Below are 57,671 nucleotides of genomic sequence, written 5' to 3' on the forward strand. Positions count from 1 at the left end.
TTAACAACGAATTCCTTGTTTTTGTAATCATTAAAAAATAAGCCATAAATAGGATGCGACACGCAGCGATGCGTCTTACAGCAATGCGCACCTAACTTGCCTAAAAACCAGCCGCGAGGCTTCGTGAATAATAATTTTAGGCCCGTAATGCAACGATAAGTCTTTGTTTGATGACCTTATTAGAAGAATTAAGTCATCATGAAACGTATGTTAATTAATGCAACTCAATCGGAAGAGTTGCGCGTTGCCCTAGTAGATGGGCAACAATTGTATGATCTGGATATCGAAAGCCCAGGCCATGAACAAAAAAAATCAAATATCTATAAAGGCACCATCACTCGCGTAGAACCTTCTTTAGAAGCTGCGTTTGTAGACTACGGTGCAGATCGTCACGGTTTCCTTCCGCTTAAAGAAATCGCTCGCGAATACTTCCCTAAAGGTTACTCTTTCCAAGGCCGTCCAAATATCAAAGAAGTGGTATCTGAAGGTCAAGAAGTTATCGTTCAAATCGACAAAGAAGAACGTGGTAATAAAGGCGCTGCTTTAACAACGTTTATCTCTCTTGCCGGTTCTTACCTCGTTTTAATGCCTAATAACCCACGTGCAGGCGGTATTTCTCGTCGCATTGAAGGTGATGAGCGAACTGAACTTAAAGCGGCAATGTCTGAGCTAACTGTACCAAATGGTATGGGTCTGATTGTGCGTACTGCTGGTGTTGGTAAAGACGCTGCTGAACTAAAGTGGGATCTTAAAGTCCTACAACATCACTGGGATGCGATTCAAGAAGCGGCTCAAAGCAAGCCTGCACCATTCCTAATTCACCAAGAAAGTAATGTGATTGTTCGCGCAATCCGTGATTACTTGCGCCGTGATGTTGGTGAAATTCTAATTGACCACCCACGTATTTTTGAAGAAGCAAAACAACACATTGGTCTAGTTCGCCCTGATTTTGTAGAGCGTGTTAAACGTTACGAATCAGAAGTACCATTGTTTACTCACTTTCAAATCGAATCTCAGATTGAGTCAGCTTTCCAACGTGAAGTTCGTTTGCCTTCTGGTGGTTCAATCGTTATTGACCCAACTGAAGCATTAACGTCTATCGATATTAACTCTGCCCGAGCAACTAAAGGCGGCGATATCGAAGAAACTGCACTGAACACTAACCTTGAAGCCGCGGATGAAATTGCTCGTCAATTACGCCTACGTGACTTAGGTGGTTTAGTGGTTATCGATTTCATCGATATGACACCAGTTAGACATCAACGCGAAGTTGAAAACAGAATGCGTGATGCGGTTCATTTAGACCGTGCCCGTGTTCAGTTAGGCCGTATTTCTCGCTTTGGTTTAATGGAAATGTCACGCCAACGTCTACGCCCTTCTCTTGGTGAATCAGCAGGTCATTTATGTCCTCGCTGTCATGGTCAAGGGACTATTCGCAGTACTGAATCGTTAGCGCTTTCTATTCTTCGCTTAATGGAAGAAGAAGCGATTAAAGAAAACACTTCACAAATTGAAGCCGTTGTCCCAGTTGATGTTGCTGCGTTCTTGTTAAATGAGAAACGTAAAGCTATTCGCATCACTGAAGAGCGTCACAATGTTGAAGTGTACGTTATCCCAGATTCGCACATGACGACACCTGACTACCGCGTGTCACGCTTAAGAAGCGATGATGAAGTAGTTGAGTCAAGTTACAAGCGCGTAGAAAAGCCAGAAGCTAAGTTGTATGAGCCACGTAAACTTGAACGTGCTGAAGCTCAACAACCTGCGATTAAAGGTTTTGGTACGCCAAAAACGACTAAGCCAACTCCAGCGGCAGAGCAACCAGCAAAAGCTGCTACGCCAGCTGCATCAGAGCCAGGTTTCTTCGCTAAAATGGTTTCTGCAATTAGCAAACTGTTCTCATCTGATGAGCCAGCTAAAACCGAATCTAAGCCATCTGATAAGAATCGTAAAGATAACCAAAACAATCGCCGTAACCGTCGTAATGATTCGCGCCGTAATGACAACCGTCGTAACCGCAATGACAGCCGTAATGAAAACCGTAACGATGCTGACAACAAAGGTAGAGACAACAAAGGTCGTAACAAAAAGAATGACAGAGATGTTGCTAATAAAGAGCAAGCAGATAAACGTCAGCCTAAAAACGACCCTAAAGCAAAGACAAACAAACCTGTTGCCGATAAATCTCGCAATGAAACAGAAAAGTCGCCTAAGCAAGAAGCAGCAAGGGAACGTCGCCAACGTCGTAACATGCGCCGTAAAGTTCGTATCGAAAACGAACAAAACGAAGCTAAGTTAAATGAAGTTGAAGCAACCTCAGCTAATGCATCTGTTGAAGTAGCAGCAAAACCTACAGCAACTGAGCAGTCAGCTAAGCCAGCTCGTACTCGTCGCCCTAGAAAAGACAACACAGCGAAAACTGAAAATGTTGAAGCTGCAACGTCAGAATCTTCAAAAGAAGCTGAAGTTGTTAATGTTGAAAAAGCAGAAACTGTTAAAGAAGCTAAAGCTGATACAACAGTTGTTGAAGCACCTGTAGTTACTGAAGCTGTTAAACCAGCAACTGACTCATCAAGTTCGGCTGCAGCCGCTGCACCAGAAAAAGTTAATGCAACTACTGAAACAACTGAAGAAGTTAATGCTGAAGACAGTGAAGAGAAACAAGGTCAACGTCGTAGCCGTCGTAGCCCACGTCACCTTCGAGCTGCTGGTCAACGCCGTCGTCGTGATGAAGATGAAACATCTCCTGCAACAGCAGTATTTACACCAGTTGACGAGCTAGAGAAGCAACTAGATGCTGAACAAGCTGCCGAAGCTGTTGAAGTTAAGACTGAGGCACCTACTGTCGAAGCTACGCCAGTAGTTGAAGAAGTTAAAACTGAAACACCTGTTGTTCAAGAGCCTGTAGCTGAAGAAGTTAAAACTGAAGCGCCTGTTGTTCAAGAGCCAGTAGCTGAAGAAGTTAAAGTTGAAGCACCTGTTGCTCAAGAGCCAGTAGCTGAAGAAGTTAAAGTTGAAGCACCTGTTGCTCAAGAGCCAGTAGCTGAAGAAGTTAAAGTTGAAGCGCCTGTTGCTCAAGAGCCTGTAGTTGAAGAAGTTAAAACTGAAGCGCCTGTTGCTCAAGAGCCTGTAGTTGAAGACATTAAAGTTGAAGAAGTTAAAACTGAAGTATCAGAAGCACCAGCTAAAGATAATTCAATAGCTTCTGCTCCAATGGCAAAACCTGCTGCTATTCAACGCAAAGTCGTTGCAACTCCAACAGCAACAGCCACTAAGGTTGAAGCGCCAGCTAAAAAACCTGCTGCCGCGAGCCGCTTTGGTTCTATGGTGATGTCAGATACAACGAAACCTGTTTCTGAAGCTCGTACTCAGCAAGCTGTCCCTAAAGGTCGTGAATACGAGAAATCTCAGCCTGATGCTGAAGCTGCAAAATCTAAAGTAGCTAACAGTGCCTCATCTGATACCACCAAGGCATAAGTCTTTAGGTAAAACAGATAATACTTATTTTAAAAAGCCACGCTAATTAGCGTGGCTTTTTTTATGTTTACAGTTTGATTAAATATTCTATTTATCTTCAATTAAGCTTATTTTCAGGTTTAGCCAAGGGTTAATTTTTGTTAACATACGCACACTTTTACTTTCAAACACATCAATTGTTTTCAGGGGCTAAATGTTCGATTTACTTCGTCACAAAACTAGTAGTAGCAAAGCAGATATCTTATCTGGTTTGACTGTTGCTCTTGCACTTATTCCAGAAGCCGTTGCTTTTGCATTCGTTGCACAAGTTGAACCTATGGTCGGTTTATACGCAGCCTTTATTATGGGCATTATAACTGCTGTAATTGGTGGTCGTCCGGGAATGATTTCTGGTGCTACAGGCGCGATGGCCGTTGTAATGGTATCTCTGGTTGTTGAACACGGAGTGCAGTATTTATTCGCAGCTGTGGTGCTGGCGGGGATTATTCAAATTTCTGCTGGGGTATTCAAACTCGGTAAGTTCATTCGCATTGTTCCTTACCCAGTAATGATTGGCTTTGTGAATGGTTTAGCCATTGTGATTTTCTTAGCTCAGCTTGGGCAATTCCAAGTTAAGGATGCTGCAGGAAACATGGTTTGGTTAGGACAAGAGCCACTAATGATCATGCTAGGACTTGTGGCACTGACCATGGCAATTATTCACTTTTTACCTAAACTAACTACTGCGATTCCATCTTCGCTTGTGGCTATTCTTACGGTAACGGCGTTAGTTGTGGGGTTAGATTTAGATACCCGAAACGTACTCGATTTCTTAAAAACCATGAGCGGTGATGAGCATGCAACAATTGCAGGCAGCTTGCCTTCATTTGCAATTCCAAGTGTACCTTTTAACCTAGAAACACTTTACATCATATTGCCATATGCATGTATTCTTGCTGCCGTTGGTCTGATTGAATCCTTACTAACACTAACAGTGATTGATGAAATGACTAACAGCCGTGGTCGTGGTAACAAAGAATGTGTTGGTCAAGGTGTTGGTAACATCACAAGTGGCTTCTTTGGTGCTATGGGCGGTTGTGCCATGATTGGCCAATCAATGATTAACATCAACTCTGGTGGCCGTGGTCGACTATCAGGTGTCACTGCCGCATTAGCATTACTAGCCTTTATTCTATTTGGTGCAGCCTTTATTGAGATTATCCCTTTAGCAGCCTTAGTAGGCGTAATGTTCATTGTTGTACTGGGTACATTTGAATGGGCAAGCTTTAAAGTGATGCGTAAAGTGCCGAAACATGATGCGTTTGTTATTGTGTTAGTGACCACAGTAACGGTATTCACAGACTTAGCGTTTGCGGTATTTGTTGGTGTTATCGTTTCAGCTCTTGTTTTTGCCTGGGAACATGCCAAGCACATCAATGTTGAAAAAAGCATTGATGCTAACGGCTGGAAAGTTTACAAGTTAAATGGTCCATTATTCTTTGGCTCAGTTTCTAACTTCTTAGAACTATTTGATGCTGAAAATGATGCTGAAGATGTGATTGTTGACTTCCAAAACTCTCGCGTTGCTGATCACTCAGCATTAGATGCAATTGATACTTTGGCTGAGCGTTATGTTGCTGCAGGTAAGCGATTACACTTAAGACATTTAAGTGGCGACTGTAAAGAGTTACTGCATAAAGCGCGTGACTTAGTTGAAGTTAACGTCATAGAAGATCCACACTACAAAGTGGCTGATGATGCTCTAGACTCTTAATCAATAAGAGTTAAGTTAACTTTATATAAAGTCCACACAATAAAAAGCGAACTATTCAGTTCGCTTTTTTATGTTTGAAATCTGACATTCAAGTACTAAAAATTAACCTAATGAATAGCCAATAATCTATTAGTCTTTTTTCAATAGCGCTTCAAATTGCTTCATCGCTTTTTCAAATTTAGGTTTAATCAACAGCTGACAATATGGCTGTTCTGCATTTTTGGCAAAGTAATCATCGTGAAAATTTTCAGCATGATAAAATGCTTCATACATAGACACTTCAGTCACAATCGGTTTTGGCCAAATCCCCTGCTGTATTAACTTACTGATGGCAATCGTTGCATCATCGACCTGCTGGGCATTATGAGTAAAAATAACCGAACGATATTGCGGACCTTTATCATTGCCTTGCTGGTTAAGCGTGGTTGGGTCATGTATGGCAAAAAACACTGATAATAACGTGTTGTAGCTAATAACCTCAGGGTTAAAAGTTACTTGTATCACTTCGGCGTGGCCAGTGACACCACTGCACACGGCATCATAGTGTGCGTCTTCTGTCGTGCCGCCGCTGTAACCAGAATAAACGCTCTCAACACCATCAAGCCTTTGAAACACGGCTTCGATACACCAAAAGCAACCCGCGCCGAATGTTGCCAGTTGCAATGCCTTAGTGGCATTACACTTTTCAGCTTCAATATCTTCATAGCTTTTAAATAACATCGACACTGAATTAACACAATGGCGCATGTTTTTACCTGTGAGCATTTCACCTTTAAAAACATGTCCAAGATGACCACCGCAATCATGGCAAGTAATTTCAGTACGCTTTCCATCAGCATCTAATGTACGTTTAATCGCGCCATGAATTTCATCATCAAAGGCTGGCCAGCCACAAAAAGCATTAAACTTATGCTCACTTTTATATAAAGGCGCTAAGCATTTTTTACATAGGTATAGACCTTCAGCTTCATGATTGACGTATTCTCCACTAAATGGACGTTCAGTTCCTTTCTGCTCAATGACATACTTTTCAAACTCAGTTAATTCATTCATTTGCATCGTCCTAACTTCAATCTTGACCTTCTTACTGTATCGCAATATCTAAACAGATGGCAGTATGCCTAATAAACATCACTATTTCGACTTATTAGACCTGTTTTCAAGTCAAAAAATTGCAGCAAAGTGTGACGAAGGTTAAAATCATATCGGGTCAAAAAAACAATAAGTAGAAAATATGAAATTAGAAACAATTGATTACCGCTCAGAAAATTGTGCTAAACAATTTGTTGAGTCATTAAGAGAAACCGGTTTTGGAGTGTTATCCAATCACCCTATCAGTAAAGAACTTGTCGAAACCATCTATAAAGAATGGTACGAGTTTTTTCAATCTGAACAAAAAAATGATTTTTTGTTTAAACCAGAGACACAGGATGGTTTTTTCCCTGCCTCAATTTCTGAGACAGCTAAAGGTCATAGCGTAAAAGATATCAAAGAATATTTTCACGTATATCCTTGGGGCCGAATTCCTGAGTCGCTAAAAACCAATATCTTAGCTTACTACAAACATGCCAATGATTTAGCAGCAGAGTTATTAGGCTGGATTGAACAATATGCACCAGCCGATGTTGCCGCTAAGTTCTCTATTCCATTACCTGCAATGATTGCTGAAAGTGAAAAAACACTGCTACGTGTTTTACATTACCCGCCAATGGCTGGTGATGAAGAGCTGGGGGCTATTCGTGCTGCAGCCCATGAAGACATTAATTTAATCACCGTTTTACCAGCAGCCAATGAACCTGGTCTTCAGGTACAAACCAAAGATGATAACTGGGTTGATGTACCAAGTGACTTTGGTAATATTATTATTAATATCGGCGACATGCTTCAAGAAGCTTCTGGTGGTTATTACCCTTCAACATCACATCGAGTGATTAACCCAGAAGGGACGGACAAGACTAAATCGCGTATTTCTTTACCGCTATTTTTACATCCAAACCCTGAGGTTGTGCTATCTGAGCGCTATACTGCTGATAGCTATTTAATGGAAAGATTACGCGAACTGGGTGTTATTTAAGTTCCGGTATTAATTCAATAGGATTAAAGCGCCAATTGGCGCTTTTTTTTATCATTTGGCGGCATAACAAGGTAGAATATGCCCCCTTTGTTAGCAGTAGTTTTAAAAAAGGCAAACACATGGCAATTCAATGGTACCCAGGACACATGCACAAGGCTCGAAAAGAGATTGAAGAGGCGATGCCTCAAGTCGATCTTGTTATCGAAGTATTAGATGCACGTATTCCATATAGTAGTGAAAACCCTATGGTTTCGACCTTAAGGGGCGATAAGCCATGTATAAAACTACTGAACAAATCAGACTTAGCCGACCCTAAAGTGACGGCACGTTGGATTGAATACCTCGAACGTGAGCAAGGCGTTAAAGCAACGGCCATTACTACTTTGCAACCAGGCCAAGTTAAGAGTATTCCAGATATTTGTCGTAAACTAGTTCCTTCGCGGGATAAACTCGAAAAAGATATTCGTACCATGATTATGGGGATTCCTAATGTCGGTAAATCTACCATCATTAACGCCCTTGCTGGACGTACGCTAGCTAAAACAGGTAATGAGCCTGCGGTTACAAAACGTCAGCAACGAATTAATTTGAAAAACGGTATCGTACTGTCTGATACTCCAGGTATTTTGTGGCCAAAAGTTGATAATGAAGCCAGTAGTTATCGCCTTGCTGTTACCGGTGCGATTAAAGATACCGCTATGGAATATGAAGATGTGGCCATGTTTGCCGCAGAGTACTTCTTACATGCCTACCCTGATGAAATTTGTGAACGTTATAAGCTTAAATCGTTACCTGACACAGACATTGAGTTACTTGAAGAAATTGGCCGTAAACGCGGTGCATTGAGACCCGGCGGTCGAATCGATTTACACAAAGCTTCTGAATTATTACTGCATGAATTCCGTTCAGGTAAAACCGGTTTATTGACCTTGGAAACGCCAGAAATGGCAGAAATTGAAAAGGCTGAAGTAGCCCGAGTGCTTGCAGAAAAAGAAGCGATTAAGCAACAAAAGCTTGAACAAGAAAGATTAAAACGCTCCGGTAAACGCCATCAAAATGACTAAATGTTCCTGACGACTTATTAAAATGGCGTTAGCAAAAAAGTAAACTTTAACGTCATTTAATGAAAATAAAAGGCTTATCAGTTGATAAGCCTTTTTAATTTCAGTAGTAGACGCTATCCGTTATTAATTTTCTGCGCCAAACGACCTAAACTTGTATCTAATAAATCTAATACAATTTCAAAACCATTTTCGCCGCCATAATACGGATCAGGCACTTCTTCTACTCCATTAAGCTCATTATCGCCAAAAGATAATATCAACCTAATTTTATGTTGATATTCAACAGGGCAACGACTGAACAAATCCTCCAAATTACTGTTATCAGCAGCCAGAATTAAATCAAACCGATTAAAGTCTTCATTTGTGACTTTTCTAGCTTGCATACCACTGAAATCGAGTCCTCTAGCTTCACCGGCTTTTATTGAGCGGGGATCTGGAGGATTACCTTGATGATATGCTGCAGTACCTGCGGAATCGATTTGCAATTCAAGTTGTAATTCATGGGCTTTATCTTTAAATACTGCCTCAGCGCTTGGAGAGCGACAAATATTACCAAGGCAAACAAACAACACAGATTTTACCTCAGCCAAATTTAATGGATTATCGCTATCCTTTATGCTTTTAGATGTAAGCTTGGAGTTCAATGTCGTTCCCTCTTGTTTTATTTAAGCTTAAAGTTAAAGTCTAATTATTTTGTTCTAAATTAATCTGGCCTGATTCTTCCAGCCTTAGTCGTAAAAAATGTGCAAAACGCGGTATACCATTTTTAGTGAACCCTAAATATTGGTAAGTCACTACCGCACCTACCGCTGGCGGGTCCGCTCTTTCTTGATCACTAAAACCACTGCCAATATTAAACCTTTTACCATCAGGCATTTCAACGGTGATAGAGCCCAATAACCCGGAATACTTGCCCTTACCTTCATTATGGGCAACGACCACCGCCTCAGCATCATATTTGGGTTTAAGTTTGACAATATTGGGGCTACGACCAATTGTATACAACGCCGTTTTTTTATGTAGCATCAAACCTTCACCTTGATTTTCTATCACCCTATCAAGTTCATTGTATAACTGCACTTGAGTAGTAAATTCTTGCTGAGGTATTTGCTGTATATATCTTGAATTTACTGCTATATGCTTCATCTTCGCAACTCGCTCACTAAAAGCACCGCCGTGTTCAGGCAAGTCGAAGATCATAAACGTCACTTGCTGCCATAATGGGCTTTCAGCTTTATGACTTCTCGATAGTGCTGAAACGACCTCAAAGTCATTTCGCTTTATCCATAATTCGCCATCTATTTTTTCTTTTGGAAAATCGGCAGTAAACCACTCGGGGATAACAATAACTCTCCCCGAACGCGAGAGCATCTTTTCGCCATTCCAATAACCTCTCACTCCATCAAGCTTTTCACTCACATAATAATCGTTAACATTGATGCTTTTGTGAAAACGGCTAGCTAGTTGTATTGGCACAGTGTCAGTGGCAAACCCACAAATAGGAATTAATAAATAGATGAACAGAAATATAATAGACAGTAAATATCTTGGCATAGTAGCATCCTTGCTAGTCATGTTAGCGAAATTGCGCTTTTACAGTATCAATTCTAGAGCCTGTTGATTGTAGTCAGGAAATCAAGCTTTGCTATTTTTATGGCAAGTAAAATATTTTTAATGGGTAGTAAAACAATTTCGCGAGAGCAAACAATCAAATACTAAGGTTAAAAATGAAACCAGTAGATAATCATGGGATAAAACGGGTCATCCGCGCCACAGGCTTTTCAATTCAAGGGCTCATCAGTGCGTGGAAAAACGAAGCTGCATTCAGACAAGAGCTTATTCTTGTGGTGGTACTGCTACCTATTGCACTATTAGCTAATGTCAGTTTAGTTGAATCCATTTTGATGATAATGACACTTTTTATTGTGCTGATAACAGAGTTATTAAACTCGGCCATCGAGGCGGTTGTCGATCGCATCAGCGATGAAATCCACCCGCTCAGTGGTCAAGCGAAAGATGTAGCTTCTGCAGCAGTATTTTTAAGTCTAGCTTTATGCGGCATCACCTGGTGCGCAATACTAGTGAATGCCTACATTTTGTAGGTTTGAATATTCCCAAGAGTTTTAATTTAATACTGCCTAAGTCATGTTTACATGAGGATTTGCTGTTAATAAAACAAACCTGACGCTATTGATAAGCTTTATCAGTAAGCAGTATTAGCGCTTGTTCAATTTCATCTAAACGCTCATTTTTCCCCCAATGAGCGGCATAAATATGTCGGCGCATAGGGTTTACGCCCTCGACTAAGAATATGTCGTTATTTTGTATTTTTGCCTTAACCATGGTTTCTGGTAAAAAAGCGCAGCCTCCATTACTCAGCATAAATTCACACGCAATTTGGGCTGAACTGGTATGTAACTTTGGCATAGGTAAGTTTGTTAACTCTTGTGCATGCATGATATTAAAAGCCGTTCCCCAATCTACTTTTATATATTGAGACTGTTTAAGACTATCAATGGTTTGCCCTTCTTGATGGCTTACCAACACCAAGTTCACTCGGTTTAACTTTGTGATTTCAATATCATCGATTCGCAATGGGTCGAAACTTAACGCGATATCTAGCGTTCTTTCAGACAATTGTTTCGACATCACTGCTGTCGAAATCACATCCATTCTTAGGGAAACATCTTCTAAGCCAGAACTTAATGGCTGCATAAAATCGTTTAAGAAACTATCCCAGACATTATGGCCTATACCAAGAGTAAGTTGCACAGATTGCAGCTTTGATAGCGACACATCTTGTTTGGCTCGCTCAACCGCAGTTAACACTGTATTGGCATGTTCTAACATTCGCTCACCAGCAGGCGTTGGCTGAATATTATTACGCTGGCGATCAAATAAAGACACACCTAACAATGTCTCAAGTTGTTTAACCCTAAAACTTACCGCGCTGCGAGTTAAAAATAAATTATCAGCAGCTTTGCCAAAATGCCGAGTTCGATAAACTTCTAAGAACGTTTTTAGTAAATCTGTATCCATAATGGCTTAATGCTCAAACGTGAATGTACTTAACCATGTTAATAGCGTTTTATAGCAAAAATATTGCAAAGAGTATTTAGCTATGATTTTTGACTGTGAACTAGGAGTTTATAATTTTAAGTTGGGGTTTGTGATTGAAATTTCTACTCAAAATGCTGACTTGATACAAATGGTTCCAATCAGCAGTTTTTTGACAAAAAACAACAACTCATAAAAATTAACATTTTGTCAAATAAATGACTGTGAATTTGTTGAAAAAACTGAAGATTTTATAATTGTCTTATAAAGATATACAGTGTTTTCACGATTAAAAACATAACTCTTACGTTACTTGGCAAGTCAAGTTTAATGATATTATTAATGTTATTTTACAGCAACTTAAAAGGGTAAGTCGAAAGGCGTAGTTTACTGTTCAAGTCATGAGCTACGAACAAACATTGATCTAGGATCATTTTAAGGCAGATTTACACTAACAAAAACTTCACATCTGGTTACATAATGCTAGTATAAATACACAAAAAGATATAACCCTGATTATCCAATAAAAATAAAAAGCACGAATGGCTCAAGTTGAGCACATAATAAGTGCGGAGATAAAATGTTTAAGCGAGCCTCTTTAGGACTTTTAGCTGCAGTTTGTACTACCGGCCATGTAAAAGCTGATGAATATAAAATTACCATTGGTGCATTTTACGCTAGCTCAGATTCAACCATGCTAGTAAAAAGTGCAAAAGATACTGGTAATTACTATTTACTCGATTTTGAAGATGACTTGTTACTTACAGATGAACAGTTTCTTCCTTTCTTTGAATTCAAGTACAGTTTCAATGACCGTCATAATATCTACCTCGATTGGAAGTCACTTCACCGTAATGCCGATACACCGCAATTAGGTTTTGATATTGAAATTCCTGAGTTTGGCGACAATGATCAAAGCTTTTTAATCGATGGTAACGCTAAACTAGCCACCACACTCAATATTGATATTTTACGTTTAGGTTATGGTTATGATATTTGGGAAGGTGATAACTATACTGTAGGTGCCTCAATCGGTTTACACACAATGTTTATCGAAACCGTATTCGAAGGCACTATTGGTTTGTGTGAAGCCAATACCGATGCCAATAGCTTGTGTGATACCGCTACCCTAACTCCTAGAATTGTTGATAACGCCCTCACAGCACCTCTTCCCGATATCGGTGTTTATGCCAGTTACGAATTTTATCCTGGCTGGGTATTTAACACTCACGCGCAATACTTTGCGATTAAATACGATAATATCAAAGGTTCATTGGTCGATATTCGTGCTGGAGTTCAAGCTGAAATCTGCGAAGATTGGCACTTATCTTTAGCCTATAATTATTACGATGTAGACATTGATCTTGAACGCTCTCGTAGTGTTTTAGACAAAGAGTTTAGAACCTTAGACTACAATATTAATTACAGTTTCACAGGCCCCATGTTCGCCGTATCCTACTCTTTTTAATTTAAACTAAGCACCTAATGACAGGTGCTTTTTTATGGATTATGATTTAATAATTATGTCACTTTCAAACATCTTCGCTCATTATTTAATTTGCTAAGTGGCCCATTCACATTTGAGGGATTGAATGTCAAATGATCTACTAAAATCTGCCGCTTTGAATTTAAAAAAGGCAGTTCCTTTGATGTTAAAACACAGCATACCCACCACACCGACAAACTATGCTCTTTGGTATGCCTACGTTGCAGAATCAAATCCTAAACTGAATACCGCGCTTGATACTGTGATAGCACAGAATCAACAATATTCGCCTATATCCAGTGAATTACTTTATCGAGAGCACATCTCTGATCCTGTTGAGTTAGATGTACGCGACATGAGGCAAAACTTAGATGCCATGGTTTGTGAATTATCGCAATCATTAAAAGACACCAACCATGACACCAGTAATTTCCAATCAAAAATAGAGAAAGAGTTCAGTAAACTAACCGAACTTGAAAGTAAAGGTTTCTCTCTTGAGCAAGTGATTAAAGTGGTTCGTGGCATAGTGAATGAGTCAGCAAGTATTCATTCAAGTACGGTTAGCTTTACGCAACAACTAACCAAAGCTCAAAGTGAAATCGAAGCACTCAAGCAGCGTTTGGCAGAAACAGAAAAAGATGTGTTATTCGATGCGTTAACTGAAGTCCTTAATCGCCGCGCTTTCAATGAAGACATTAATGCCATGGTTAATCAATCTCCTGCTGGCTGCTGCATGATCCTTGCTGATATTGACCACTTTAAGCTATTTAATGATACCTATGGCCACCAGCTTGGTGACTTAGTTCTAAAGGTGGTTGCTAAACGTTTAAAAGAATCTTGCCGAGATGGGGTAAAACTTTATCGCTTTGGTGGTGAGGAGTTTGCTATTTTACTGCCAAATAGCAACCAACGTATTGCAAGACAATTAGCTGAAGCAATGCGCCGTTCTATTGAGAAACTCAGTGTTAAAGATCGACGCAGTGAAACGCGTATCGATAATATTACCGCGTCATTTGGTGTAGCGCAGTGGAAAGAAAAGCAAACAACTAGCCAGCTTATTGAAGCCACTGACAAGTTGTTATATGAGGCAAAACGACTTGGACGAAATAGAGTTATGCCCATTTCTAGCTAATCGCTAACATTAAACACCACTCGCTAATGGGAGTTATTCGTCATTAATAGATTTTATATTAATCGATGTCCGCTATTCACTTTTTTCGCCGTGACCACATAGCGATAATCACTACTAGCGGACAAATCTTCAAACGGATAGCAAGTAATTAAAGTAAGCTGGTTATCCGTCGTCATACTAAGCACTTCAGTTTGCGTTTCATGAACGATATCAATCTGAGTAATCAAATAGTTTTGTTGTAAACCATGTGGTGTTTCTAACTCTATAATGTCGCCTTTTTTCACTTTTTGTAGCGGTAAAAAGTGAGTATCGCGATGACCTGCAATAATCGTATTGCCCTGCTCACCTACTCCTGCGCCGCTCAATAATAAACTGGGACCAAAGGCGAGGTTTCTGCCTGAAGCGCCAGCCAATACAAACATTGGCTGACCAATAGGATACAAATCAGTTTCCTTATCGGCGTAAAGCTTTAACTTCCCCACAGGGTGAGTGTCAGCCCAACTCCATGGCTTGTGGGGTAATTGATCTTCTAACGTTTTACTCCATGCTTGCTCAATCAAATATTGAGCAAAATTGGCTTTAATTTGCATATATGCTCCTTGTGATAAAAAACTCACTCCTATAAGCGCCACACAACACGGTAAAATCCACTTGTACGACATCATAAAGCCTCCAACTTGCCACCTTTTGGTAAAACCAATCTCTGGCCTGGTAAATAGCCTTTTAACCAAAGTCCATGTAATAGCGCGATAATCAGTAAACTCAGACCAATAAGCATGTTTAATCGACTCGAGGTTGCCGTTTGGGGTAACACGCCTTGTGGTCGTTGCCAGCCATCTGGCAAATGTCTTTTAACCTGTAGATTTTGATTAAACTCGGCCATTGGGTTCACGGGGGTTTTATCGACAGCCACTAAACTGGTTTGTGAGGTCACTAAATGATATTTCATCCCTAAGGCTTCAACTTGAGATTTAACCCTCGGTAAGTTTGCTCTCGTTTGTGTGGCTTCAATTGCACTTATCTGCGCATTTGCCCATATCAAATCAAGACCTACTGCTTGTTTAGGGTTATTGCGACTAATCTGTTGCTGCCAAAATTGGCCTTGGCTATAACCTGAAACAATCAAATCCTGTTGGTTATATGAAGGCGATTTAAAGCTCACCAATAATGGTTCATCTTGATATAAGTCAGGGATTTGGACAGGCCAGTAATCAGGAACAGTCCCATCTTGGTATGTAAGTTTAATGTCGGTGCTCACTGGCTTTTCAATTTTTGCTAGTAGCTTAGCAATCTTGGTTTTAACTTCTGATGTTTTACCTATGTAGGTGTAGGTTCCTCGGCCAAACATGGCGGCACGTTCCATAAAGTAAGCATTTGGCGCTGAGCCTATACCCACAGTAAATAATCGGCTGTCACCTAATTCAGCTTCAATTTGTTGAAATAGCCCATGCTCATTACTAACAGCCCCATCGGTGATAAAAATAACTTGTCTTAAATGGTTCTGCGCAGAAGCACTTTCTTGCGTGCTATCGCCATAATTTGCTACAGCTTTATAATTTTGTACCGTTTCATTAGTTATTAGTGAAGCCGACAGTGCTTTACCTATCTCAGTACCACCGTTAGCCTCTAGCCCTCTCACAAAATGATTCGCTTTTCCGATATTCGAGCTTGTACCTAGCAAAGATGTCGCCGATAACTGACTGACCGAATGATTAAATTCAATGACATTGAACTTATCTTGGCTGGTTAATCCCGCTAAAGCATACAACATAGCTTGTTTAGCTTGTTTAAGTGAGCCACCAGACATAGAGCCTGAAGTATCAATCACCAGGATAAGTTCACGAGGGACATGAGATTGACTAATCCTTTCATATTGAGCTTCAGATTTACTTTCGAGTTGCTCTTGTAAGAAACCACTATCAGTAGCAAAAGACGGGGTTAACATAACTAAACCATATTCAACGTTATTATGAGCTTGATGACTGTCACCTATTGTTTGCATATTCTTGAACTCATCAATTCCTTTAACCTGTCCTGAACGAGTATCAAGCGATGTTGCATGGGTTTGACCGCGCTGAGTAAATACCGCTGTCAGTGGCTGCGCACTTTCGATAACAGACTCATCTGCGCGCCAGGTTAATACAAAGTCTTTATTGGCTTTTTCTTGTTTAACAAATTCAATTTGCCACTTATCGTTAGCACCGGTTTTTGACACCTGTTGATAGGGACTATCGATATTCGCTACTTTAAAGCCCGCATCTAACTCAATTGATAAGCTCACCGTTAAAGATTCTTTCTCTTTAGAATCGTCAAAATTATCAGCAATAAAAAACTCATTAGAAAAGTTAAAAATCGAAGTCGGCAAACTTGGCGATAATGACTCATAAAATGAGTTAGATAATGAAGATTCACTCGCTGAGGCTTTTCCAGTACCCTTAATCGCTGGCGAGTAGCGTGGATTAATGGTCATTGGGAAACGAAGGCTAAATTCACCCTCTTTATAAACCAACTTTTCTTGGTAACTGATCTCTACGGTCAAAGTTTCACTGGGACCAAGATTAGCGACTTCAGTGGTAAAAATATTTGGACGTTGCTGCGAAACAAGACTGGCTCTTTTTCCCTGCGCTTTGGCTTTTTCAAAAGTGGCTTTAGCGACATTTTTCGGTTGAATATCCCCCTCGATAACGCGTTCTCCAATAATTAAACGCATCTGATCTACCGCGCCATTATGCGGTAATGGAAATATATAACTGCCATTAATCCAAACTGTAGAGTCATTAGTAAATGTTTGCTTAACACTCACTCTATTTGTCCAGCCCGAGACTTTCATTTGCACATCGGTGCTCAGAGGCAAACTCTCAAACCGCTGACCATTATGCTGATAACGCAAAATACCTTGTGTCACCTTTTCGCTGTCTGCTTGCCCTTCAACTTCAACCATACGAGTATTGTTCGGTGACATTGCATGCACTGGAAATAACACATTCAATATCATCAGCACCACTAGGATTAATCCTGAACAGCCATAAGCAGCTATATTGTTAAATCGGCGAATACTTTCATTTTCTCGCTTGTCATTGTCTCGCTTGTTATTTGCGGATTCACTCACCTGATAACGGGTTACCCTTTTCATTATTTTCTCTCCATGAACTCAGCACTCCCCTTCGTAAAAACAATTCATATAAGACCCTGATAAAGCGATATTTATGCGAAATGTTTCACGAAGGCTGGATCGGTAATTAAGCTAAAATTAGTTCGCAGCGAGTGCTTCACCGACTGGCATGATTTTTAAGGTTACGCGGCGGTCAAAAAAGTCATTCTCAAAACTTTGCTGCGCATGTAAAGGCGCTGATGCACCGAAAGCTTTAGCGTGCAGGCGCTCAGATGACACACCTTGACTGACTAAGTAATTAGTGACTTCAATTAAACGTTGCTCTGAAAGTGCTTGATTAAATGTGCTATCACCGCGGCGATCAGCATAACCTGTTAAGTCCAACATCAACTCTGGAGATAACGCCATTAAATAGGCCACATCATCCAACTGCTGTACAAAATGAGGTTCGATAGTGGAAGAGCCTGTCTTAAACTGAACGTTGAGGCCAATAGCTAGCTCTTGTAACTGTTGCTGCTGTGCTTCACGTAAATCTGTTAACTGCGATTGCACTAACAAATACTCATCTGTTACTTCCGCTAAAGATTGTTGCTTTTCATGTAATGCGGTTAATTCTGAAGTTTGAATCTCAATCGATTGTTGCTGCTGAGCCAATAGCTCTTTTTGGTTTTTAATTTCAGAGTCATCTCCTACTGTTTTGCCTATTAAGGTTCCGGCAAATGCGCCAATGATTGCGCCAACTGGACCGCCAACGACAGCGCCTAATACTGCACCTGAAGTCAGTCCGACTAACTCTTCTGTGTGTTCACGTTCATCGGTGACTTCAGTTGCTTCAGTCATCAGATTGCTATCGTCTAGCATTTCATCATTAGCCACTGAAATGTTTGAGATAAATAGGCTACTGATAACGGCTACTGCGATTAATTGCTTTTTCATGGTGTTTTCCTTTTAAGTTCTATTAATGTCGTTTAATAAATGAGGCTTAAAATGTGTGTCTCATTCGATGTAGCTATTAAACACAATTGAAATGGCAACTAAGGGGCATAAAAATGGCAATGTGAGGATGAAATGTGGCAACAATATGGCAATTGCTTTGAGGCAATTTTTTTGGAACAGAAATCATGTATAGTCAGCCATATAAGTCACAATCAATGCTATTACATGAAAAGAATTGCCATCGTTGAAGATGAAGTCGCTATCAGAGAAAACTACAAAGAATTGCTACAACAGCAAGGCTATAATGTCCAAGGTTATGCTAACCGCCCTGCGGCTATGCTCGCCTTTAACGCCCGCCTACCTGATTTAGCTATTATTGATATCGGCCTAGAGAATGAAATCGATGGTGGTTTTACCTTGTGCCAATCACTCCGCTCCATGTCTAGCAGTTTGCCTATTATCTTTTTGACCGCTAGAGACAGCGACTTTGATACAGTTTGCGGCCTGCGCTTAGGGGCTGACGACTACCTATCAAAAGATGTGAGCTTTCCTCACCTTATTGCACGGATTGCCGCACTTTTCAGACGTTCAGAATTAATTGGCGCCGCTACGGTAGAAGACAACCTTATCGAACATGGGTCTTTAACCATTGATGGCAATCGTATTCAAGTGTATTGGGACCAACAACCGATTGAGTTAACCGTTACTGAGTTTTGGATGGTGCATGCGATGGCAAAACACCCTGGGCATGTCCGAAGCCGTCAAGACTTAATGCAAGAAGCAAAAATCTTTGTCGATGACAGTACGATTACTTCGCATGTAAAGCGTATACGTAAAAAGTTTATCAGCGCTGATAAAGATTTTAACTGCATCGATACGGTTTACGGAATGGGTTATCGCTGGGATAGTGTTAGCTAATGTTTAATATCCCCATTGGTCTTCGCGCCAAAGTTGTTATCTTATCTTTATTCCTACTTTGCTTGCCTTGGCTGGGGTATGAGTACGTGTGGGAAATGGAAAAATACCTACGTCATGGTCAAGAAAAAACCCTTGAGGGTACCACACAAGCATTAGCAACAGCATTGCATGAACGACCTAAACTATTTAATCATCAAGCGAGCTTTTTAAGCCAAGTAGAAAAAGGCCGCGACTTATATGCCTATCCATTATCAGGCCCCATTCAATTAGATGGGAAATTGATTGATTGGCAGCAGTATCAGCACCGTGTGATTAATTACTCCAGTGAGCATGTGATTTTTAATCGTGATGAAAACCAACCTGTTGATATTAATTTTACCCATATGGTGGGTAAATATGGCGGTTACTTATATGGTTTTTTTGAGGTGCACGATAAGCAGCTTGTGTATCGCAGTAAAAACAGTCTGCGTGTGGATAAAAACGATCACTTAATCATTGCGACTCAAGCGCCTGATGGACTGTTTAAACGCTATATTGTGGCTAATATGCAAGATGGTTGGTTAAGCGCATTTGAATTGCCGCAAGACCCCACTCTCTCGATGCCCGTCACTCCAGAAATCCGCATACAAGGCCAATGGGTAGCGACTAAAGATGGCTATAATATCGAATTCAGAATGCCGCTATCTATGGTGGGCAGTAAGCTTGGTTTTGCAATTTATAACGTGGATGATGTTAAAACTCGCACAGTGAACACCATTATTGGCACATCGGCAATCGACTCTGTCGATCATTTAGGTACAGTCTTGGTGCCCTCTCCAGAAATTGAAAATATCATCAAAGGCATGAGCCACAATAGCTCACGTATTTGGGTGGTGGATAATCACGGTCGTGTATTAGCTAAGTCTGGAGACATTCGTGCCAGTAATAACGTTTGGTCATCAAGCTTAACTGAAACAGAAAATCGTAGCGCGTGGAGTCAATTTAAAAGCGATCATCTATTGCCTTTGTACTATAAGATTTTAACTAAACCACCGCAGGACTTTGTTGACTCTTTACAAGACTCAACTGAACTTAGTGGCAGCCATATCCAACAAGCGCTAGATGGTAAACGCGGCTCAACTTGGCGATTAACTCCAGATAACAAAGCGGTAGTATTAGCCGCGGCCAGTCCTATTTGGATTGACGACAAAGTCATGGGTGCGGTAATTGCAGAAGAAACCACTCATGGCATTCGTACCTTACGAAATCGCGCATTAGAAAAACTCTTTAATGTCATTTTAACCATCATGAGTATGGGCACACTTGCATTGTTTATCTTCGCATCGAGTATTTCTAGCCGTATCCGTAAATTACGCGATCAATCAGAACAAGCCATCGACAGCCAAGGTCGGGTAAAGCAACAAATTGTGCCTTCTAAAACTCGTGATGAAATTGGCGACCTATCTCGAAGCTTTGCCAGCATTGTTGGTAGACTGGGGCAATATACACATTATCTTGAAAATATGTCGTCACGCTTGTCTCACGAACTAAGAACGCCTGTTGCAGTAGTGCGCTCATCACTTGAGCATTTAAGTTTGCAAACCCTTGAGCCTGCTAGCGAAAAGTATGTCGCTCGCGCACAAGAAGGCGTCAGTCGTTTGCATCTCATTTTAAATAATCTAAGTGAAGCCACTCGTCTAGAGGCCAGTTTATCACACGTTGAACAAAGCGATTTTTCACTGCAACAAGTGGTCAGTGGCTGCATGCAGGGCTATCAATATACTTACCCTGACAATGAGTTTGCCGTAGACATTGACGATAACTCAATGTCGATGCACGGCGTACCTGAGTACATTGCCCAACTAATGGATAAACTAATCAATAATGCTATTGAGTTTAGCACTGAAGATCCCATTGAAGTGTCACTGAAACTCACAGGCAAAACAGCTAAATTAACCGTTAAAAATCGCGGACCACTGCTACCTTTTGATATGAGTGAACAAATTTTTGAATCCATGGTGTCTATCAGACCCCAAGGTGTACAGGCAAAACCCCATTTGGGATTAGGTTTGTATATCGCAAGATTAATCACTGAGTTTCATCAAGGCAGTATTCGAGCGCAGAACTTAACTGACGATTCAGGCGTCGAGTTTTATTTAGAGTTTCCAGTAACAGAATCAAAATAAGCATTATTATCATCCTAGCGCTTTATTATGGCCGTATAGATGGTAGGATGGCCAAATAAAATGAATAACATCACCTTGCATTAATTGGGAATGAATTTATGAGTCATCAACAAGACAAACTCGCAACGCAAATTGTCAGTGTGGGTAGAGAGAAAAAATACTCTAAAGGTATTATCAATCCGCCAGTATATCGCGCATCTACTGTTGTTTTCGACACCATGGATGACATGCGCTTTGCCATTAAAAACAAAACCAATGGTGAAATGTTTTATGGACGTCGTGGCACCCCGACTCATTTTTCTTTTCAACAAGCGATTAGCGAATTAGAAGGTGGTGCAGGTACAGCCCTCTATCCATCTGGCGCTGGTGCTATAAGTGGCGCCTTACTGTCATTTTTGAAAAGTGGCGACCATTTACTAATGGTCGATAGCGCCTATGAGCCAACCCGTGATTTATGTAATAAATTACTAGCTGGTTTTGGCATTGAAACCACCTACTACGATCCGCTGATTGGTGAAGGTATTAAAGACTTAATTCAGCCAAATACCAAAGTTTTATTCTTAGAATCGCCTGGGTCTATTACTATGGAAATTCAAGATGTGCCAACATTAAGCCGTATTGCACATGAACACGATGTAGTAGTAATGCTCGATAACACATGGGCTTCACCCATCAATTCACGTCCATTTGAAATGGGCGTCGACATTTCGATTCAAGCAGCGACCAAATACATTGTCGGCCACTCTGATGTGATGATGGGCACAGCCACAGCCAATGAAGCACACTGGGAGCAATTGCGTGAAAACAGTTACATCATGGGTCAAACTACCTCACCTGACGATGTATATCTTGCTGCACGCGGGTTACGTACATTAGGCGTGCGCATGGCCCAACATGATAAAAATGCCCTTAAAGTCGCTAATTGGTTAGCTAGTCGACCTGAAGTCGATCATTTGCGACACCCTGCTTTCGAAACTTGTCCTGGTCATGAGTTTTATCAGCGCGACTTTAGTGGCGGCAATGGTTTGTTTTCATTTGTACTAAAACAAGGCAACTTAGCTTCTGTCACTGCTTTTGTGGAAAACATGCGCCACTTTAAAATGGGCTTTTCGTGGGGCGGATATGAAAGCTTAATTCTTGGTGTATTCGGAATTGATAGGCTTCGCACAGCAACCCAATGGGATACCAGCAAACCGCTCATTAGACTTCACATCGGTTTAGAAGATCCTGATGATTTGATTGCTGATTTAACTGCCGCATTTGAACGCTTTAATAACGTTATTGGAAAATAACGTTTAAATTTACGCGGCTTAAATAAAGGGCCTTCTCATAGAGAAAGCCCTTTTTGCTTTATATGCACTATCACTAACAACACCAATAAACTCTATCTAAAACCCGTTAGCGGATCAGTTCGCGTTTACGATGGATTGCAGTACTCTTCGCAGTTCGTCACTGTTGGCTTTCGATAAGCCAATTATCACACTGGGTTTTTGACCTCGAGTTTCAATTTCGACTTTGTCCCAAATAATGCCGCTACGATAATTAAAGCCCGCAATCTTATTCCATGGGACTTCATCAGTGTTATTCCATAGCCTAAAAATGCCTGGTGTATTAATCGTAATCTTATCTTCATCAGTGACAATTTCTTGGGGTAAAAACCGAAATCTGAATAACAATGATGCCAACACTTCTGAATTAAATGACATAGACAACTGGGTGACATCAATACTTATTTGGCTAAAGCGATAATGACAATGCATACAGACTTTAGCCTCTAAAGGTAATGTGCCATGGCAATCAGGGCACACATGGTTAGATAAATATTCAAGACAATGACCACATTTAAGCGCGCCATCATTTAATTCATTCTGACAAAAAGGACAATCCATGTAGTCACCTTAGCTATTGTTGTTTTTGTTACTATATCTAAGTCTTTAATACACCATAAATACTAGTTTGTTGCTTGCACCTGGCTGTAAGCTTTAGTTCCCCATAAAGGCACTGTCGACAGGCTGTGCTTGTAGCTTCCTGAGGTTTCTTTTGTAGAATAAGAAACATACATTAGTGTTTGGTTTTCTTTATCAAAAATTCGTCTAATTTTCATGGTTTTGAAAAAGATACTTTTTGATTTTTTGAACACAATTTCGCCCGATGCAGACATATCAATTGCAGCAATCATTTGCGGGGTAATTTCACCGGTTTGACGACATGAAATAGCGGAATCAGAAGGATCAGAAAAACTTAAATCCGCTTCAATACTCGCTACATGACAAGTCACGCCAGTCACAATCGGGTCTACCATCATATTGAGCTTAATATCTTTAGTGGTAAACACTCCTAGACTCACTTTACCCACATCATCACTACAGCTCATTGTGAGGAAACTTGTTGCAACAATGAGTAAGGCTGACGATAGTTTTTTATTTAAAAATATTTTTGATAGAGAAAACATAAAGCGACTTTTCCTTAAGAGTTAAATACTTTACCAGCCCAGCGCACTAAGCCACTGGTCACACTGCCAAAGTGATCGCCGACCACGATTTCAGCTTGGCTAAATTGATCGGTAATACATTGATGGATAACTGGGCTTTTGGCCGTACCGCCTGTCACATAAACCACATCAGGCATAACACCTGCTTCTTCAACTGCTTGCTTCATAATAGTGACTAATTTGGCTACAGGTTGATCCACTGCAGTTTCAAAATCAGTTTGATTTACACCAACTGCAAATTGAGACTCAATAAATGATAAATCAGCGTCGTACTCAGCTTGAGTTGATAAACCAATTTTCGATTGCTCTGCTTGACGCACAAACTGGTAACTCATTTGATGCTGTCTTAATGACTTTAAGCGCGTCAATAACTCAGGTTTTAATGAATCTTTGATTAATTCATCAATTAGCTTCGCCGTAGACAGTGAATTAAAGTCACGCTGAGCACTAATATCATTCACAGCAACGCCATTCCAAAACGGTTGGCGTGGTACCGTTAAATTGGTTTTTAATTGCGATCCCAAGCCTAAATGAGGCATAAAGCAGTTCATCGCAACGGCAATGTCTAAGTCATTACCACCCACACGCTGACCACTATGGCCTAACACGTCGTCACTGCGATCGGTTTTATGCTGTAAATCAGGGCCCATTTTCACCATAGAGCAATCCGTCGTACCACCGCCCACATCCACAACCAATACTGTTTGATTACGGCTCATTGAGGCTTCGAAATCCATGGCTGCTGCCATTGGCTCAAATAAAAAGCTTACCTGCTCAAAACCTGCTCGTTTGGCGGCGGTTTCTAAAATCGCTTGGGCTTGTTGATTACTTAATTCTCCACCAATTCCTTGGAAATTAACTGGTCTGCCGATAACTGCTTGGGTAATGGGTTCGTTAATTAATTTGTTTGCACGGGACATGACCTCTAGCATCATTAACGTCACAATATCTTCAAACAAAGCAACTTGCTCTGGGCGGAGACCACTGGCACCAAGAAACGATTTTGGCGACCGGACATAAAAACCTTCATCAGGTAAATCTAAGTAAGCATCGATGGCTTCTGGGCCTACAAACACCACTTGTTCATCTGGATAAATATCCAAATCATGGCGTACCATTCTTGCGCGGCTTAATTGCGCTGAGCGTAACTTGCCATATTCAGCTTTAAATTCTGGTGCAATACGTTGATAAACAGCTTCTGCGATTAACTCTCGATCCATTGCATATAAGGTAGATGATAAGAAATTACTGTCGCCATTGATCGGAATTAACCTGACTTCACCCTCTTTTTCAATACCAACGGAACAATTTGCACTGCCATAATCAAACCCAATAAACATTTCTTACCACTCAAAAATTCAAATCAATGCTAAAAATAACACAAGCTTTATATCGGATCTTATAAAGTTTAGTGTTCACTGTTATTTAGCTGACAATTTCATCAATTGGTTTAATTTGCTTAATCAATTTGTTGCACTATTGAATTTGCTGAAAACAGTGTTCGCCTCAATAACATCACAAAATTGTCATATTACTGCAGTAAAATACCTTTGAACTTTATTCATATTAAACAGTGAATTAGCTATTCCACTCTAGCGTATTATTTTCGCACCATTCGATTATGGCTTTTATGAAAGTACTACCGTAATGCTTTGCAGGAGCAAAATGTGACTGAATCCCGTCATCTTAAATTCGTTGATAAAGAACTGTCTTGGTTGTCATTTAATGAACGTGTATTACAAGAAGCTTATGATGCTTCTGTACCACTCATTGAGCGAGTGAGGTTCTTAGGGATTTTTTCAAGTAACATGGATGAGTTTTTTCAGGTCAGAGTCGCTGCAGTGAGACGAGCGATACTCGTTTCTGGGATCAGTTCTAAACAGCTTAAATACCAGCAATTAATGACCAAAATTCAGGAAAAAGTATTCGACTTACAAGAGAAGTTTGATCAAATTTACCCTGTATTAATGAAAGAGTTAGCTCGCTGTAATATCTTTTTAATTAACGAGACTCAACTGAGTGAGTTTCACAGTGCTTGGCTTAAGAAGTACTTTAAAAATCAATTGAAGCGTCATATAGCACCCCATATCGTCACCGATGAAAGTGATTTAGTGCAGCACTTAGTTGATGGGACAACCTACTTAGTCGCTAGCCTGCAATCGGGCGATAATAAAGAGTACGCTTTGGTGGAAGTGCCCAATAAGAATGTACCGCGATTTTTAGAGCTACCAACTGAAAAAACATCAAAAATTAAACACTTAATATTGCTAGATAATATTATCCGTCACTGTATTGATGATTTATTTAGACCTTTTTTTGAGTTCGATACCATTCAAGTTTTCTCAATGAAAATGACCCGAGATGCGGATTACAACATCAGTAATGAGCTTGAACAAACAACACTTGAGCGAATGACAAAAGGGATTAAAAAACGCTTAAATGCTCAACCAGTAAGACTGGTTTATGACCGCAATATGCCTGAAGATATGTTAGAGATGCTCAAGTCACACTTGCATATCAGCTCTACAGAGTGCCTTGTGCCGGGCGGTCGATATCATAGCTTCAAAGACTTTATGGACTTCCCTAATCCAAGTCGTAAAAAACTGGTAAACGAGAAGCTTCACCCTATTGATAGCAGTCAGTTTTTAGCGTTTGACAACAGTTTTGATGCAATTAGGCATAAAGATATTATGCTTAATTACCCATATCATAAGTTTTCTCATTTTACAGAGTTAGTCAGACAAGCCGCTTACGATCCAGCAGTTAAATTCATTAAAATTAACCTTTATCGAGTGGCGAAGAAAAGCCACATTATGCAGTCACTAATTGATGCCGTTAAAAATGGTAAACAAGTAACCGCAATCATTGAGCTTAGAGCCCGTTTTGATGAGGAATCAAACATTAACTGGACTCGGCGCTTAGCTGAAGCCGGAGTGACTGTGCATCATGGTATTCCGAGTTTAAAAGTCCATTCAAAACTATGCCTCATTAGCCGTAAAGAGCATGGTCAAACCCAGTATTATTGCCACATAGGTTCAGGTAACTTTAACGAAGGAACAGCCCGTTTTTATACTGACTTTTCGTTGTTTACCGCCAATCAAGATATTGCAGGTGAAGTCAAACAAGTCTTTGATTTAATTGAAAGGCCTTACCGTAAAGACGAATTTAATCATCTCATCGTCTCGCCTTATAACTCGCGAACACGCTTTTTAAGCTTAATCGATGATGAAATTGCACAAGCTAAACAAAAAAAGCCTGCCAGTATTCAGCTAAAACTGAATAATCTGGTGGATGACATCATGATTAATAAGTTATACGAAGCCTCAAATGCTGGTGTAAAAATCACCATGCTTATCCGTGGTATGTGCAGCTTAATCCCCCAAATACCAGGGCAAAGCGACAACATTAAGGTTTATAGTATTATCGATCGTTATTTAGAGCATTCACGGGTGATGTTGTTCCATGCCGGCGGTGAACAAAAACTGTTTATTGGTTCCTCTGACTGGATGACGCGTAATATTGATGAACGAATTGAAGTCTCAACCCCAGTATATGATAAGCAGTTAAAACAGATGGTTATTGCTATACTTTCGTTGCAATTTAAAGATAATACTAAGTCTAGGGTGATTAATCAGCAGCATGATAATCGCTATAACCCTAGAGGAAATAAACGCAAACTTCGTAGCCAAATTGCTATTCATCAATACCTTAATAGCTACGAAAAGAAAGTAAAAACTGCATTAGCAGTCAAATATAACAATAAGAACCAAGCAGAATTACCACAAGAGGCTTAAATTGGCTGATGTTATTGCACAAGACTCACAACATTTTGTCGCTATCGACATGGGGTCAAATAGTTTTCACTTAGTTATTGCTCGTGAACAAGACGGGCTTTTGCAAGTGTTGCATAAAGAAAAACGCCAAGTGCAGCTAGCCAAATACCTTGATAATCACAATGTGTTAGCGGAAGTTGCAATCGAAAATGGTGTTCAATGTCTTAAAGACTTTAGTCAGCGTTTTTCAAACTTAGCGAAAGCCCAAGTCAAAATTGTCGCCACACACACCTTACGGGTAGCCAAAAATCGCCAATCTTTTTTAACTGCAGCCCGCAAAGTGCTGCCCTACCCAATTAATGTTGTTTCAGGTCATGAAGAAGCGCGGTTAATTTATACCGGTATCGCCCACAGCCAAGTGCTTGAACAAAAAAATATAGTTATCGATATTGGTGGTGGCTCAACAGAAGTGATTGTGGGTAATGAAAAACGCGCTAAACACTTAGCCAGTTTAAAATGTGGCTGCGTCAGTTATAACAAACGCTTTTTTGTGAATGGACACCTAACAAAAGAAGCGTTTAAACAAGCTATTCAAGCTGCAGATAAGCAATTTTCATGCTTAAGCCAAGTTTACTTTAACCAAGATTGGTCACTCGTGTTAGGGAGTTCAGGCTCAGCAAAAGCTATCACTCTCGCCATCAGTGAAGTGACTGATAATGGCAAAGGTATAACCAGTAAAAACCTTTTAGCGTTAAAGAAACACCTCATCAATGTCGGTAGTATCGACAAGCTTGAATTCGAGCAATTAGATGAAAGAAGGATCCCACTTCTAGCTGCAGGTTTGGCAATCTTAATCAGTTTTTTTCGGCAATTGGGGATTGAACATTTGCAAGCTGCAAAAGGTGCACTTCGCGAAGGAGTCCTCTATGAGCTTGCCAAGATTGAACAACAAGTTGATATTAGGCAACGCACATTATCGAGTTTGGCTCAGCTGTATCATGCTGATGTTAACCAAGCATCTAAGGTGACTAAAACTGCCTTGACCTTATTTGAGCAAGTCAGTAATTCATGGCAATTAGCAGATTATCGTTGGTTACTAGAAGGCGCTTGTCAGCTCCACGAAATTGGCATTTCGATTAATTCAAAATCACACCATAAGCACGGAAGTTACATTCTCGAAAATAGTGACTTACCGGGTTTTAACCAACAGCAACAGCAAATGTTAGTCTTGCTCGTAGGCAATCATCGAAAAAAACTAAACTATTCAGCAATGACAATAGCTGATGAGATTCAGCGCCAAGCTTTTATGCGCTTATTAACCCTTCTGCGTCTCGCAGTATTGTTTAATTTAGGTCGAACATCCAGCAGCAACCAACAAATAAAGGTTAAAGCGCAACAAGCAGATTTGACGATTAAGTTTTCGCAGTGCAAAGAGCAGGATAAAGAAGCAACTCAACGCAGTGAGTTATTAATACAAGATTTATATGCCGAACAGAAAAAGTTAGCCACAATAGGGATTAATTTGTGTTTTAAGTAAGTTGTATTTTAAGTAAGTTGAGCTTTAACTCATGAGAACACCCATAAAAAAGTACACGCTATTTTAATAACGTGTACTTTTTAGCTATTTAAGCCTAAATAAAAAACTTTAACTTGGTGATGTTCCTTATCGAAAACAAACTGATAAAAGTAGAGTTTTAACTAGCTTTCGTTTTGCGCTTGCTTTAACGACTCTTTATCTTTGCGGCGCTGTGCAATGACTTGTTTTACTTCACTGCCAATGTGCGCTTCACCACGTTGCTTTGCTAATTGTACTTGGCGTTCACGTTCAATAAAGCGCTGGCGTTGCTCATCTGAAATTTTATCAATACAGTGTGGGCAACTAACCCCTTGAACATAAGCTTCTGTTTGCATTTCTTCTTGGGTAATCGGCATGCGACAAGCATTACATTGATCGTAAATGCCTTTTTCAAGTTGATGGTTCACTGCGACGCGGTTATCAAATACAAAGCACTCACCTTCCCATAAACTTTGTTCAGGCTTTACTTCTTCTAGATATTTTAGGATGCCACCTTCAAGGTGATAAACCTCATCAAACCCTTGCTCTTTTAAATAAGCAGTCGATTTTTCACAGCGAATACCACCAGTACAGAACATGGCGACTTTTATATGTTTGGCAGGATCTAGGTTTTCTTTAACGTAGTCAGGAAATTCACGGAATGTCTCTGTTACAGGGTTAACAGCATCTTTAAACGTACCAATTTGTACTTCATAGTCATTTCGGGTATCAACTAATAGCACTTCAGGATCTGAAATTAACGCATTCCAATCTTTAGGCTTTACATAAGTACCTACGACTTCGCGAGGATCGATTCCCTCAACGCCCATAGTCACAATTTCTTTTTTAAGTTTTACTTTAGTGCGATAAAAAGGCATTTGTTCATCAAATGAAAGCTTACACACAATATCAGCTAAGCCTTCTTGTGTGGCTAACCATGCCAGTAATCCATCAATGGCTTGCTGGCTACCAGCAACTGTACCGTTAATGCCTTCTTTAGCCAGTAGTAAGGTACCGCGGATTTCAGCGTTTTCCATATGGGCTAATAACGGTGCTCTAATAGATTCAAAATTAGGTAAGGCAACAAACTTATATAACGCACAAACTACAACGTGTGACATGGTTTTCTCCGCTAGCTGGAACTTAATTTCCAGTGCATAGGTTTTATCGAAATAATGTGTTTATTAAGCTTTAAATTTGAGAGCTTTGTTATAGAGCAATATTGATTAACGCCAATAGGCAACAATAACAACCCCAGAGTAAATGAGGCCTACCTCAAATAAAAGCGCAGAATTGTACCTTAATCACACTTATCTCGGCAATTTTATTTGATTAAGATCACACTGCGAAGGGAGTTAATATTAATTGCTAAGCGCAATTATTACTAACAATCCATTGATTAACGTCTTAGAATGGCTCGTACATTAAGAAATCAAAAATAAACACGCCACATGATTCTATACAGTTTTAGACGTTGTCCTTACGCAATGAGAGCCCGCTTAGGCCTACACTTATCTTCTCTAAACCCGCAGGTACGAGAAATCATCCTTAAAAATAAACCTGCTGAAATGCTGGAGATTTCCCCTAAAGGAACGGTGCCGGTTTTAGCCATTCAATCCGAAAGCCAACACCAATACGAAAGCATTACTAATAAATGGCTTATATTAGAAGAAAGTCTAGATATCATTAATTATTCACTCAGCCATTATCCTGCAACGAATTACGAATATTTATGCAAAGATGAATATGATTTATTGATAGAGTCGTTAACTGACAAAGATACAAAAGCATTAATTGATATAAACGATAATGAATTTAAACCGCGGCTAGATAAGTACAAATATGCAGATAGACACCTTGAATTTACGGAAGAGTATTACCGCGAAAAAGCATGTAAATTCATAGCAATACTGGAGGCTAAACTGAACGACAAAGAGCATTTACTTGCTAACAGTCCAACCTTTGCCGATTATGCTATTTTCCCATTCGTTCGCCAATTTGCCCACGTTAACCGAAGTTGGTTTGAACAAAGCCAGTATTCACAAGTAAAAAAATGGCTTAAACACCATATTGAAAGTGATTTATTTCAATCCGTTATGTGTAAATACCCACTATGGTTAGACGACAAAACCCTTAAAACAAAACTAAAACAGTCATAAAATGGGCACGGTAAATTAGTAACTTCTTAATTATTAATCTTATTTTCAACCTTTTGTATAAGTATTCACTAAAACCATTGAATTAGTAGGTGAAATTAAAGTAAGTTATATCAACTATAAGATGGATTTTTTATTGTTTTTACTGCGAATTTCCAAAATGAGATTAAGCTTAAATAAGTCTCTTTGCAGTAATCAAGGATGCAGACATGGAACAAATGGATTTGGTGATGTTGTTAATACTACTACTCAGTATTTTACATATCATGTTTTGTCATAGAGCAATGACAACTGGCGCTCATATAGATAATGTGCGCAGATATTTATGGGGAACCATCAGCCTATTTTTTGGGCCTTTGGGTTACTATATTTATCAGAATTTACTGCCGCTAGATTCATTAGACCCTAATGAGTAAATCAAACTTGCTTTAGCAACTATCCCAATGACTTTTATCATACCGACGCTGCTTTTGATGCAGCGCCATATTTTATATTTTCTTTTTATGTTTGCTTTGATGTACAGACTTTTTAGTTCAAAGTGCTTTGATAAATCATACCACTATAAAAAACGAGCAAACTGACGACCTTCCTTTAAAGGTTTCACTGGTGCTTTAACTACTGGAGTTCCAACATATAAGAAACCTACAATTTGTTCATTTTCAGCTAAGCCTAACTCTTTATTCACAGTGGCATTAAAAGCAAAGTCACCTGTACGCCAAACTGCGCCTAAACCAATAGAAAATGCTGCTTGTTGCATTGCCATAGTCGCACAGCCTGCAGCAAGTTGCTGTTCTAGCAACGGAACTTTCGGATGCTGTTGGTTTTTAGTCGCAATGGTAATGACCATAGGTGCACGATGAGGCATGCCTTTAGCTTTAGTGATAAAAGCTTCTTCAGCTCCATTAGCGCTAGCTGCTTTAACAAAAATTTCGCCTAATTTATTAAGGCCATCGCCAGCGGCAATAATAAACTCCCAAGGTGTTAAAGCACCATGATCAGGCACACGAGCACCAGCATTAAGAATAAAATCCAGTTGAGATTCTGAAGGTGCTGGTAGCGTTAATCTCGGTGTTGATTGTCGGGTGAGTAATAATTCTGATGCGTCCAATGAAATGTCCTTTTTATCAATCACATTAATTAAATTCAGACTGATACTAACAAAAATCCCACATTGAAGTGGGATTTTTTAACGATTCTATTTATGACATAAAACGCTTTCGAATAAAGTAATCAACGCTGGTGTATCGACCACCTCCCAGCATCAGTAGAGCCAGCAACATAAATAAATAGGTTATGGCAAACTCGATACCGTTATTCAAAATAACAAAATTACCAGAGCTGGTTAGCCATTCATAATTTCCGTGCTGTTGCAAAATGGACTTGGCGGCGGCTAATTTTTCAGCCGAAGCAGCAACATTATCATTCGCTAACCAAGAACTCGCATCCGCTATTGCTAACCAACCATTATCAATATGTACAGCAAAAGCTGCGACGAACATGGTAAACATCATCGGAATTGCAACAAGTCGAGTCGCCAATCCAATTAACAATAAAAAACCACCAAATAGTTCTGTACCAGCAGCCAATGCCGTCATGACTTCAGGCATCGGTAAGCCTAATCCCCAGTCTGGATTACCAAACCAGGCTGCGGTATCGCTAAAATGCGACAATTTGTTGTAACCCGCTTGCATTAATACTGGCGCAAGATAAACACGTAAAGCTAATGGTGCTATGCCTTCAATATGTTTTAAAAAGTTTAAAAACTGCTGGTAAAGATTACTCATATTTATTCCTTAAAATATTCGCTCATTACGTCACTAGACCAAGCATAGTAGATAAATCTTTCAAAACATGATTAAAAATTACTAATTTACATTACGTAACCTTTACTTAATCTCCTTTGATAGGTCACTTAAGTCGGCTATTAACTCATCCATTTTTTTAGTGAAATGTTGTCTTTGTTTGGCTGATAAACTGCTATTAAGGTCAATGATTAATTGACCAAATAAACGAGAGTTTTGGTCAACATGTTGCTGATAAACTTCTGATTTCAATTCATCAGGTGATGTCATCAATAAGCGCATACGCTGCTCAAGTAGCACTGTATCATCGCGCATTTCAATGGCTTGTTGAAATTGCCTTAACCAATCCAGTCGATACTCTAGCCACATATCAAGTGTCGCTATTCGCTGTTTATTGTATTGCTTAACTAATGCTTCTTGCTGTGACGAAACACTGCCTAACCAATCGTCAATGTTATCAATGACTTTTTCATTTGAATCGTCTAGCAATTGCTGCGGAGTTTTTCCGGCATACTTCTGGTTTAACTCTTTATTATCCTCTTTAAGCTTTTCTATCATTTCGCGAGCTTGTTGATCAGAAAGGCTGGATAAAATAGGTAATAAATCAGGTAATACAAAATCAAAAATGCGAAACCAATGTGCTTTAGCATCGGTGACTTGCTGTTGCCATAACTCAGGAGTAACAGTTTGGTTTTGTATCGCTTTTGAAAGAGAATTGAGCTGCTGACTATATCGGAGTAACTCATCTTTTTGATGCCAGATTAGGAATTTCTCTAGTATTACATCAAACTTTTTTTGCTGTTGTTTATCAAAAGTAACGTACTCCTCTACCCGCCACTCGATGGCCCAATCGAGAAAGAAATAGCTAAATTTAGTGGAACACCCCACCAAAAACACCACCAGCAATAATGGAACGAATGACTTCTTCAACGGACGTTCTCCTTAATCTTGGCTATTGATTAAGAATAATAGCCTTATGATATTAAAGATAGGTATTTGTTGAATAACAAAAAATATGAAGTTTTTAAGTTAGTTGAACTTTCATCAACTAAAGTAACATTAATGAGTTGCTCATCTTCTGAGTGCGTGCTTTTAGCTGCCATCATTAATGCCCAGGCCGCACCAAATGCCCAAAAGCAGTTATAGATTTGTTCTAAATAGTGAATAGCATTGGATTGTAGGTTTGGATGCTGACATAGATATTGCTCAGAAAGATCTTTAGCTTGTTGCTCAGTTAATTGATGGGTTGCCAAAATCGAGGCTAAATCAAACATCGGATGGCTTGCTGCACAATATTCAAAATCGATACACAACAAATTATCTTGTTGTAGCAATAAATTAAAAGGTGATAAATCGCGATGACAAAATTGAGGCCTAATCAAACAAGACTCTAAATCAGTCAGCCAAGAAGTCATTGCTGGCTTTAAGTTTGTTAGTTGCTCAAAAGCATCACACCATTGTTCATCTAATTGGTTATTTGACAGTTCAGCTAGTGACTCAAGATAGACCTGCCACTGCTCAGTAATGCTAATGACTTTCGGGGGTAATGCTAAGGTAGTGAATTGCTTTAGTAAGCTCAGTAATTGGCTAACGGGTTCGTACTGTTCAGCTAAACCATCGCCATATCGAAAGGAATTGTTACTGGGTCGATTAGATGAGCTAAAACCATATTCAGAGAATGTAGATGACCAATCAAAGCTTGTTTGCTTGATAAACTCACTTAAATAAAACTGCTTAGTCTCACTTTGCCATATGAGTTTAGGTGCTAATTTGATAGCTTGTGCCATTCGCCAGCAAGCCACTTCATTGTCTCTATCACACCACTGTTCAATATCTTTATTATCACGTAACACCCAGTCTTGAGATGGCATTTTAAGATAATAATTACTGTTACTTAACCCTGCAGACAATCTATCGACGCCATTACAATTGTCGCTGATATCCACCACTAATGATGACGGCAATTGATGTTTAAGCTCAGTTGGCAATAATGCCCAAGGGTTAAATACTGTCATCGGTTATTAATCTTTATTCTCGCTCAGTTTATGAATTAAAAAATAGCTGAATGTTTATTAACACGTGTTATTTAGCTAGATTTAACTGTGCTTCAAGCGTATCTTGCTGCATTTTTTTACGCCACATAAAATAACCACTCACCGCCATAAATAAATATAAAACCAGTAAACCAGAAGTAAGCATTAAGCCTTTTTGAAGATACAAATATATAGACAATGAATTTATCACCATCCAGTAATACCAGTTTTCAATTACTTTTTTAGCTACTAGGTAGGTGGTCATCACGGCAAAACACGTAGTTAACGCATCAAGGTATGGAAAAGATGCCGAAGTATTCGTGGCCATCAAATAACCGACAATCAATGATATTACTGACGTTACCGCAATAATAATCAAATGCTTATTCAATGACCAACTCACAATAGCTAGCTCTGTGTCTTGTGAGCTGCCTTCAATTTTATTACTGCCATAACGCCATAACCAAAAGCCATACACTGCCATAGCCATATAATAGACGTTAAGTAGGGATTCCATTAATAGTGAGACTTTCCAAAACAACACCGTATAAATAGCGGTACTAACAAAAGCTGCGGCCCAGCACCAGATATTGGTTCTCATGGCTAAAACTAAATAGGCGATCGCAAGTACAACAGCAATAGCTTCCCACCCTGTCATAGCGGACGCTTCTGTTATCGCGGTTTGAAAGTAACGGAAAATCTCAGCAAGCATATTAATAGTTTCTTTTTCTATACAAAAATAAATTAACTAAAGTATTTAAGGGAAATAGTTCTTAATAATTAGTTTCTTATAATGAGTAGCAATAGTTCGTTATGAACGTTATTCAGTGTGAGTTAAATCCAGCTCACCACCAATGAATTTACACACAAAAACAGCCTTGCCCCACTTTTGGTGAGCGGCTTCCATCTCCACAGCAAGCATTGACATAACATCTGCATATTCACCACAAACTTGAGTTGCCATTGCATTAGTTTTTCTTTCGATATTTGAGTAGCTATCAACACGGCCAATAAACCATTTTATCGGATCTAAATAGTTTTCGTTAAACGGGTACATACTGATTTCAGCTGTTAATTTCATCAGGAACTCCTTTGGGACGACTTAAGTAAAATTACCGCCGTAGTTTAGCAAAGAAATGGCAAACCATGGCGGTATTTCACTGTATAACATTGTTAAGTAACTATATTAAAACCATTGTTATTGTTAAAGAAATTTAGCTTTATCAATAACCAGTAAACGCTACATAAACTTCACATCAAGTGTAATGCCTAATTGACGAGGATCGCCATAACGAACATATTGTTTGTCAGCCCAATCTAAATCTGGCTCATTACCAAAGTAGAAACCACGTACGCCATATTGCTCATCAAATAAGTTTCTGCCCCATAAGTAAGCAGACCACATTTGTGACTCATAACCAATGCGCGCATTGAATATAGTGTAAGCATCTGATTTTGATTCATTGCTATCAGAGTAATAGAAGTCACTTTTACCACTCGCATTTAAGTTGGTGAACCAGCCTGAATCACTGACATAACTCATACCAGCACTGTAAGTGAAGTTAGGCGCATGAGCCTGGTCGCGCCCCGTTAAATCTATAACGTTGCCGTATTTATCATTGTATTGATAATCACCGTATTCTGTTTCTAACCAACCTACACTGCCGTAAAATTCAATATTATCAGTGGCGTAGTATTTAAAGTCAGCTTCTGCGCCATAGTTTTTGGCACTACCAGCGTTTTCAGTGTATAAAATGAAGCGTTGCTGATCGTCAGGATCTTGTTGTGACGCTGATACTTGTTGGTTTTGACGGTCCATATAAAATAACGCCATATTGGTCGCCACTGCGGCATCTAGCCATGATGATTTAAGGCCTAGTTCATAGTTGTATAGAATTTCTGTATCAAATTCTTTTTTGTCGGCAAGTTCAGGTGGTAAGGTCATATTAAAGCCACCCGCTTTGTAACCACGAGCGATTCTAAAGTAAGCGTTATGATCTTGATTTAAGCTTTTAGAAATCGCTAAATGCCCGCCCCACATATTTTCTGTAGGATCGAACTCGTCACCATTACTGTCCGAATACTCACTTACACGACGTTCTAAACGTACCCCTGCAGAAAATACGTAACCATCACCAAATTGAGTATCGGTTTGAGCAAAAATGGCATAGTTGGTGGCTTCATATTCTGATTGCAAGACTTCATCAGGCCAGCCATTGTATTCAGAGTATAAATCGTTATCTTCTTTTAGGTTCATGCCATATAAACCCAATAACCAGTCCGTAGAATCGTTAAAAATTCGGCCTGCTTCGTTCGAGCTAATACGGAACTCTTGTGAAATGGTTTTGCGGTCGCCTTGCTTATCCCATGTGTAATCGTAAACACATGGCTCTGTGCCAATCTCTACCCAGTTATCATCATAAGCAGTACATTCTTTTGAAGCCCAGTACTCAGGGTTAGCCCAATCACCATCATAATTATGGTGATGGTCAGTTTGCGCAAATGAGGTCAACGAAGTCAGTTCAAATTTTTCAAACTGAGTAAAAATCGCTTTTAGGCCAACGCCAGTGGTTTTTTGACTATCAACTCCAGGCTTGTCCGTAATGGTTTCAAAACCATTATTATCTAATGTCCAAGCATCATAGCCGTTATCAAAATTGGCGTGTAATAAGGTTAAATCAAGCTGCACGTCATCGGTTGCATACCAGCGCAGTTTTGCTCTAGCGGTAAACTCGTCACGGGCGTTTGTGTCTTCACGCTCCAGATAGGTATTATCACGGTAACCATTTTGAGAATGCTGCTCTAACGATACGCGGTACAACAATTTACCAGAGTCAGATAAGGGACCTGAGCTGAAACCAGAGAAGGTTTGTAAATCATCGTCCCCCATTGATACTTGTGCACCATGTTCAAATACATCCGTTGGGTCATTACTTTTCAAATAAATTAAACCCGCTAAAGCATTAGCACCGTATTGAGTCCCTTGCGGCCCACGCAGCACTTCTACTTGTTGCATATCGTACATGCTTGAAACCATGCCGATACCTGATAAATCAATATCATCAACGATAAAGCCAACTGATGAGTTAGGTGCGCCTTGATATTCTTCTTGCTCACCCACACCACGAATTTGGAAATATTTTGGACGTGAACTACCACCTGACCAGTTAAAGTTGGCTATTGAATTCAACACATCTTCAAAATGCTGCGCCCCTTCGTCTTGTAATTGCTGACTGTCGATTACCGTCACACTAGAAGGCGCTTTTTCAAGCTCGATATTACTGAAATCAGCATTAACAACAATGACTTCCATCTTTTCTGCATTTGGCGCTGCGCGCTCAATATCTTCAGTTTGTGCAACAGCAGAAGTCGATAAAGCGGCGAGAATGGCAATCGCAACAGGCGATTTAGGTTTAAATAAAGACATAGGACCTCAAATAATAATTTTGAGATCCGGCAAGCATAGTGAATGAGTGATGTGCATCTGTGACAAAATGGTCGAGTTCGCTTTACTGCTTTAGCGCTAGTTCAAAAATGATGTCTTAAAAAATGCAGCCTATTCCTACGCCGGTATTAGCCGGATCAGGTTCTAAGGGTTTGTCATAAAACATCTCAGTTAACTCTTTTTCGAGCTAACACCCCTTGGCGAGGCGGATTATAAACGATTAGACATAAGTACGACACTGTTACTGAGAACTTTTCATTAACTATTTAAGTACAAATTTGCATCACCCCAAAAACCATGAAATTTAGGTATAAAAAAACACCCAAATAAGGGTGCTTTTTAAAAATGTTGACGCTTAATTGGAAAAGGCTTTGCGCACATAAACATCAAATCGTGTGGCTGAGGCATTCGGTGCGACTGCAGTTACTTGCATTTGTTGTTTGCCATGAAGTTTCAGAGACTTCCAGCTTGTAGCTTCATCTTCAATGGTAAATCCTCCAGCATCATACCAAGTAAATTTATATTGCAGACGTAAATCGGTGCCAACCTTACTTAGAATTAACGCCGAACCTTGTAATAAATCACCTTGAGTACGCACGTTAACTTGTTCGACAGTAACTTCTTGACCAAATGAGTAATTATCAACCCGAGTTTCGCCATTGGAACCTGCTGATACACCTGCGGTGTGATTCGCACAAGCTGACATCATTAATACTAATGTTACGACAACTATTGAAAATTTCATCATGCATCCTCTTGATAACTTAACCCAATTGGGTTGAAACTGACTGTTAATAAATGACTTATATTAGGTAGCTTATAATAAGCGGCTAATACTAAGCGGCTTACATTATTTACTCTTCTACAGAATAGACAAAAGCCTATTGGTCTAATAAAAAGTGCGCTCTAGCGGTGGCAATTAATTGCTTTCTATTTGTTTGCCAACAATTGATTGTAACATGAGCGACTCTGCGACCTTGACGGGTGATTTTGCACTCAGCGAAGGTATCTTGGTGTAAACCAGCCCTTAAATAATCAATTGAAAAGTCAATAATTTTAGGCACTTTCTTCGCTTGCATAAACACCATTAGTTGCACAATTGCCGACATTTCCATAAAGCCTGCAATCACACCACCATGAATAGCGGGTAAAATCGGGTTGCCAATATTGTCGTCTTTTTGCGGTAATTTAAACACCATTTCATCACCGAAACGATTAACACTCATGCCGATAAACTGTGTATACGGCACTTTAGCTAATAAATAACTATAATCGTTCAAGTCGATGGCACGTTTAACAATATCATGAACATTTAAATCATCCGCCGCAAAAGCATCCGCAATTGGCGTAACTGACTCTCGAGTCTCAACATTACTTTTGCTTGACTCTACAGTATTTTTTGACTCGCCCATTAATGCTTGACGGAATTCTTCACCTACCATTTCAGGACTAATACGCATAAATGAACCCACGGCGTGAGCAATAGGGTCATCAACACTGTCTTGATAAGCAATCGCCCTAGTGAATGCTACATTGGCAGATAAACGATAACACTCCGCAATGGCATATAGCGGCTTATCGGGTTCAGCTGGCTTCATATAGTCGACACGCAAATCCAGTGTTGGTGATATCTCTAAAGACTCATATTTAGCTAAAATCGCACTCACAACCGAAGTCCCAGATGCAGTGTCGATTAGCGTAGTCACTACCCCGCCATGGATAACACCAGTATCTGGGTCGCCAATAATATCCTGGCTATATGGCAGTTCAAGTAACACATGATGTTCACTGGCTTCAAGCACACTGATATTCAATCTGCGGCACTGCGCTAATTGATTAACAAAGCGGGTTGCCACTTCTGTTAGCGGAAAAAAATCACTGTTTATTTTCATTTCGCTCAATTTATCCTGCGTGATTTAGCATAGAACCCAATGGTTTTCCGCCTACCAAATGCATGTGAATGTGATAAACCTCTTGGCCACCATGTTTATTACAATTCATAATTAAACGATAACCATCTTCAGCGATACCAGCCTCATCAGCTAATTTAGCTGCAACTGACATCATGCGACCTAACGCAAGTTCATCTGAAGCTTTAATATCATTAGCAGTCGGAATAAGATGATTCGGAATAATTAAAATGTGAGTCGGTGCTTGAGGTGAAATATCACGAAACGCAGTGACTAGCTCGTCTTGGAATAAAATATCCGCAGGAATTTCGCGGCGAATAATTTTACTAAAAATGGTTTCTTCGGCCATGGGTAATCATCCTTATCGTTTATGTAGGGTGAAGCCTGTTACGGGATCTACAAACTAGGTTATCTTATAGTATCAACTACCGCCTTTGTCACTCCAGTAAATACTCCTTTTAGATTTAGAAGATTTGTACATCAGCATTTGCACATTGTGAGTGATTTTGGCAGCATTAAGATTCTTCTAGCTCGCATTTCTTTTTAGCAACACCCACTTACTTGGAATTTGTTCATGCATTATCACATCATTGCTATCGATCCTAAAGCGCATTTATTTGAAGTCACTCAAACAATTAGCACAGCAAAACCTCATCAGATTTTGTCATTACCCTCTTGGCTACCTGGCAGTTATATGATCCGTGATTTCGCCAGAAACCTGATTGATATAAAAGCGGTTGATAACAATGAACAACCGATCGAAGTATTGCAGTTAGATAAACAAACTTGGCAATGCCAAAACAGTGAAAATTTTATCAAAATTAGTTATCAAGTTTATGCTTGGGACCTATCTGTGCGTTCAGCGCACTTAGATACTACCCATGGCTTTTTTAATGGCAGTAGCGTTTTCTTATGCGCTAAAGAACTTGAAGAAACCAAGCATACTTTAACCATTGAAAAACCAGCATTAGATGAGTTAAAGCAATGGAAGTTAGCCACCAGCATGAAAAGAACTGCAGGTGAACAATTCGGCTTTGGAGAGTTTTATGCCGATAACTATGATGACTTCATTGATCACCCTGTTGAAATGGGCGAACTGACTATTGAAAGCTTTGAAGCTTGCGGCGTACCGCACGATGTTGTCCTCAGCGGTAAACATCGCGCATCAATGCCGCGCATATGTAAAGACTTAAAAGCCATTTGTGAATACCAGATAAACCTTTTTGGTGGCAATGCTCCCTTTGAACGCTATGTCTTTTTAACCACTGTTTTAGGTAATGGTTTTGGCGGATTAGAGCACCGTGCAAGCACTGCGTTAATGTGTTCTAGAAAAGATTTACCCACTAATATGGAGCACGAGGTCAACAAAGATTATCGGGTTTATCTATCCCTATGTAGTCACGAGTATTTCCATAGTTGGAATGTAAAACGGATTAAACCTGCCGAGTTTACGCCATTCGATTTATCTAAAGAAGCTTACACAGAGCAACTTTGGGCCTATGAAGGCATAACATCCTACTTTGATGACTTTTTAACTTATCGAAGTGGTTGTGTAGATCAAACTCAATATTTAACCATGCTTAGCGAAATCATGACTCGAGTTTATCGCTCTCAAGGTCGTTTTAAGCAAACCTTAAAATCGTCGAGCTTTAATGCGTGGACTAAATTTTATAAGCAAGATGAAAATGCCAATAATGCCATTGTCAGCTACTATACTAAAGGCGCGTTATTCGCACTCTATTTGGACTTAACGATCCGTCTAGAAACTAACGGAAAACAGAGTTTAGATGATGTTATGCGCGAACTTTGGCAAGATTATGGCTCAAAAAACATTGGCACCCAGATTGATACCCACCAACAAATTATCGAAAGTCTGTTAAACAGAAATTGCGATGATTTATTTGCTTACCTTGATAACACCCAAGATATCCCGCTAAAGCCTTTACTTGAAAAAGTAGGGATTACTATGCGACTTCGAGCAAGCGCAGGAAATACCGATTTAGGTGGCGGAGATGTGTCTGGCAATAAAATCGCATTTGGCGCAAAAACTAAACCGGAATCTATCGGCCTAAAAGTCTTAACGGTGGCCCGAGCTAGCCCTGCTCATCAAGCTGGATTAAGTGCTGGAGATTTATTGATTGCAGCTAATAACTTGCAAGTTGATGCTCAATTTGAAGCGCAACTTCAAACTATGACCGTCGGTGAAGAATTGTTATTTCATTGGTTTAGACGAGACGAGCTGATGCAGGGGGTTATGCCAATCAATGAATCAGTAGCTGATACAATTAGCCTTGAAATTCAAGATAAAAATAAGCTAAGCATTTGGCTATAGTGAATATCAAATCTTAATAAGTAATTTATAAGTAAAAAAAGGTGCCTCAAAGGCACCTTTTTTACGTGTTGCTGATAAATTATCCTCGTTTGATTCTCGCGCTCACTTTCGCTTCGCTGTGAGCTTCTAACCAATATTTCTGTAAGGTTGTGTTTTGCATTCCTGTTGCTGAATCACCTAAACTCCACGCCCCTTTCCAAATCCCATCAGCGATTAAGTGAACCACTGCGCTTTCAATTGCCGAAACAACACAAAGACTCACTGGTTCATTTGAAGTATAGCCAGCTTCAGCTTCTAATAAATCTTGAGCATCAATAAACTTAAACACTCCTGCAGTAATTTCTTTTGATATAACCGCTTTAGTTGTCGTAACACTACTCAGTAAACGGCCTGTTCGAATGTCCACTGCACGTAGGTTGACAGTAATACTGTCAACACGATACTGCCCTGACGCACCTATACCTAAATAACGTGCGCCTGCACCGCCAGTTTTAATGTTGGTATCATAAGCGACAATTCCGCCTTCCATTAACACCTGAGCACTGTTTAATTGTGGAAGTTTACTCGCATCCCCTTTAAGTCCTGCGCGAACAATTTTTCGCTCAGTCAAAAGGTTTTGAAGTCCTTCTCGCTCTACTGGTATAAACCAAGCCGAATCATTTAAAGACTGCGCTAAAAACGCTGTCCCAGACTGTGGCACTGCTGTTGAAAAGTTACTTGATGGAATTGGCTTGTATTGGCCTGTTTGGTCTCTAAAGTCGTAAACAGCAGCAACCATAGCGCCTTGCGGAAAAGGTAAACTTGTTAGGTCATAATAAGTTTCACTTTTTGGCATTAGGCTAGACGTTGCATCAATGTCTTCAAATTGTTCATCAACTGATGAACAAGCTGAAAGCAAGATGACTAAAGAACTTATAATAATTTTATTCATTGTTAGCCACCCACACTATCATCAACAATACCGCCAACTTCAATAATGGTTGTTTCGCCAGTTAGCACATCAGTTATATGTACAATTAACGAACCATCTTCATTGACGACATTAATTTCGAAATCATCAGTTAATAAATATCCTTCCCCACCATTAGCTGCATCATTAAATAGCTGACTCATTAATCTTGACTGCAATGAGCTAGAAAGCCTTTCAAGAGCCGTTGGCGCAACATAGCCAGAACCACCACCATCGTGGTCATTCTGAGCCGCAGCATTCGCTAATAAGTATGAACCATTTAAATAACTGCCACCAAAGGCTGGATTCACAGGTTGATAAATCAATTGAGTTGCAAAAGTATCAAGTGAGAACATTAATACTATTGAAGTTAATATTAGTTTTTTCATATTGGCATTCCCTGCTTATATCTCATCAGGAGCAAGATCAGGATCAAATAACGCTCCCAACACTGCTTGTTCGTTTCTTTTAGTCACAGCAGCATTCACTCTCTTAGCTGCGTAATCGGCCTGATCGTCCATATTCCTACTCACCGGTGAAACAAAAGTGACAAATATGGTTTTACGATTATGTTGAATTAAAATTTTACTACCACTTCTTGCTGTTGCTTGCTCAACAACGGTTAAGCCCGAGTGTTTGTTATTACCGCCAATATCTCGATATGCAGCTACAAATTCACGATAAAATCTATGACCTAACCTTGTCATAGCTCTGTTTAATATAAGTCCATCAATTAAGTCTGATTCTTGTTTAGGTTTGTTATCATTAACTATGATTGATTTTGTCCCTGGTTTTTTTAATGAATTTTCTTGTGCCACAGATGCTTTAGACTCTGGCACGATTTCATCTAAAGCTGGCTTCACCTCAGGGACTGACACTTGTTTTTGAGGTTCGACTTCAACTTTATTAACTTCAGCAGCCACCGACTCATTCATCAAAATGACAAATAAGAAATTAAGGCTGATGAATATCAATAAAGAATTTTTCACACTCTTACCTCATGCATATGAGTTTGAGCCCAAGCAATCGCTTGCCCACGACTTGAAACTCCAATTTTTCTAAATGCTCTATAAAGGTGAGTTTTAATGGTGCTTTCACTAACAAATAGTTGATTCGCAATATCTAAGTTAGTACTACCTGTTAAAAGTGCTTGTAACACTTCTCTTTCTCTAATAGTAAGATGCTCCGATTCGTCATCTGCATCATCATTCATAATCGACTTATGTAAATCAATTGGGATGACACTGCGGCCTTTCAAAATTTCATTTAAACCACTACTAATTTCGGTTAGATCCGCATCAATATAGAATGCGCCTGTCGTTGTGGCAGGATGGATAAGAAATTTTGCATCAACTTGTTTTGGAAAATTTATAAACACTGTCTTTACAACATAATGCTCGCGCTCAATCAGTCGTTGTAATTGATAAGCTTGTTGTAAATCTATGGTGGCCAAATCAAACACCACTAAAGATATTTGCTGAGTTGCGAGTTGAGAACTCATTGTTGCTGGTGTTGCTTTTGCAAGCTTAACCAAAAACTCTTGAGGCCAACGACAATCAAGTAAATCGATGAGTAATTGAGAACGGGAAACTATCATCCAGTTGATAACTTTAAACATCACTTACACTCCATGTGATTGCGAATAAAAGATAATTAATAAGCTCTGATACTGTACCTGTATCATTAAAGCCAGATTAGCAAGCTAACCTGGCTTTAACAATTAGCCGAAAGGGTGTTTAAAAACCCTTACTTATACTTTAGTACTACATACCTTGGTTAACCATAGCTGTGTTGCTAGAACCAAATTGAGTTACTAAAGCAGAGTTACCCATATCAGTTTGAATAACTGTCGCAGCATTTAGGCTTCCACCCTCAACATAAACATCTGCAAAGTTCTCAGAACCCGTTTGAGTAATATTAATGTCATTTGTTGTACCAACCCATGATTCACCTACCGCTTCGTTTAAAGAACCAGATTGAATGATATCGATAGTAGAGCCAGTACTAGCACCATCTGCATATGCATGGTTAGATGTACCAGTTTGGCTAATGTTTATGATATTGCCATCACCGAATGTACCAGCACCAATATCCGAACCATAATAATTCACTGCAGAAGGATGATTAGAAACAGTGTTGCCTGTACCGTCTTGAGTAATGTTAACTTGGCTACCGGCACCTAAATCTGTTGCAGCACCTGCGTAGTTAGAAGTACCAGATTGACTAACCATTACTCCATTACCAAAACTATTTGACCCTTGGTCCACAACAGCCATGTTTAAATCACCGCTTTGTGTAACCGTTGCACTATCACCGTCACCTAATTGATCAACAGTTGCTGTGTTACCAAAACCTAAAGCTGAAGAGCCACTCTGGCTAACAGTTGCTGTGTTTCCATTATTAGCTTGTGTAACATAGGCCATTTGGCTGTATTCAGATTGCGTTACTGTTGCTGTTTGACCAGTTCCAGACTGCATAACTGTAGCTTGCCCTTCTTCACCACTCTGAAGCACTGTAGCCGTTCCACTATCACCCAGTTGATCAACATCAGCCATATTACTCAAATTTGATTGAGTTACATAACCTTGGTTACCGTCACCCATTTGCAGAACATTCGCATTATTTGCTAAACCGGTTTGAGTTGTATTACCAATATTTCCGTTACCAACCTGGCTCACTACTGCGATAGTAGTATCTGAACCGGCACCTGAATAATTCTGCGTATCTTGCATGACTGTAGAACTGTTTAAAGAACCATCTTGAGTAATCGAAGCTGAAGCTGCATCAGAAGAATCTTGATCAATTAATGCTGTGTTAGTTGGGCCGCCATATTGTGTAATCGTGGCATCAGCATAATCTGACCAGTGATTATCAATAGTTGCAGTGCTATCAAAACCGTTTTGATTAATTGTAGAAGTAGCACCGTCACCATTATCTTGTATGATAGTTGCTGTATTTTCATCGCCATTTTGGTTCACTATAGCAGTTGCATTATCAGCATTAAAAATTTGTTGTGTAATATCAGCTTGGTTTAAATTACCTACTGTATTAATTTCTGCTACCGCTGTTTGGGTACTAACTTGTTGAGTGATATTACCAGTGTTTGTACTACCGTTTTGATTTACAGTTGCAGTAGACTCAGAAGTATCAGACTGATTAATTGTCGCAGTGTTTGAAGTACCATCCTGATCAACAAATGCATCATTGTCATTGCTATTTACAACTTGGTTAACAGTTGCTGAATTACCAGTACCATTTTGCTCAACTTCTGCTTCATTACCACTACTTGCATATGCGCTACTAGAAGCAAAAATTGCAGCTGTAACTAAAAGAGCTATTTTAGAGTGTTTCATTATCGTATTTCCCTTTACTATGTTTAAAAAAATTATTTATGCTTGGATTAATTACCACAACATCTTTGAGTGATTTCAACATGCTGTGAATTACCCCATTGGAGTACACCTACCGCATTCCCGGATCCGTACTGCTGGATCTCGATAGAATTTTCGTAACCACTTTGCTGTATTAAAGCTACGTTTCCTGTTCCTGTTTGCATAACATCGAGATATAAGCTTTCTCCATGCTGCAAAGAGACAACCACATTACCCACCCCGGTTTGTAAGATTTGCGCTTCAATATCAGAACCTGACTGAATCAAACCAGCAAAATGTTGCGAGCCTTGTTGATTAGTATTTATTGAATTATTAAAGCCACCTTGATGAGAACGGAATAAGTTGTCCATTCCAGATTGATTTAAGTTTAATGAGTTATCACTTCCGTCTTGATTGATACGAGCAATATTATTTGCTCCGCTAGCAAGTTCATCATATTCACTTAAATCTGACTGACTGAAACTAGGAAAAGAAGCTAGACAGACAACAAGAGCAAGCATCCCTGCTATTGTTTGTAAGCGATGCAATATTTCACGCTTGAATAAGTCCATGCTTCCTGCCCTTACCATAGTGAAGAGTTAATTCCCTTCACATTTCCAGTAAGCTCAGTATTACTTTTTCCTGACTAGCTTGAATCCACCCCGAGTATTAAAGGCGCTTAGACCAATAGGCTAAAAAAAATATTACCCCCTACTTTATTACTATAAGCCCAAATAGCACTAAAACACCTAAAGCGTTGATAAACATGAATTAAATACAATGGCGTCAGTAAAATGACATATAACGAAAGGTTGAGAGGTTTACAAGAAGAGAGACTTTCTAGAGCTCGAAGTTGACGGTCAGTATTAACCCAACAACAAATAAAAGCACCACAGTAATAGAATTGCACACATGGTTTGCCAAAATTTAATTGGATTTCTTTGAATAAAAGGAATGAAGGTTTTGGAATCAGTTTGGCTGGGTGTAGTTAATGCGTGAATAAACTCATTGGTATCAGCAAAGCGTAATGAAGGCTCAACAGATAACGCTTTTTGTAATGCTTTATCCATCCATTCGGGCACCATGGGATTAGTTGCATAAACGGGGATATAAGTAAGCTTTAAAAAGTCATTTCTGCTATGGCATTTGGCTAGTTGTCCTTTAAAAGGCTGTTCACCAGCAAGCATTTCATAAGCTATAACGGCAAAAGAGAATAAGTCAGCTCTGCCATCGGACTGATAACCTAGAATAACTTCAGGTGATGTGTAATCCGCAGTACCCAGTATCTTGTCTCGTTTAAGCGGCGTATTAATTTCAGCAATGCCTTTAATATGGCAAGCACCAAAGTCAATAATTTTGACCACCCCATCTCGAGTGAGATAAATATTATCTGGCTTTAAATCTTGATGAAGTGTTTCTTTACGATGAAAAGCCCGAATACCAGTCTCTACTTGCTTTAGTAACAGTAATACATCCTCAACAGGCCCTCGCTGATGTTGTTCCATCCAATCAGCCAAACTTAAGCCTTCTAGATATTCAGTCAAATAATAAAGCGCCGACTTATTAACATGATGATCAACGACTTTCACCACATGCTGATTATTAATTCTATGACCTATCCAACTTTCAAGCATAAAACGTTCAATATAAGCTGCATCATCAATGTAATTTACTGACGGTGTTTTCATACAGCGTTCTTCACCGAGCTTATTTTTTACGATATACACTTGGCTGCGTTGACTTTGATGCAGCACTTTAGTGACTTCATAGTCATCCAGTTTCATCCCTACTGCCATTGGCGGCGGAAAAGGACGGCTAGAAAGTTTACGATAAACATCGTCAATGGCTTGAGTGGGTAGCTGTTTTACTCCGATAAGCTGGGCGCTTAAGTTATCCTTGCTCTCCAATTCAAAGGCTTTATCAAGCAGCTTTTGACAAAATATCTCACAGGAATTATCCGATAAAGTTGGATTAGATTGTTGAAAATTCGATAAACTTTTAGCCAGTTCATGATCGGTAACCACATCATGGATACCATCTGTGGTCATTAAATAAAGGTCACCAACTTCAATATTAAACTGTTTGTAATCAACCTCTAGATTGACATCCATTCCCAATGCGCGAGTAAGATAACTGGTAAAGTCATTCACTGATGTGCTGTGATCGCGACTTAATTTGACCAGTTGACCTTGTCTAAAGCGATATATTCGCGAATCACCCACATGCAGCATATGCGCCGAACACGACTTAAACACTAACGCACTAAAAGTACATACATAGCCTTTCCGTGCATCGCGATAGTCTTGACCTAAACCATACAACCAGCGATTAAGCGCAGTTAAAACACGAGTACTAGAGGTCAAAACACTCCATGATTCAGGCGTTGAATAGTAATCAGCGATAAAGTTAGACACGCTTATGGCTGATGCTTTAGCACCACCTTCAGCTGCACTCACTCCATCGCTGATGACACTCACAATCCCTTTTGTGGTTAACATCAAACCCGTAGGTATTTTGATGCCAATTGCATCTTCATTATCTGGTTTGCGCCCTTTATCAGACACTTGTCCTGCAAATACTTCCAAAACTCCAGAAATCGGTAATTGCTCAGCTTTTGGGTTTGTTGCATCCACTAAAACAGCTTTGCTCTTACCCAAGTGACTGTCGATATGAGCCTCGATATGAGTATCAACATGAGCAACTGCTTGAGTTAAGGTGTTCTCACTCTCTGCCTTATTCAAACCTGCAGTGTTCAATTTAGTATTATGGTTTGATTGCATCACAATCCTATAAAAAAACTAACACCGTAAAGTTAATACAAAACGGTGTTAGTGATTGATAGAGAAGATTAATTAACACTAATCAGTGTCACTTCACCCTTTTCATTCACTTCAGCCATATGGCCTTTAGGCTCAGTCATAAAGAATAAAGTAATAAAACCGAGTACCGCACTGACAGCAATAACATAAAAGAACACAGAGGTCGGTACCATTGAATAAACGGTTAAGAAAAATACCGCGCCAACATTACCATACGCCCCTGTCATACCTGCAATTTGGCCCGTTAAACGGCGCTTAATGAGTGGTACAGCCGCAAATACCGCTCCCTCTCCGCCTTGAACAAAGAAAGAACATGCCATAACCACAACAACAGCTAACGGCAATGACCAAGAACCATCAATTTGCCCAACAGCAAAGTAACCAACCGCTAAACCTGCTGTAAGAATTAATAAGGTATTTTTACGGCCAAATTTATCACTTAACCAACCGCCACCAGGGCGAGACATCAAGTTCATAAACGCATAGCTCGATGCCACCATCCCCGCCTGTGCCATACCTAACCCAAAGGTTTCAGCAAAAAATAATGGCAACATGGAGACAACAGCTAATTCAGAACCAAATGTCGTAAAGTACAATACATTCAACACCGCAACTTGCTTAAAAGGATAGCGTTCAAACTCAGGTACTTCTTTGACAAAAATATCTTTATTCACCTGATATGTTTGATAAAGGTCGACAAAGAAGATACCGACTAAACCTGCATAAATAATGTTTGTAGTTTGCCCATCAAGCATAGCAACGCCTGCAGGTGATAACTTCCAAGCAAGTAGTGCTAAAGTTGCGTACATCGGGATCTTCATGAAAATCAGTAAAGCAAAATCGCCTTTACTAGTGACTTCTAATCCGCCTGCTTTTTTAGGTTTAAAATAAGTCGAACCTTTTGGCGTATCAGTGACATTAAAGTAATACACAAATGCGAACGCTAAACTCATTAATCCTGTTAGACCAATGGCATAACGCCAGCCATCTTCACCACCAAAAAATATTGCAATGGCTGGTAAGGTAAATGCAGCAGCTGCTGAACCAAAGTTACCCCAACCGCCGTAAATGCCTTCAGCAGTGCCAAGCTCTTTTGCAGGGAACCATTCACTAACAATACGAATACCAATAACAAAGCCTGCGCCAATGAAACCAATTAAAAAACGCGCTAATGCGAGTTGTTCAAACGAGTCTGCGACAGCGAACATAAAACACGGTATCGAACACACACCCATTAACACTGAATAAGTTAAACGAGGTCCATATTTATCCGTCACCATGCCGATAATAATTCGCGCAGGAATCGTTAGTGCGACATTTAATATCAATAAGGTTTTAATCTGCGATTTAGTCAATCCTAGACTATCCGCGATTACGCTCAATAACGGCGCAGCATTAAACCAAACGACAAAAGTAATAAAAAATGCAATCCAGCTTAAATGCAGTGTTTTCATCTTTCCCGAAAACGACAGTAAGTTAAATTTTTCAGAACTCATTCTTCACGTCCTTATGACTTAGCCAAGATAAGAACTTGGCCAGCCTCCTTTTTAATCTCATAGGGAGAAGCAACTAATGCTTCATCTTCAATACACACGCCAGTCTCAAGGCTGTAATGTTGCTTATATAGCGGTGATGCAACACAGAGCACCCCTTCCATATCGCAAATTAATCCTCTAGCTAATAAGCTAACGCCAGTCGCAGGGTCAACATTATCAATAGCGAATAATCCGTGCTTACCTAGATCAAATATCGCAACCGCTTTACCAGCAACCCAAGCAGCAACACCTGTTCCTTGAGGTAAAGTTGACTCATTACATACATTTACCCAACTCATACTAATTCCTCCGCTACAGCTTGCTCGTTTTGTTCACTGGTGATGTCTTTAATCGCTATATTTCCAGCACCTGATGATTCAGGGCTTAATGGGAAACGTTGCTCACGAACGCGCTCGTATAAATGTGTCTCACCTTCTGGCATCGCATCAGGGTTAACAAACTCATTGAAGCGCGCTAAAAACTCAGGCTTATCTAAACTGGTTTTCCATTCGCACTGATAAGTATCTACTACATTATTCATTTGCGAATCTAACTCAGCAGCAATGCCTAAACTGTCTTCAATCACTACAGATTGCAGATACTCAAGGCCGCCTTCTAATGATTCCATCCAAACAGAGGTACGTTGTAACTTATCTGCAGTTTTAATATAGAACATTAAAACTCTATCAATGTATTTCACTAAGGTTTCAGTATCTAAATCAGTGGCAAATAAATCACCATGACGTGGACGCATGCCTCCGTTACCAGCAACATACAAATTCCAACCTTTATCCGTTGCAATCACACCGATATCTTTACTTTGTGCTTCAGCACACTCGCGGGTACAACCAGAAACAGCAAACTTAATTTTATGAGGGCTACGCAGACCTTTGTAACGATTCTCTAAATCAATCGCGGTGCCAACTGAATCTTGAACACCATAACGACACCAAGTGCTACCGACGCAAGATTTAACAGTACGTAGCGATTTACCGTATGCATGACCAGTCTCAAACCCTGCATCAATAAGCTTGTGCCAAATAATCGGTAGCTCAGATAATTTGGCGCCAAACATATCAATACGTTGACCACCGGTAATTTTGGTATATAAGTCGAACTCTTTGGCCACTGCGCCAATTGCGATTAAGCCATCTGGCGTTATTTCGCCGCCCGCAATACGTGGTACAACGGAATAGGTGCCGTCTTTTTGTAAGTTACCTAAGTAGGCATCATTAGTATCTTGAAGTTGCACGTGACTACTTTCTTGGTTCAATACATATTTATTTTGCAGCGAAGCAAAAATTGATGCTGCAGCAGGTTTACAAAGATCACAACCAAACGTGCTGTGTTGTCCTGTGGGTGATTTTTTACCATGCTTAGTAATCAAAGTGTCAAAGTCAGTAATATTCTCGACCTGGCATAAATGATAAAGCGACTGTCTGTCATGCTCGAAATGCTCACAAATACCTGTGTTACATTCAACTCCTTCAGCAATAAGCGCCTGATCCATCACCTGCTTAACTAGTGCTGAACATCCTCCACAACCTGATGCTGCGCGGGTACATGACTTAATTTCAGCGATGGTATGGTTACCTTCCTTCACTGAATTGACGATATCGGCTTTCGTTACCTGATGACACGAACAAATAATAGAGGTGTCTTTTAGCTCAACGGCTGACTCATCGCCAGTCATTAGCAACTCAACCGCATTGCCTTCAATTTCATCTTGCGATAAATAACAGTCTAATAGTCGGTTATAGTCACTATTATCACCGACTAACACCGCGCCTTTTAGGAACTTACCGGTTTCATCTAGCCAGAGTTTTTTATAAATTCCAGATTGGTTATCTGAAAGTTCAACAAACTGTGCATTTTCAAAACCACGACTTTCACCTATTGCAGCAACATCTACACCCAGTAATTTAAGCTTGGTGCTCATGTCCGCACCTGTAAACGTAGAAGATGAAGTTGCACCATCAGCACTTGCAGCAATGTGCGACACTGCAACACGCGCCATTTGATAACCTGGTGCAACTAAGCCAAAGATGCGGTTTTGCCATAAGGCACATTCACCTATGGCATAAACATCTGCCGCTGAAGTCAAACAATTATCATCAATAGTGATGCCACCTCGCTCACCCATTGCCAACCCACTTGAACGAGCCAACGCATCTTGCGGGCGAATACCTGCTGAAAACACAATCATGTCAGTTTCAAGGAAGGTGTCATCGTTAAATGTCATGCGATGCATAGCCGACTCACCATCAATAATGGCCGTGGTCGCTTTTGAAGTATGAACCGAAACACCCAAGTCATTAATTTTACTTTTCAGTAAATCACCTGCTTTATCATTTAACTGAACAGGCATTAACTGCGGTGCAAACTCAACCACATGGGTTGTTACTCCTAACGCCATTAGTGCATTTGCCGCTTCTAAGCCTAATAGCCCGCCACCAACAACCACACCGACCTTAGACTGGCTAGCGGCAGCTTCAATATCCTGTAAATCTTCAATGGTGCGATAAACCACGCAACGCTCGCGGTCATTGCCATTAATTGGCGGTACAAAAGGATATGATCCCGTTGCCAACACTAAACGATCATATACGCCAGTGATGCCATCTTCGGTAGTAATGGTTTTATTTTCTGTATCTACTGCCGTAATGCGCGTATCTAGATGAAGTTTTACGCCCCAATCTTGGTAATCCTGCGCACTTGTTAACATCAGCTCATCAGCGCTGCCTGTTTCAAAGTACTTGGATAACTGCACACGGTCATATGCTGGACGAGGCTCTTCACCAAAGACTTCAACATCGAATTGATTTTGTAAGCCTTGACTACATAACTGTTCAATAAAATGGTGCCCGACCATGCCATTTCCGATCACAACAAGCTTTGGTTTTGCACTCGTTACTTTCGTTGAATTCGACGTTCCTGTTGAATTAGCCATCGTAGGCTCCTTTATTTTTTTGAATACTAAAAAACAAAAAGGCGCCAATCTCTGGATTAACAGAGATGGCGCCATTGCCTATGATTCAAATTTTTAAAATATAAACTGAAAAAACTTTCACTGACTAACAAATCTTTATGAGTGTGACTAAGACGCCATTGCCTTAAGTAAAACCCTCATATTCATCAAAAAATCGCTAGCCTTTAATCTTGGATAAATGTCTCACTACATGTATTTACATATTGCATCGACTATGCCAACCCGATAAATAATGTAACCCACTGATAATTAATCACTTAAAGTCATGTGAAATATATACGCTTAGGCTTCCTTGTTCACCGCAGGAGCAGTTGCACCAAACTGATGCATCTTCTTTGCCTCAAGTTGTTGCGCGGCAGAAATGATCTGCTGCGCCATATCAGCAAGACTAATACTTCTATCCATCGCCTGTTTTTGAATTAATTCATGAGCTTGTGATTCAGAAATACCTTGTCTTTGTAGCATTGACTTGGCCTTAGACATGAGTTTTAAACCTGTACATTTGGCATCAAGTAGCTTGACCTTTTCAAGCATATTAGACGCACTGTTAAAGCGAATTTTTGCTAAGCCGACTAATGAATTTAATCGCTTAGGAGTCATTTTCTCTGGCACAAAAGTGACTCGACCACACTTTAATAGGTTCTCAAGATGACTCTCGTCCCAAGCGTAAGCATTAACGATTATTGGCAATGCAGTACTTGCTAGTAATCGCTCAATAAAAACTTGTTGCATCGGTTGTAGCGCTTCAGTAAAAAACACCAAGCACAAACCATTACCTTTCATGGCTTGGCGTTCTAACTGACTTAGTGAGCTCATCTCGACACAAGGCTCAACAGAACTCAGTTCAGACATACAATCAACAAACAAATCTTCATTTTTAAACGAAGGGTCACGATAAACTAAATTAACCATGAATTAGCTCCGAACGTTATGGTTAAAAAACACGATATTAAATTCGCTAAAACTCCTGAAATCAATAACTTCATGGGCGCTGCTCACAAACATTAGCATCCGCTTGATAAGAGTTCATAAACGTCTCACCAGTTTGGCTTAAGTCATCTTTAAAAGAGGCGCTATTATTGCGAAGAAGCCAGTCTTTATTGGCTCTTTCAATTGCCTTTTCAATGGTTAACGAAGGTGATAACAAGGCGTACACTAAGGCCATTGTTGCAATAATACTGCTAATGGCTTGTTGCAACTGTAAATCTGTCAGTTCGGTTTCGTTAATATCAACACCGCGCCACAACTGTGCAAGCAAGTATGCAGGCAAATCAGACTGCCCTACTTTTGCACCAACAAAAGCCTCAAGCTGTGTGGGCATGTCCAACTGCTCAGTTTTAGAGGTAAACTGAGTACCGTTAGCACTAAAACGCAGCAAGCTTAACTGAGTGGTCACTCTCGGGTTAATCTCTGTTTCACCCTGCAAACCTTTAAAAATGGCAATATTGGCAGGTTTTTCAGTTCCATTAGGTACTTGTTGTGCAGCCAGCAACATTGCTACTTGTTGGTGCTGCTTATCTAAACCGGGATGAAAATAGCTGCGTAAACTAAATGCAGCATTAGTTGGATTAATACAACGAACTGACATTTGAATTAAACTTCGAAGCCCCAATTCTTGGTGTAAGCAGCGACAATCATTAAGTACAGGAACAATATCAGCAGAATTAACGTAGATAACCCCAGAAGACGCTAAGTTGGATTTCGCTTGTTCTGCGGTAAAACAGCGTGGAATATCTAGCGCAGAAATAAAAGCTTCAACATGTCGACGATGAGGCAAGGATTGACTATCACCATGTAAGATAATGGTTTTGCCATTTTTCGCGAGTGTTTTAGCGGCTAATAATAACCATGGTAATTGCTCGCGCTTACCCGCGTAAACTGGCCAGTCGATATCAGCTTTAATTGATTGCCACTGAGGTGGGACTAATTTTTTTAGACCTGCAGCGACACCCGCCAATTCTTCAATGGATTCACCACGAACACGCATCAACATCATTGCAGCTGCCATTTGGCTATTAGTTACATCACCTTTAGCATAAGCTGTGATTAAATGTGACGCCTCAGCAAAGTTTAAGCTGCGACAGCCTTTAATGCCTTTCCCCAAGGTTTTAACCAATTTACGGGTATCATAACCTTCGGCTGTCAGCATGGTCTCATCATGTTGTTCAACCATTTACAACCTCATCTAGATGGTAATCAGCCATACTGTTATTTGCTAAATTGGCATCAGCAGAGTGAGTATCAATATCATCAAGTAACGCTGTTAACTCTTGGCCAACGGCAACGACGTCCCCAATAATAATTAGTGTCGGACCGCTGCCTTTAATGGTTTGTGCTTTGTCAGCCATGTTGTTCACATTAGCGAATGTCACTAACTGATTCGGTCTGCCACCGTTGGTCACAAATGCAACAGGAAGTTGAGCAGGTGCATCCACCGCCAATAAACCTGCTGAAATTGCAGTGGCTTGTTCTTTGCCCATATAAAAAACTAAGGTTGATTCTGCAGCAAGCAAGGCTTTCCATTGTGTTGGCGCTTGATGATTACCTTCACTAATAAACCGTGTACCTGTTACTAAGGTGACTGAACGCGCGGTGCCTCGATACGTTAAAGGAATACCTGTGGTAGATGCACAACCTAATGCTGCTGTTACTCCGGGTGTAAATCGACTCACTACCCCTTTTTTAGCAAGGTAAATAGACTCTTCAGCTCCGCGGCCAAAAATATGCGGGTCGCCACCTTTTAAACGCACTACCTTTAACCCTTGAAGCGCAAGTTTTGCCAGCAAAGCATTAATATCATCTTGTTTATAGCTAGGTTGACCGCAACGCTTGCCGACAAAATGGCGTTGACACTCTGGTGACACTAGAGAAAGAATATCGCTGCTGACTAAGCTGTCATAAACTAACGCTTCGGCTTGAGAAACAATCCGCGCTGCTTTAATCGTCATCAAATCCAGTTGTCCACAACCTGCTCCAACAATTTCAACTTCACCTGCGCCTAATTGATTTTCATCCGCTTGGTTTAAAGAGGTTATGGCCTGATTAAAGTTAACTAACTTATTAAATGAATGGCTCATCACGCCACCTCCTCTTGTGTAGATTTTGTCGGACTTTTCTTGGTGTTTTCTGGTTTTGCTTTTACTTCAGTGTTTTGAGTGGCTACCGCTGGCGTTTTCGCTTCATTTTCAGAATTTTTGGTTTCAATAGCCATATCTTCAAGCCCAACTAACCAAATATCATTGGCACATTGGACGACTTCACTATGACAACTGCCGCATTGTTTTCCGCATCCAAGTTCTGCCTGAGTTTCACTAAGTGCTGCATTAAAGTCAGCTTG

At 39.9% G+C, this 57,671-nt stretch carries 50 protein-coding genes and 1 riboswitch (1 of these 51 running past the window's edge); of the genes, 15 read left to right on the forward strand and 35 right to left on the reverse strand.

Translation table 11 applies throughout. The features are described from left to right. The first annotated feature begins 198 nt into the window (after positions 1-198). A complete protein-coding gene (gene rne / locus K5Q58_RS13725) occupies positions 199-3,477 on the forward strand; it encodes a ribonuclease E (protein ID WP_220754489.1) in 3,279 nt (1,092 codons plus the stop codon). 193 nt (positions 3,478-3,670) lie between these two features. Continuing rightward, entirely contained in the window at positions 3,671-5,230 is a 1,560-nt protein-coding gene (locus K5Q58_RS13730; RefSeq protein ID WP_220754490.1) for a SulP family inorganic anion transporter, read from the forward strand. Positions 5,231-5,359: 129 nt separating this feature from the next. Here K5Q58_RS13730 and K5Q58_RS13735 read toward each other — a convergent pair whose 3' ends face one another. After that, positions 5,360-6,283, reverse strand: a complete 924-nt coding sequence (locus K5Q58_RS13735; RefSeq protein ID WP_220754491.1) for a bifunctional methionine sulfoxide reductase B/A protein — start codon at positions 6,281-6,283, stop codon at positions 5,360-5,362. 181 nt (positions 6,284-6,464) lie between these two features. Here K5Q58_RS13735 and K5Q58_RS13740 point away from each other — a divergent pair, with 181 nt between their 5' ends. Beyond that, the gene (locus tag K5Q58_RS13740) at positions 6,465-7,304 is read left to right on the forward strand and encodes an isopenicillin N synthase family oxygenase (RefSeq protein WP_220754492.1); all 840 of its coding nucleotides are present in this window, start codon (positions 6,465-6,467) and stop codon (positions 7,302-7,304) included. 119 nt (positions 7,305-7,423) lie between these two features. Next, a complete protein-coding gene (gene ylqF / locus K5Q58_RS13745; protein ID WP_220754493.1) occupies positions 7,424-8,368 on the forward strand; it encodes a ribosome biogenesis GTPase YlqF in 945 nt (314 codons plus the stop codon). A gap of 113 nt (positions 8,369-8,481) precedes the next feature. Here ylqF and K5Q58_RS13750 read toward each other — a convergent pair whose 3' ends face one another. Further along, positions 8,482-8,958, reverse strand: a complete 477-nt coding sequence (locus K5Q58_RS13750) for a low molecular weight protein-tyrosine-phosphatase (RefSeq protein ID WP_220754539.1) — start codon at positions 8,956-8,958, stop codon at positions 8,482-8,484. Positions 8,959-9,052: 94 nt separating this feature from the next. Next, a complete protein-coding gene (locus tag K5Q58_RS13755) occupies positions 9,053-9,922 on the reverse strand; it encodes a DNA ligase (RefSeq protein WP_220754494.1) in 870 nt (289 codons plus the stop codon). 173 nt (positions 9,923-10,095) lie between these two features. On the opposite strand from K5Q58_RS13755, the gene K5Q58_RS13760 reads away from it, so the two are divergent. Next, positions 10,096-10,470: a diacylglycerol kinase gene (locus K5Q58_RS13760; RefSeq protein WP_220754495.1), complete on the forward strand. Its 375-nt coding sequence runs from the start codon at positions 10,096-10,098 to the stop codon at positions 10,468-10,470. 85 nt (positions 10,471-10,555) lie between these two features. On the opposite strand, the gene K5Q58_RS13765 is transcribed toward K5Q58_RS13760, so the two are convergent. Further along, a complete protein-coding gene (locus tag K5Q58_RS13765; protein ID WP_220754496.1) occupies positions 10,556-11,407 on the reverse strand; it encodes a LysR family transcriptional regulator in 852 nt (283 codons plus the stop codon). Between the two features lie 598 nt (positions 11,408-12,005). Between K5Q58_RS13765 and K5Q58_RS13770 the strand changes: the two genes are divergently transcribed. After that, positions 12,006-12,893 carry a hypothetical protein gene (locus K5Q58_RS13770; protein ID WP_220754497.1) on the forward strand — a complete coding sequence of 296 codons (888 nt, stop codon included), beginning with the start codon at positions 12,006-12,008 and terminating at the stop codon, positions 12,891-12,893. A 124-nt stretch (positions 12,894-13,017) separates the two neighbouring features. Next, positions 13,018-14,043 (forward strand): GGDEF domain-containing protein, encoded by a 1,026-nt coding sequence (locus K5Q58_RS13775; protein ID WP_220754498.1) that lies wholly within the window; start codon positions 13,018-13,020, stop codon positions 14,041-14,043. 53 nt (positions 14,044-14,096) lie between these two features. Here K5Q58_RS13775 and K5Q58_RS13780 read toward each other — a convergent pair whose 3' ends face one another. From K5Q58_RS13780 to pdsO, 3 genes are all read right to left on the reverse strand, one after another. Then, positions 14,097-14,708 (reverse strand): class GN sortase, encoded by a 612-nt coding sequence (locus K5Q58_RS13780; RefSeq protein ID WP_308443239.1) that lies wholly within the window; start codon positions 14,706-14,708, stop codon positions 14,097-14,099. After that, positions 14,705-17,176, reverse strand: a complete 2,472-nt coding sequence (locus tag K5Q58_RS13785) for a marine proteobacterial sortase target protein (protein WP_220754499.1) — start codon at positions 17,174-17,176, stop codon at positions 14,705-14,707. The genes K5Q58_RS13780 and K5Q58_RS13785 overlap by 4 nt, the downstream gene beginning before the upstream one ends. Positions 17,177-17,293: 117 nt before the next feature. After that, positions 17,294-18,091 (reverse strand): sortase-associated OmpA-like protein PdsO, encoded by a 798-nt coding sequence (gene pdsO, locus K5Q58_RS13790; RefSeq protein ID WP_220754500.1) that lies wholly within the window; start codon positions 18,089-18,091, stop codon positions 17,294-17,296. Between the two features lie 225 nt (positions 18,092-18,316). On the opposite strand from pdsO, the gene pdsR reads away from it, so the two are divergent. From pdsR to K5Q58_RS13805, 3 genes are all read left to right on the forward strand, one after another. Next, positions 18,317-19,009 (forward strand): proteobacterial dedicated sortase system response regulator, encoded by a 693-nt coding sequence (gene pdsR / locus K5Q58_RS13795; RefSeq protein WP_220754501.1) that lies wholly within the window; start codon positions 18,317-18,319, stop codon positions 19,007-19,009. Then, positions 19,009-21,174, forward strand: a complete 2,166-nt coding sequence (gene pdsS / locus K5Q58_RS13800) for a proteobacterial dedicated sortase system histidine kinase (protein WP_220754502.1) — start codon at positions 19,009-19,011, stop codon at positions 21,172-21,174. The genes pdsR and pdsS overlap by 1 nt, the downstream gene beginning before the upstream one ends. A 98-nt stretch (positions 21,175-21,272) precedes the next feature. Next, positions 21,273-22,466: a cystathionine beta-lyase gene (locus K5Q58_RS13805; RefSeq protein ID WP_220754503.1), complete on the forward strand. Its 1,194-nt coding sequence runs from the start codon at positions 21,273-21,275 to the stop codon at positions 22,464-22,466. 114 nt (positions 22,467-22,580) lie between these two features. Here K5Q58_RS13805 and K5Q58_RS13810 read toward each other — a convergent pair whose 3' ends face one another. From K5Q58_RS13810 to yegD, 3 genes are all read right to left on the reverse strand, one after another. Continuing rightward, positions 22,581-23,063 (reverse strand): zinc ribbon domain-containing protein, encoded by a 483-nt coding sequence (locus K5Q58_RS13810; RefSeq protein ID WP_220754504.1) that lies wholly within the window; start codon positions 23,061-23,063, stop codon positions 22,581-22,583. Positions 23,064-23,125: 62 nt separating this feature from the next. Next, a complete protein-coding gene (locus K5Q58_RS13815; RefSeq protein ID WP_119968384.1) occupies positions 23,126-23,548 on the reverse strand; it encodes a CreA family protein in 423 nt (140 codons plus the stop codon). A 92-nt stretch (positions 23,549-23,640) separates the two neighbouring features. Then, positions 23,641-25,005 (reverse strand): molecular chaperone, encoded by a 1,365-nt coding sequence (gene yegD / locus K5Q58_RS13820; protein ID WP_119968312.1) that lies wholly within the window; start codon positions 25,003-25,005, stop codon positions 23,641-23,643. Between the two features lie 327 nt (positions 25,006-25,332). Here yegD and ppk1 point away from each other — a divergent pair, with 327 nt between their 5' ends. Together ppk1 and K5Q58_RS13830 are read left to right on the forward strand one after the other, a co-directional pair. Further along, positions 25,333-27,459 (forward strand): polyphosphate kinase 1, encoded by a 2,127-nt coding sequence (gene ppk1 / locus K5Q58_RS13825; RefSeq protein WP_220754505.1) that lies wholly within the window; start codon positions 25,333-25,335, stop codon positions 27,457-27,459. Between the two features lies 1 nt (position 27,460). Beyond that, a complete protein-coding gene (locus K5Q58_RS13830; RefSeq protein WP_259651342.1) occupies positions 27,461-28,975 on the forward strand; it encodes an exopolyphosphatase in 1,515 nt (504 codons plus the stop codon). Positions 28,976-29,136: 161 nt separating this feature from the next. Here the strand turns inward: K5Q58_RS13830 and K5Q58_RS13835 are convergent, their stop codons facing one another. Continuing rightward, on the reverse strand, positions 29,137-30,114 hold the full coding sequence (locus K5Q58_RS13835; protein WP_220754506.1) for a rhodanese-related sulfurtransferase: 978 nt from the start codon (positions 30,112-30,114) through the stop codon (positions 29,137-29,139). Positions 30,115-30,444: 330 nt separating this feature from the next. On the opposite strand from K5Q58_RS13835, the gene K5Q58_RS13840 reads away from it, so the two are divergent. Together K5Q58_RS13840 and K5Q58_RS13845 are read left to right on the forward strand one after the other, a co-directional pair. After that, complete coding sequence (locus K5Q58_RS13840) at positions 30,445-31,152, forward strand: glutathione S-transferase (protein WP_220754507.1); 708 nt, start codon at positions 30,445-30,447, stop codon at positions 31,150-31,152. Positions 31,153-31,358: 206 nt separating this feature from the next. Next, the gene (locus K5Q58_RS13845; RefSeq protein ID WP_220754508.1) at positions 31,359-31,565 is read left to right on the forward strand and encodes a hypothetical protein; all 207 of its coding nucleotides are present in this window, start codon (positions 31,359-31,361) and stop codon (positions 31,563-31,565) included. Between the two features lie 143 nt (positions 31,566-31,708). Here K5Q58_RS13845 and K5Q58_RS13850 read toward each other — a convergent pair whose 3' ends face one another. From K5Q58_RS13850 to hinT, 10 genes are all read right to left on the reverse strand, one after another. Further along, positions 31,709-32,257 (reverse strand): NAD(P)H nitroreductase, encoded by a 549-nt coding sequence (locus tag K5Q58_RS13850; RefSeq protein ID WP_220754509.1) that lies wholly within the window; start codon positions 32,255-32,257, stop codon positions 31,709-31,711. Between the two features lie 91 nt (positions 32,258-32,348). Next, positions 32,349-32,933 carry a DoxX family protein gene (locus K5Q58_RS13855; protein ID WP_374758507.1) on the reverse strand — a complete coding sequence of 195 codons (585 nt, stop codon included), beginning with the start codon at positions 32,931-32,933 and terminating at the stop codon, positions 32,349-32,351. Between the two features lie 102 nt (positions 32,934-33,035). After that, positions 33,036-33,881 (reverse strand): DUF6279 family lipoprotein, encoded by an 846-nt coding sequence (locus tag K5Q58_RS13860; RefSeq protein WP_220754510.1) that lies wholly within the window; start codon positions 33,879-33,881, stop codon positions 33,036-33,038. Positions 33,882-33,925: 44 nt separating this feature from the next. Further along, on the reverse strand, positions 33,926-34,966 hold the full coding sequence (locus K5Q58_RS13865) for a phosphotransferase (protein ID WP_220754511.1): 1,041 nt from the start codon (positions 34,964-34,966) through the stop codon (positions 33,926-33,928). A gap of 67 nt (positions 34,967-35,033) precedes the next feature. Further along, a complete protein-coding gene (gene pnuC / locus K5Q58_RS13870) occupies positions 35,034-35,696 on the reverse strand; it encodes a nicotinamide riboside transporter PnuC (protein WP_220754512.1) in 663 nt (220 codons plus the stop codon). Between the two features lie 108 nt (positions 35,697-35,804). Beyond that, on the reverse strand, positions 35,805-36,065 hold the full coding sequence (locus K5Q58_RS13875; RefSeq protein ID WP_153915403.1) for a YkoF family thiamine/hydroxymethylpyrimidine-binding protein: 261 nt from the start codon (positions 36,063-36,065) through the stop codon (positions 35,805-35,807). A gap of 159 nt (positions 36,066-36,224) precedes the next feature. Further along, complete coding sequence (locus K5Q58_RS13880; protein ID WP_220754513.1) at positions 36,225-38,411, reverse strand: TonB-dependent receptor; 2,187 nt, start codon at positions 38,409-38,411, stop codon at positions 36,225-36,227. Positions 38,412-38,525: 114 nt separating this feature from the next. Further along, positions 38,526-38,637, reverse strand: a riboswitch (TPP riboswitch). Between the two features lie 147 nt (positions 38,638-38,784). Continuing rightward, positions 38,785-39,174, reverse strand: a complete 390-nt coding sequence (locus tag K5Q58_RS13885) for a YcfL family protein (protein ID WP_220754514.1) — start codon at positions 39,172-39,174, stop codon at positions 38,785-38,787. Between the two features lie 136 nt (positions 39,175-39,310). After that, positions 39,311-40,321: a PaaI family thioesterase gene (locus K5Q58_RS13890; protein WP_220754515.1), complete on the reverse strand. Its 1,011-nt coding sequence runs from the start codon at positions 40,319-40,321 to the stop codon at positions 39,311-39,313. Between the two features lie 10 nt (positions 40,322-40,331). Continuing rightward, positions 40,332-40,688, reverse strand: a complete 357-nt coding sequence (gene hinT, locus K5Q58_RS13895) for a purine nucleoside phosphoramidase (protein WP_220754516.1) — start codon at positions 40,686-40,688, stop codon at positions 40,332-40,334. A gap of 225 nt (positions 40,689-40,913) precedes the next feature. On the opposite strand from hinT, the gene K5Q58_RS13900 reads away from it, so the two are divergent. Continuing rightward, positions 40,914-42,671, forward strand: coding sequence for a M61 family metallopeptidase (locus tag K5Q58_RS13900; RefSeq protein ID WP_220754517.1), 1,758 nt, complete (start codon positions 40,914-40,916; stop codon positions 42,669-42,671). A gap of 79 nt (positions 42,672-42,750) precedes the next feature. Here the strand turns inward: K5Q58_RS13900 and K5Q58_RS13905 are convergent, their stop codons facing one another. The 14 genes from K5Q58_RS13905 to K5Q58_RS13970 form a co-directional block, all read right to left on the reverse strand. Then, a complete protein-coding gene (locus tag K5Q58_RS13905) occupies positions 42,751-43,602 on the reverse strand; it encodes a CsgG/HfaB family protein (protein WP_220754518.1) in 852 nt (283 codons plus the stop codon). A gap of 2 nt (positions 43,603-43,604) precedes the next feature. Further along, entirely contained in the window at positions 43,605-44,009 is a 405-nt protein-coding gene (locus tag K5Q58_RS13910; protein WP_220754519.1) for a curli assembly protein CsgF, read from the reverse strand. Positions 44,010-44,024: 15 nt separating this feature from the next. After that, a complete protein-coding gene (locus K5Q58_RS13915) occupies positions 44,025-44,609 on the reverse strand; it encodes a curli production assembly/transport protein CsgE (protein WP_259651343.1) in 585 nt (194 codons plus the stop codon). Next, positions 44,606-45,238: a LuxR C-terminal-related transcriptional regulator gene (locus K5Q58_RS13920; protein ID WP_220754520.1), complete on the reverse strand. Its 633-nt coding sequence runs from the start codon at positions 45,236-45,238 to the stop codon at positions 44,606-44,608. The genes K5Q58_RS13915 and K5Q58_RS13920 overlap by 4 nt, the downstream gene beginning before the upstream one ends. Positions 45,239-45,383: 145 nt before the next feature. After that, positions 45,384-46,973, reverse strand: coding sequence for a curlin (locus K5Q58_RS13925; RefSeq protein WP_220754521.1), 1,590 nt, complete (start codon positions 46,971-46,973; stop codon positions 45,384-45,386). A 47-nt stretch (positions 46,974-47,020) separates the two neighbouring features. Further along, a complete protein-coding gene (locus K5Q58_RS13930; RefSeq protein WP_259651344.1) occupies positions 47,021-47,563 on the reverse strand; it encodes a curlin in 543 nt (180 codons plus the stop codon). A gap of 294 nt (positions 47,564-47,857) precedes the next feature. Continuing rightward, complete coding sequence (locus K5Q58_RS13935) at positions 47,858-49,771, reverse strand: bifunctional protein-serine/threonine kinase/phosphatase (protein ID WP_220754522.1); 1,914 nt, start codon at positions 49,769-49,771, stop codon at positions 47,858-47,860. Between the two features lie 68 nt (positions 49,772-49,839). Continuing rightward, the gene (locus K5Q58_RS13940) at positions 49,840-51,306 is read right to left on the reverse strand and encodes a NarK family nitrate/nitrite MFS transporter (protein WP_220754523.1); all 1,467 of its coding nucleotides are present in this window, start codon (positions 51,304-51,306) and stop codon (positions 49,840-49,842) included. A gap of 11 nt (positions 51,307-51,317) precedes the next feature. Beyond that, positions 51,318-51,644 (reverse strand): nitrite reductase small subunit NirD, encoded by a 327-nt coding sequence (gene nirD / locus K5Q58_RS13945; protein WP_220754524.1) that lies wholly within the window; start codon positions 51,642-51,644, stop codon positions 51,318-51,320. Continuing rightward, positions 51,641-54,295 (reverse strand): nitrite reductase large subunit NirB, encoded by a 2,655-nt coding sequence (gene nirB / locus K5Q58_RS13950; RefSeq protein ID WP_220754525.1) that lies wholly within the window; start codon positions 54,293-54,295, stop codon positions 51,641-51,643. The genes nirD and nirB overlap by 4 nt, the downstream gene beginning before the upstream one ends. 321 nt (positions 54,296-54,616) lie before the next feature. Further along, positions 54,617-55,246 carry an ANTAR domain-containing response regulator gene (locus tag K5Q58_RS13955; RefSeq protein WP_220754526.1) on the reverse strand — a complete coding sequence of 210 codons (630 nt, stop codon included), beginning with the start codon at positions 55,244-55,246 and terminating at the stop codon, positions 54,617-54,619. 70 nt (positions 55,247-55,316) lie between these two features. Next, the gene (locus tag K5Q58_RS13960; protein WP_220754527.1) at positions 55,317-56,507 is read right to left on the reverse strand and encodes a glycosyl transferase; all 1,191 of its coding nucleotides are present in this window, start codon (positions 56,505-56,507) and stop codon (positions 55,317-55,319) included. Further along, positions 56,500-57,411 carry a uroporphyrinogen-III C-methyltransferase gene (gene cobA / locus K5Q58_RS13965; protein WP_220754528.1) on the reverse strand — a complete coding sequence of 304 codons (912 nt, stop codon included), beginning with the start codon at positions 57,409-57,411 and terminating at the stop codon, positions 56,500-56,502. The genes K5Q58_RS13960 and cobA overlap by 8 nt, the downstream gene beginning before the upstream one ends. Continuing rightward, on the reverse strand, positions 57,411-57,671 hold the 3' portion of the coding sequence (locus K5Q58_RS13970; RefSeq protein WP_220754529.1) for a nitrate reductase. The gene runs 2,688 nt beyond the window's last position; 261 of the gene's 2,949 nt are visible here — the last part of the coding sequence; the start codon falls outside the window, past its right edge; the stop codon is at positions 57,411-57,413. Before K5Q58_RS13970 ends, cobA begins: the two co-directional genes overlap by 1 nt.

This window comes from Shewanella sp. KT0246, from assembly GCF_019654955.1.
GTDB lineage: Bacteria > Pseudomonadota > Gammaproteobacteria > Enterobacterales > Shewanellaceae > Shewanella > Shewanella goraebulensis.

Bases quoted from the DNA above. Each gene is read 5' to 3' on its own strand.
- K5Q58_RS13835 (WP_220754506.1), bottom strand. From the start codon at position 30,114: ATGTCACACGTTGTAGTTTGTGCGTTATATAAGTTTGTTGCCTTACCT.
- K5Q58_RS13760 (WP_220754495.1), top strand. From the start codon at position 10,096: ATGAAACCAGTAGATAATCATGGGATAAAACGGGTCATCCGCGCCACA.
- K5Q58_RS13845 (WP_220754508.1), top strand. From the start codon at position 31,359: ATGGAACAAATGGATTTGGTGATGTTGTTAATACTACTACTCAGTATT.
- K5Q58_RS13810 (WP_220754504.1), bottom strand. From the start codon at position 23,063: ATGGATTGTCCTTTTTGTCAGAATGAATTAAATGATGGCGCGCTTAAA.
- pdsS (WP_220754502.1), top strand. From the start codon at position 19,009: ATGTTTAATATCCCCATTGGTCTTCGCGCCAAAGTTGTTATCTTATCT.
- nirD (WP_220754524.1), bottom strand. From the start codon at position 51,644: ATGAGTTGGGTAAATGTATGTAATGAGTCAACTTTACCTCAAGGAACA.
- K5Q58_RS13865 (WP_220754511.1), bottom strand. From the start codon at position 34,966: ATGACAGTATTTAACCCTTGGGCATTATTGCCAACTGAGCTTAAACAT.
- K5Q58_RS13730 (WP_220754490.1), top strand. From the start codon at position 3,671: ATGTTCGATTTACTTCGTCACAAAACTAGTAGTAGCAAAGCAGATATC.
- K5Q58_RS13770 (WP_220754497.1), top strand. From the start codon at position 12,006: ATGTTTAAGCGAGCCTCTTTAGGACTTTTAGCTGCAGTTTGTACTACC.
- K5Q58_RS13880 (WP_220754513.1), bottom strand. From the start codon at position 38,411: ATGTCTTTATTTAAACCTAAATCGCCTGTTGCGATTGCCATTCTCGCC.
- K5Q58_RS13920 (WP_220754520.1), bottom strand. From the start codon at position 45,238: ATGTTTAAAGTTATCAACTGGATGATAGTTTCCCGTTCTCAATTACTC.
- K5Q58_RS13905 (WP_220754518.1), bottom strand. From the start codon at position 43,602: ATGAATAAAATTATTATAAGTTCTTTAGTCATCTTGCTTTCAGCTTGT.
- K5Q58_RS13775 (WP_220754498.1), top strand. From the start codon at position 13,018: ATGTCAAATGATCTACTAAAATCTGCCGCTTTGAATTTAAAAAAGGCA.
- K5Q58_RS13940 (WP_220754523.1), bottom strand. From the start codon at position 51,306: ATGAGTTCTGAAAAATTTAACTTACTGTCGTTTTCGGGAAAGATGAAA.
- K5Q58_RS13960 (WP_220754527.1), bottom strand. From the start codon at position 56,507: ATGGTTGAACAACATGATGAGACCATGCTGACAGCCGAAGGTTATGAT.
- pdsR (WP_220754501.1), top strand. From the start codon at position 18,317: ATGAAAAGAATTGCCATCGTTGAAGATGAAGTCGCTATCAGAGAAAAC.
- K5Q58_RS13910 (WP_220754519.1), bottom strand. From the start codon at position 44,009: ATGAAAAAACTAATATTAACTTCAATAGTATTAATGTTCTCACTTGAT.
- K5Q58_RS13890 (WP_220754515.1), bottom strand. From the start codon at position 40,321: ATGAAAATAAACAGTGATTTTTTTCCGCTAACAGAAGTGGCAACCCGC.
- K5Q58_RS13755 (WP_220754494.1), bottom strand. From the start codon at position 9,922: ATGCCAAGATATTTACTGTCTATTATATTTCTGTTCATCTATTTATTA.
- K5Q58_RS13740 (WP_220754492.1), top strand. From the start codon at position 6,465: ATGAAATTAGAAACAATTGATTACCGCTCAGAAAATTGTGCTAAACAA.
- yegD (WP_119968312.1), bottom strand. From the start codon at position 25,005: ATGTTTATTGGGTTTGATTATGGCAGTGCAAATTGTTCCGTTGGTATT.
- K5Q58_RS13925 (WP_220754521.1), bottom strand. From the start codon at position 46,973: ATGAAACACTCTAAAATAGCTCTTTTAGTTACAGCTGCAATTTTTGCT.
- hinT (WP_220754516.1), bottom strand. From the start codon at position 40,688: ATGGCCGAAGAAACCATTTTTAGTAAAATTATTCGCCGCGAAATTCCT.
- K5Q58_RS13765 (WP_220754496.1), bottom strand. From the start codon at position 11,407: ATGGATACAGATTTACTAAAAACGTTCTTAGAAGTTTATCGAACTCGG.
- pnuC (WP_220754512.1), bottom strand. From the start codon at position 35,696: ATGCTTGCTGAGATTTTCCGTTACTTTCAAACCGCGATAACAGAAGCG.
- K5Q58_RS13930 (WP_259651344.1), bottom strand. From the start codon at position 47,563: ATGGACTTATTCAAGCGTGAAATATTGCATCGCTTACAAACAATAGCA.
- pdsO (WP_220754500.1), bottom strand. From the start codon at position 18,091: ATGAAAAAGCAATTAATCGCAGTAGCCGTTATCAGTAGCCTATTTATC.
- K5Q58_RS13805 (WP_220754503.1), top strand. From the start codon at position 21,273: ATGAGTCATCAACAAGACAAACTCGCAACGCAAATTGTCAGTGTGGGT.
- ylqF (WP_220754493.1), top strand. From the start codon at position 7,424: ATGGCAATTCAATGGTACCCAGGACACATGCACAAGGCTCGAAAAGAG.
- cobA (WP_220754528.1), bottom strand. From the start codon at position 57,411: ATGAGCCATTCATTTAATAAGTTAGTTAACTTTAATCAGGCCATAACC.
- K5Q58_RS13735 (WP_220754491.1), bottom strand. From the start codon at position 6,283: ATGAATGAATTAACTGAGTTTGAAAAGTATGTCATTGAGCAGAAAGGA.
- K5Q58_RS13815 (WP_119968384.1), bottom strand. From the start codon at position 23,548: ATGAGCTGTAGTGATGATGTGGGTAAAGTGAGTCTAGGAGTGTTTACC.
- K5Q58_RS13900 (WP_220754517.1), top strand. From the start codon at position 40,914: ATGCATTATCACATCATTGCTATCGATCCTAAAGCGCATTTATTTGAA.
- K5Q58_RS13780 (WP_308443239.1), bottom strand. From the start codon at position 14,708: ATGATGTCGTACAAGTGGATTTTACCGTGTTGTGTGGCGCTTATAGGA.
- rne (WP_220754489.1), top strand. From the start codon at position 199: ATGAAACGTATGTTAATTAATGCAACTCAATCGGAAGAGTTGCGCGTT.
- K5Q58_RS13840 (WP_220754507.1), top strand. From the start codon at position 30,445: ATGATTCTATACAGTTTTAGACGTTGTCCTTACGCAATGAGAGCCCGC.
- K5Q58_RS13875 (WP_153915403.1), bottom strand. From the start codon at position 36,065: ATGAAATTAACAGCTGAAATCAGTATGTACCCGTTTAACGAAAACTAT.
- K5Q58_RS13855 (WP_374758507.1), bottom strand. From the start codon at position 32,933: ATGAGTAATCTTTACCAGCAGTTTTTAAACTTTTTAAAACATATTGAA.
- K5Q58_RS13955 (WP_220754526.1), bottom strand. From the start codon at position 55,246: ATGGTTAATTTAGTTTATCGTGACCCTTCGTTTAAAAATGAAGATTTG.
- K5Q58_RS13885 (WP_220754514.1), bottom strand. From the start codon at position 39,174: ATGAAATTTTCAATAGTTGTCGTAACATTAGTATTAATGATGTCAGCT.
- nirB (WP_220754525.1), bottom strand. From the start codon at position 54,295: ATGGCTAATTCAACAGGAACGTCGAATTCAACGAAAGTAACGAGTGCA.
- K5Q58_RS13785 (WP_220754499.1), bottom strand. From the start codon at position 17,176: ATGAAAAGGGTAACCCGTTATCAGGTGAGTGAATCCGCAAATAACAAG.
- K5Q58_RS13935 (WP_220754522.1), bottom strand. From the start codon at position 49,771: ATGCAATCAAACCATAATACTAAATTGAACACTGCAGGTTTGAATAAG.